The sequence below is a fragment of the Cryobacterium sinapicolor genome, from assembly GCF_004403465.1.
Taxonomy (GTDB): domain Bacteria; phylum Actinomycetota; class Actinomycetes; order Actinomycetales; family Microbacteriaceae; genus Cryobacterium; species Cryobacterium sinapicolor.
Window position 1 is genome coordinate 1 of record NZ_SOGQ01000009.1, and the last position, 56,587, is coordinate 56,587.

At 68.7% G+C, this 56,587-nt stretch carries 53 protein-coding genes (1 of these 53 cut by a window edge); 10 read left to right on the forward strand and 43 right to left on the reverse strand.

Annotated features, from left to right (window positions below):
- Positions 1-425: 425 nt before the first annotated feature.
- Positions 426-1,727 (reverse strand): tyrosine--tRNA ligase, encoded by a 1,302-nt coding sequence (gene tyrS, locus E3T28_RS00550; protein ID WP_241979102.1) that lies wholly within the window; start codon positions 1,725-1,727, stop codon positions 426-428.
- 146 nt (positions 1,728-1,873) lie between these two features.
- Here tyrS and E3T28_RS00555 point away from each other — a divergent pair, with 146 nt between their 5' ends.
- Both E3T28_RS00555 and E3T28_RS00560 read left to right on the forward strand, forming a co-directional pair.
- Positions 1,874-2,569, forward strand: coding sequence for a winged helix-turn-helix transcriptional regulator (locus E3T28_RS00555; RefSeq protein ID WP_134426885.1), 696 nt, complete (start codon positions 1,874-1,876; stop codon positions 2,567-2,569).
- Positions 2,566-3,243, forward strand: a complete 678-nt coding sequence (locus tag E3T28_RS00560; protein WP_134426887.1) for a hypothetical protein — start codon at positions 2,566-2,568, stop codon at positions 3,241-3,243. The genes E3T28_RS00555 and E3T28_RS00560 overlap by 4 nt, the downstream gene beginning before the upstream one ends.
- Before the next feature lie 211 nt (positions 3,244-3,454).
- Here E3T28_RS00560 and E3T28_RS00565 read toward each other — a convergent pair whose 3' ends face one another.
- The 18 genes from E3T28_RS00565 to infC all read right to left on the reverse strand — a co-directional run bounded on the left by E3T28_RS00565 (position 3,455) and on the right by infC (position 21,538).
- Positions 3,455-4,066: a DNA-3-methyladenine glycosylase gene (locus E3T28_RS00565; RefSeq protein ID WP_134426889.1), complete on the reverse strand. Its 612-nt coding sequence runs from the start codon at positions 4,064-4,066 to the stop codon at positions 3,455-3,457.
- A complete protein-coding gene (argH, locus tag E3T28_RS00570; RefSeq protein WP_134426891.1) occupies positions 4,063-5,505 on the reverse strand; it encodes an argininosuccinate lyase in 1,443 nt (480 codons plus the stop codon). Before argH ends, E3T28_RS00565 begins: the two co-directional genes overlap by 4 nt.
- 7 nt (positions 5,506-5,512) lie before the next feature.
- On the reverse strand, positions 5,513-6,712 hold the full coding sequence (locus E3T28_RS00575) for an argininosuccinate synthase (protein WP_134426893.1): 1,200 nt from the start codon (positions 6,710-6,712) through the stop codon (positions 5,513-5,515).
- 113 nt (positions 6,713-6,825) lie between these two features.
- Positions 6,826-7,758: an ornithine carbamoyltransferase gene (gene argF, locus E3T28_RS00580; protein WP_134426895.1), complete on the reverse strand. Its 933-nt coding sequence runs from the start codon at positions 7,756-7,758 to the stop codon at positions 6,826-6,828.
- Positions 7,759-7,795: 37 nt separating this feature from the next.
- Positions 7,796-9,025, reverse strand: coding sequence for an acetylornithine transaminase (locus E3T28_RS00585; protein WP_277613349.1), 1,230 nt, complete (start codon positions 9,023-9,025; stop codon positions 7,796-7,798).
- The gene (argB, locus tag E3T28_RS00590; protein ID WP_241979114.1) at positions 9,022-9,948 is read right to left on the reverse strand and encodes an acetylglutamate kinase; all 927 of its coding nucleotides are present in this window, start codon (positions 9,946-9,948) and stop codon (positions 9,022-9,024) included. Before argB ends, E3T28_RS00585 begins: the two co-directional genes overlap by 4 nt.
- 5 nt (positions 9,949-9,953) lie before the next feature.
- Entirely contained in the window at positions 9,954-11,126 is a 1,173-nt protein-coding gene (gene argJ / locus E3T28_RS00595) for a bifunctional glutamate N-acetyltransferase/amino-acid acetyltransferase ArgJ (protein ID WP_134426897.1), read from the reverse strand.
- A complete protein-coding gene (gene argC / locus E3T28_RS00600) occupies positions 11,123-12,166 on the reverse strand; it encodes an N-acetyl-gamma-glutamyl-phosphate reductase (RefSeq protein ID WP_134426898.1) in 1,044 nt (347 codons plus the stop codon). The genes argJ and argC overlap by 4 nt, the downstream gene beginning before the upstream one ends.
- A gap of 126 nt (positions 12,167-12,292) precedes the next feature.
- Positions 12,293-14,827: a phenylalanine--tRNA ligase subunit beta gene (gene pheT / locus E3T28_RS00605; RefSeq protein ID WP_134426900.1), complete on the reverse strand. Its 2,535-nt coding sequence runs from the start codon at positions 14,825-14,827 to the stop codon at positions 12,293-12,295.
- Positions 14,827-15,867 carry a phenylalanine--tRNA ligase subunit alpha gene (pheS, locus tag E3T28_RS00610; RefSeq protein ID WP_134426902.1) on the reverse strand — a complete coding sequence of 347 codons (1,041 nt, stop codon included), beginning with the start codon at positions 15,865-15,867 and terminating at the stop codon, positions 14,827-14,829. Before pheS ends, pheT begins: the two co-directional genes overlap by 1 nt.
- A gap of 20 nt (positions 15,868-15,887) precedes the next feature.
- Positions 15,888-16,808 (reverse strand): amino acid ABC transporter permease, encoded by a 921-nt coding sequence (locus tag E3T28_RS00615; RefSeq protein ID WP_134426904.1) that lies wholly within the window; start codon positions 16,806-16,808, stop codon positions 15,888-15,890.
- Entirely contained in the window at positions 16,805-17,452 is a 648-nt protein-coding gene (locus tag E3T28_RS00620; RefSeq protein ID WP_134426906.1) for an amino acid ABC transporter permease, read from the reverse strand. Before E3T28_RS00620 ends, E3T28_RS00615 begins: the two co-directional genes overlap by 4 nt.
- Positions 17,453-17,597: 145 nt before the next feature.
- Positions 17,598-18,467, reverse strand: a complete 870-nt coding sequence (locus tag E3T28_RS00625) for a glutamate ABC transporter substrate-binding protein (protein ID WP_134426908.1) — start codon at positions 18,465-18,467, stop codon at positions 17,598-17,600.
- A 37-nt stretch (positions 18,468-18,504) separates the two neighbouring features.
- Positions 18,505-19,293, reverse strand: a complete 789-nt coding sequence (locus E3T28_RS00630) for an amino acid ABC transporter ATP-binding protein (RefSeq protein WP_134426910.1) — start codon at positions 19,291-19,293, stop codon at positions 18,505-18,507.
- A gap of 69 nt (positions 19,294-19,362) precedes the next feature.
- Positions 19,363-20,163 carry a TrmH family RNA methyltransferase gene (locus E3T28_RS00635; protein WP_134426911.1) on the reverse strand — a complete coding sequence of 267 codons (801 nt, stop codon included), beginning with the start codon at positions 20,161-20,163 and terminating at the stop codon, positions 19,363-19,365.
- A 147-nt stretch (positions 20,164-20,310) separates the two neighbouring features.
- Positions 20,311-20,697 (reverse strand): 50S ribosomal protein L20, encoded by a 387-nt coding sequence (gene rplT / locus E3T28_RS00640; protein ID WP_134361871.1) that lies wholly within the window; start codon positions 20,695-20,697, stop codon positions 20,311-20,313.
- Positions 20,698-20,724: 27 nt separating this feature from the next.
- Positions 20,725-20,919: a 50S ribosomal protein L35 gene (rpmI, locus tag E3T28_RS00645; RefSeq protein WP_134426913.1), complete on the reverse strand. Its 195-nt coding sequence runs from the start codon at positions 20,917-20,919 to the stop codon at positions 20,725-20,727.
- Entirely contained in the window at positions 20,912-21,538 is a 627-nt protein-coding gene (gene infC / locus E3T28_RS00650; RefSeq protein ID WP_134426915.1) for a translation initiation factor IF-3, read from the reverse strand. The genes rpmI and infC overlap by 8 nt, the downstream gene beginning before the upstream one ends.
- Positions 21,539-21,824: 286 nt before the next feature.
- Here infC and E3T28_RS00655 point away from each other — a divergent pair, with 286 nt between their 5' ends.
- The gene (locus E3T28_RS00655; protein WP_134426917.1) at positions 21,825-22,172 is read left to right on the forward strand and encodes a DUF1844 domain-containing protein; all 348 of its coding nucleotides are present in this window, start codon (positions 21,825-21,827) and stop codon (positions 22,170-22,172) included.
- A 24-nt stretch (positions 22,173-22,196) separates the two neighbouring features.
- The gene (locus E3T28_RS00660) at positions 22,197-22,466 is read left to right on the forward strand and encodes a hypothetical protein (RefSeq protein WP_134426919.1); all 270 of its coding nucleotides are present in this window, start codon (positions 22,197-22,199) and stop codon (positions 22,464-22,466) included.
- Between the two features lie 223 nt (positions 22,467-22,689).
- Here the strand turns inward: E3T28_RS00660 and E3T28_RS00665 are convergent, their stop codons facing one another.
- From E3T28_RS00665 to E3T28_RS00700, 8 genes are all read right to left on the reverse strand, one after another.
- Positions 22,690-23,469: a DNA-formamidopyrimidine glycosylase family protein gene (locus tag E3T28_RS00665; protein ID WP_134426921.1), complete on the reverse strand. Its 780-nt coding sequence runs from the start codon at positions 23,467-23,469 to the stop codon at positions 22,690-22,692.
- Entirely contained in the window at positions 23,462-28,156 is a 4,695-nt protein-coding gene (locus E3T28_RS00670; protein ID WP_134426923.1) for an ATP-dependent helicase, read from the reverse strand. Before E3T28_RS00670 ends, E3T28_RS00665 begins: the two co-directional genes overlap by 8 nt.
- A gap of 253 nt (positions 28,157-28,409) precedes the next feature.
- Entirely contained in the window at positions 28,410-29,231 is an 822-nt protein-coding gene (locus tag E3T28_RS00675) for an SseB family protein (protein ID WP_134426925.1), read from the reverse strand.
- Positions 29,215-29,961: a bifunctional 1-(5-phosphoribosyl)-5-((5-phosphoribosylamino)methylideneamino)imidazole-4-carboxamide isomerase/phosphoribosylanthranilate isomerase PriA gene (gene priA / locus E3T28_RS00680; protein ID WP_134426927.1), complete on the reverse strand. Its 747-nt coding sequence runs from the start codon at positions 29,959-29,961 to the stop codon at positions 29,215-29,217. Before priA ends, E3T28_RS00675 begins: the two co-directional genes overlap by 17 nt.
- 57 nt (positions 29,962-30,018) lie before the next feature.
- Complete coding sequence (gene hisH / locus E3T28_RS00685) at positions 30,019-30,651, reverse strand: imidazole glycerol phosphate synthase subunit HisH (RefSeq protein ID WP_134426929.1); 633 nt, start codon at positions 30,649-30,651, stop codon at positions 30,019-30,021.
- Positions 30,648-31,271: an imidazoleglycerol-phosphate dehydratase HisB gene (gene hisB, locus E3T28_RS00690; protein ID WP_134426931.1), complete on the reverse strand. Its 624-nt coding sequence runs from the start codon at positions 31,269-31,271 to the stop codon at positions 30,648-30,650. The genes hisH and hisB overlap by 4 nt, the downstream gene beginning before the upstream one ends.
- 25 nt (positions 31,272-31,296) lie before the next feature.
- A complete protein-coding gene (locus E3T28_RS00695; protein WP_134426933.1) occupies positions 31,297-32,385 on the reverse strand; it encodes a histidinol-phosphate transaminase in 1,089 nt (362 codons plus the stop codon).
- Between the two features lie 28 nt (positions 32,386-32,413).
- A complete protein-coding gene (locus E3T28_RS00700) occupies positions 32,414-32,770 on the reverse strand; it encodes a LysM peptidoglycan-binding domain-containing protein (RefSeq protein WP_134426935.1) in 357 nt (118 codons plus the stop codon).
- Positions 32,771-33,053: 283 nt separating this feature from the next.
- On the opposite strand from E3T28_RS00700, the gene lexA reads away from it, so the two are divergent.
- Complete coding sequence (lexA, locus tag E3T28_RS00705) at positions 33,054-33,758, forward strand: transcriptional repressor LexA (RefSeq protein WP_134426937.1); 705 nt, start codon at positions 33,054-33,056, stop codon at positions 33,756-33,758.
- Positions 33,759-33,914: 156 nt separating this feature from the next.
- Here lexA and metE read toward each other — a convergent pair whose 3' ends face one another.
- The 3 genes from metE to hflX form a co-directional block, all read right to left on the reverse strand.
- Positions 33,915-36,257: a 5-methyltetrahydropteroyltriglutamate--homocysteine S-methyltransferase gene (metE, locus tag E3T28_RS00710; RefSeq protein WP_134426938.1), complete on the reverse strand. Its 2,343-nt coding sequence runs from the start codon at positions 36,255-36,257 to the stop codon at positions 33,915-33,917.
- A complete protein-coding gene (locus E3T28_RS00715; RefSeq protein ID WP_134426940.1) occupies positions 36,254-37,255 on the reverse strand; it encodes a methylenetetrahydrofolate reductase in 1,002 nt (333 codons plus the stop codon). Before E3T28_RS00715 ends, metE begins: the two co-directional genes overlap by 4 nt.
- A 324-nt stretch (positions 37,256-37,579) precedes the next feature.
- Positions 37,580-39,118, reverse strand: a complete 1,539-nt coding sequence (gene hflX / locus E3T28_RS00720) for a GTPase HflX (protein ID WP_134426942.1) — start codon at positions 39,116-39,118, stop codon at positions 37,580-37,582.
- A gap of 41 nt (positions 39,119-39,159) precedes the next feature.
- On the opposite strand from hflX, the gene E3T28_RS00725 reads away from it, so the two are divergent.
- Entirely contained in the window at positions 39,160-39,771 is a 612-nt protein-coding gene (locus tag E3T28_RS00725; RefSeq protein ID WP_134426944.1) for a class I SAM-dependent methyltransferase, read from the forward strand.
- 151 nt (positions 39,772-39,922) lie between these two features.
- Here the strand turns inward: E3T28_RS00725 and dapF are convergent, their stop codons facing one another.
- The 13 genes from dapF to thyX all read right to left on the reverse strand — a co-directional run bounded on the left by dapF (position 39,923) and on the right by thyX (position 54,243).
- Entirely contained in the window at positions 39,923-40,804 is an 882-nt protein-coding gene (gene dapF, locus E3T28_RS00730; protein ID WP_134426946.1) for a diaminopimelate epimerase, read from the reverse strand.
- 10 nt (positions 40,805-40,814) lie between these two features.
- On the reverse strand, positions 40,815-41,810 hold the full coding sequence (miaA, locus tag E3T28_RS00735; RefSeq protein ID WP_241979103.1) for a tRNA (adenosine(37)-N6)-dimethylallyltransferase MiaA: 996 nt from the start codon (positions 41,808-41,810) through the stop codon (positions 40,815-40,817).
- A gap of 13 nt (positions 41,811-41,823) precedes the next feature.
- Positions 41,824-43,617 (reverse strand): tRNA (N6-isopentenyl adenosine(37)-C2)-methylthiotransferase MiaB, encoded by a 1,794-nt coding sequence (gene miaB, locus E3T28_RS00740; protein WP_241979104.1) that lies wholly within the window; start codon positions 43,615-43,617, stop codon positions 41,824-41,826.
- 61 nt (positions 43,618-43,678) lie between these two features.
- Positions 43,679-44,476, reverse strand: a complete 798-nt coding sequence (locus tag E3T28_RS00745; RefSeq protein ID WP_134426948.1) for a regulatory protein RecX — start codon at positions 44,474-44,476, stop codon at positions 43,679-43,681.
- Positions 44,477-44,479: 3 nt separating this feature from the next.
- Entirely contained in the window at positions 44,480-45,613 is a 1,134-nt protein-coding gene (gene recA, locus E3T28_RS00755) for a recombinase RecA (protein ID WP_134426949.1), read from the reverse strand.
- Positions 45,614-45,872: 259 nt separating this feature from the next.
- A complete protein-coding gene (locus tag E3T28_RS00760; protein WP_134426951.1) occupies positions 45,873-46,094 on the reverse strand; it encodes a DUF3046 domain-containing protein in 222 nt (73 codons plus the stop codon).
- A 9-nt stretch (positions 46,095-46,103) separates the two neighbouring features.
- The gene (locus E3T28_RS00765; RefSeq protein ID WP_134426953.1) at positions 46,104-46,409 is read right to left on the reverse strand and encodes a helix-turn-helix domain-containing protein; all 306 of its coding nucleotides are present in this window, start codon (positions 46,407-46,409) and stop codon (positions 46,104-46,106) included.
- Positions 46,410-46,598: 189 nt separating this feature from the next.
- Positions 46,599-47,105 (reverse strand): CinA family protein, encoded by a 507-nt coding sequence (locus E3T28_RS00770; RefSeq protein WP_134427166.1) that lies wholly within the window; start codon positions 47,103-47,105, stop codon positions 46,599-46,601.
- A 16-nt stretch (positions 47,106-47,121) separates the two neighbouring features.
- Positions 47,122-47,721 carry a CDP-diacylglycerol--glycerol-3-phosphate 3-phosphatidyltransferase gene (gene pgsA, locus E3T28_RS00775; RefSeq protein WP_134426955.1) on the reverse strand — a complete coding sequence of 200 codons (600 nt, stop codon included), beginning with the start codon at positions 47,719-47,721 and terminating at the stop codon, positions 47,122-47,124.
- A 3-nt stretch (positions 47,722-47,724) separates the two neighbouring features.
- Positions 47,725-50,652, reverse strand: a complete 2,928-nt coding sequence (locus tag E3T28_RS00780; RefSeq protein WP_134426957.1) for an FtsK/SpoIIIE family DNA translocase — start codon at positions 50,650-50,652, stop codon at positions 47,725-47,727.
- Positions 50,653-50,774: 122 nt separating this feature from the next.
- A complete protein-coding gene (locus E3T28_RS00785; RefSeq protein WP_166786884.1) occupies positions 50,775-52,451 on the reverse strand; it encodes a ribonuclease J in 1,677 nt (558 codons plus the stop codon).
- 28 nt (positions 52,452-52,479) lie between these two features.
- Positions 52,480-53,457 (reverse strand): 4-hydroxy-tetrahydrodipicolinate synthase, encoded by a 978-nt coding sequence (gene dapA / locus E3T28_RS00790; protein WP_134426959.1) that lies wholly within the window; start codon positions 53,455-53,457, stop codon positions 52,480-52,482.
- A gap of 51 nt (positions 53,458-53,508) precedes the next feature.
- Complete coding sequence (gene thyX, locus E3T28_RS00795) at positions 53,509-54,243, reverse strand: FAD-dependent thymidylate synthase (RefSeq protein WP_134426961.1); 735 nt, start codon at positions 54,241-54,243, stop codon at positions 53,509-53,511.
- Positions 54,244-54,322: 79 nt separating this feature from the next.
- Between thyX and E3T28_RS00800 the strand changes: the two genes are divergently transcribed.
- The 4 genes from E3T28_RS00800 to E3T28_RS00815 all read left to right on the forward strand — a co-directional run.
- A complete protein-coding gene (locus E3T28_RS00800) occupies positions 54,323-54,787 on the forward strand; it encodes a TlpA family protein disulfide reductase (RefSeq protein WP_134426963.1) in 465 nt (154 codons plus the stop codon).
- Positions 54,768-55,283, forward strand: coding sequence for a DUF4395 domain-containing protein (locus E3T28_RS00805; protein ID WP_134426964.1), 516 nt, complete (start codon positions 54,768-54,770; stop codon positions 55,281-55,283). The genes E3T28_RS00800 and E3T28_RS00805 overlap by 20 nt, the downstream gene beginning before the upstream one ends.
- Positions 55,284-55,381: 98 nt before the next feature.
- Entirely contained in the window at positions 55,382-55,807 is a 426-nt protein-coding gene (locus tag E3T28_RS00810; protein ID WP_134426966.1) for an OsmC family peroxiredoxin, read from the forward strand.
- A gap of 16 nt (positions 55,808-55,823) precedes the next feature.
- Positions 55,824-56,587: the 5' portion of a TIGR01777 family oxidoreductase gene (locus E3T28_RS00815; protein ID WP_134426968.1), read on the forward strand. The gene runs 127 nt beyond the window's last position; the window shows 764 of its 891 coding nt (coding positions 1-764); the start codon lies at positions 55,824-55,826; its stop codon lies beyond the right edge, outside the window.

Sequence of the window (56,587 nt, forward strand, 5' to 3'; positions counted from 1 at the left end):
ATTTGACATTGTGCACGCTGTTGAGTTCTCAAGGATCGGACGCACTCGACTTCAGGCCCAAATTAGGCTGTCGCTTCGAGGCAACTTGTATAACTTAGCTGCCCGGCCAATTCCTGTCAAATCACGGAAAAGCAGCCAATTCCAGCCCGCCGAAGCGACCCGAACCACCACCCACCAGACCAAACACGCAGCCGGAGAAAGTTACAATCTTAGGCCTCCCCCACACCCACCTGAAACAGGAACAAGCATGAGACGAAGCTAAAAACTTTGGTTCCACATGAGGCCGGGAAGCTCTGCGGCTTTCCGCACCTGTGGGGTACGTTTGAATACATTACGGTCCCCNTCGCCCGGGCGTGTCACACCCCGAAAGACAGAACAACCAGGCAGCATCCGTCACTGAATCAGACCCTGAATCAGGCCCTGAATCAGACGACGAAGACGCCGGCCAGGGTCTTCTTCCCGCGGCGCAGCACGGCCACTCCCCCGGGAAGCACGGCACCCTCGATGGTCTGGTCGTCGGCCAGCACCTTCACGTTGTTGAGGTAGACCCCACCCTGGCTGATGGCACGGCGCGCTTCGCTCAGACTCATGCTGAGTCCGGTGTCGACCAACAGCTGAACCACAGGGGCGTGCGGTGCGGTCGTCGTGTTGGGAAGTTCCCGCAGGGCAGCTTCGAGGGTGGCCTCGTCGAGATCGGACAGCTCGCCCTGACCGAAGAGGGCGTGCGCGGCCTGGATGGCAGCATCCGTTGCGGCCCTGCCGTGAACGAGGCTCGTCACCGACACAGCGAGCGTGCGCTGGGCGAGGCGTTTGAACGGTTCCGTCGCCACGGCCTCCTCGAGTTCCGCGATGTCGGCCCGGGTCAGGAAGGTGAACACCTTGAGCCGGTTGATGACGTCGGCATCGTCGGTGTTGAGCCAGAACTGATAAAACGCGTACGGGCTGGTGAGGGTGGGGTCCAGCCACACCGCGTTGCCCTCGCTCTTGCCGAACTTGGTGCCGTCACTGTTGGTGATCAGCGGGGTGCCGATGGCGTGGGCACCCTCCCCCTCCGCCTTGCGGATGAGGTCGATGCCGCTGGTGAGGTTGCCCCACTGGTCGCTGCCTCCGGTTTGCAGCACGCAGCCGTACGTGCGGAACAGCTCGAGGAAGTCCATCCCCTGCAGCACCTGGTAGCTGAACTCGGTGTAGCTGATGCCGGCGTCGGAATTCAGCCGGGCGCTGACGGCATCCTTTTTGAGCATGCTGCCGACCCGGAAGTATTTGCCGATGTCGCGCAGGAAGTCGATGGCGCTGAGTGGGGCGGTCCAGTCGAGGTTGTTCACCAGGGTGACGGCGTTGTCACCCTCCGAGCTCAGAAAGCGCGAGACCTGGGCCTGGAGGTAGCCCACCCACTGGCCGACGACATCCCGGGAGTTCAGGGTGCGCTCGGCTGTGGGGCGCGGATCGCCGATCAGGCCGGTGGACCCGCCGACCAGGCCGAGGGGCTTGTGGCCGGCCAGCTGCAGCCGGCGCATGAGCAGCAGCTGCACGAGGTTACCGAGGTGCAGGCTCGGGGCGGTCGGGTCGAAGCCGCAGTAGAACGTGACCGGCGGCCCAGCGAGCAGCTCGCGCAGTTCACCGGTGTCGGTGGACACCTGAACCAGGCCTCGCCAGGAGATCTCCTCCCAGACGTCGTCAAAGGTCGGGTCGTTGGCTTGCAGGGCGAGGATGGCTGGATCTGACACGAGTCAAGGTTACCAGCGCCCGTCTCACTGCCCAGGGGTTCATGGCCCGACCTTGATCGACGCATATTAAGTCTAGAAGCTGAATGAGAGTATATTCAGCTTGGAAGCTTTAGATCAGTCCACCAGCTCCGTCGGAGGTCCTGCCCATGTTCGTCATCACAGCCGACCAGATCGGCAGCCGCAACGATCGCGATCGAGCGGGCGAGATGATCGCTGAACTCGTGGCCGCGTTCGGCCCGGCGTTCACGCTGCCGCCCGACCAAACGGCCGGCGACGAGATCCAGCTGCTGCTGCCCGATGCGGGCACGAGCCTCGCCGCGGTTCTCGCGCTGCATCGCTCCGGCCACTGGAGCATCGGGCTCGGCATCGGCGATCTGCGCACTCCCCTGGCGGAGACGACCCGGCAGGCCTCCGGCGGCGCGTTCGTCGCGGCCCGGGCGGCCGTGACGCGGGCGAAGAAGGCCGAGGCCCGGTTCAGCCTCGAGTCCGACCCGGCGATCGACCGTGCCGTGGCCGACCCGGCTGGTGATGGTGATCGTCCTGCCGCCCCTGCCTCCGGTCGCGCCGCCCCGTTGCTTGACACCGACGCGGTGGAGGCGCTGATCACCACCCTGCTGCTGCTGCGCCAGCGTCGCTCCCCGGAGGGCTGGGCGGCCATCGACCTGCTGGTGAGCGGGATGTCCCAGGTGGAGATCGCCGCCGAACTCGGCATTTCCCCCGCGGCCGTCAGCCAGCGCATCCGAAACGCCCTCTGGAGGGTCGACCAGTCCGCCCAGCCCGCACTGGTTAGGCTGCTGGAGAACCTCGAGCACGCCGCGACCGAAACGGACCCCTCCACATGATCTCCTCGTCCTTCCCGATCGTGGCCTACCTCTACTGGATGACGCTCCTGGTCGTCACCTCCGGCTCGCTGGTCTTCGCCATCCTCGCGTTCCGACGCCAGAGGCTGCAGTTCGCCGCGATCGCCGCCGGCGCCCTCGCGGCGGCACTCATGATCGCCGCGCTCCCCTCCCCCGGCGGTGCGACCGTGTCGGGCGTGCTCCTCGGCATGCTGGCCCTCGGCCTCGCCGTGGTCGGCGGCGGCCCGGCGGCGCTGCTCGCGCTGCGGCTGGCCACGAACAACTCGGTCCCCCAGGGTCAGCACGGCGGAATCCTGGTCGAGAACGGCGCCCCGGTTGCGCCCATTGCACCGGAGCCGGCTCCGACAGATGCGCCCGCTGCCGCCGGCACGGAAGACGCTCCCGGTGCGCCCGGTGCACACGGTGCTCGGGGTGCTTTCGTGCACGAGGTGCTGCGCGGCGGCTTGATGATCGGCATCCTGGAGCGCCTGGCCGTGGCCGGGGCGATCCTGGCCGGTTTCCCGGAGGCCATCGCGGTTGTCGTGGCGATCAAGGGTGTCGGCCGGTTCACCGAGCTGGCCACTGCCGAGGCCCGCGAGCGGTTCATCATCGGCACCCTGGCCAGCCTGATCTGGGCGTGCGCGTGCGCCGCCCTGGTGCAGATCGCCCTGACGTAGTGGGCATCACGGGTGCAGCTCCGTGCCCGGCGTCGAACGGGGCGGAAGTACCAGGGCCGAGTCCGAGGACATCCGTGGCCACCAGTTGCACGTAACTGCGGAGAGTTTCGCGACATGCCGCTCCGGCCAGCCAGCAGAACCGGCGATTCCCGAAAATCTCCGCGACACCGTGACGACGGATGCCGCGGCGCGGCCCGGCGACGGCCCGAGCCTAGAGAGGTCCCTGCGGAGCGCCTAGCTTCGGGTGCCGGCGGTACGGCGACACCGACGCGTCGCCCGGGATCCAGAATCGCCACGGATACTCCGCTCCTCCACCGGCGCCGCCCACCCCGGTGCGGGGTCCACTGCAAAAAGCGACCGGTTCGGGAGGCAGGGTCAACGCGAACGGTGCCTGACCGAGGTCCGCGCCGTCGTCTCCCAGTCCGATGCCGAGCGCCAGCGTGAGCCGAGCGGGGCCGCGCGCGAGGTCGCGGTCACTGCGTGAGGTGGGGCGGCGCATCCGTGCCGAGGCTTCACCGTCGATGACCTCGCCGGCGCGAAGCAGCACGGCCGAGGCCTCGCCGTCCGGCGAGCAGACGATGTTCGCGCAGACATGCATGCCATAGCTGAAGTACGCGTAGAGGTGACCGCTCGGGCCGAACATCGAGGCGTTGCGCCGGGTCTGGCCTCGGAAGGCGTGCGAGCCGGGATCAATGCCCACGCCGAGGTAGGCCTCCACTTCGGTGATGCGCAGTCGGACCCCGGCCCGGCTGAGCACCGCGCCCAGCAGCAGTGGCGCGACCTCAACCGCCGGTCGCGCCAGAATGCCGTCTTCGAGGGTCACATGCCGAGCGCAGTCGCCAGTGCGCGCACCCGGGTGACAAGCACCGCGCGCTGCTCGGCCACGCGCACCGGGGCGGTGCCGCCCTGGCCGTCGCGGCGGGACACCGAACCGGTGATGGTGAGCACCTCACGCACGTCCGGCGTGAGGTGCGGCGACAGCGCGAGCAGCGCGGCATCGTCGACTTCGTGCAGGTCGAGCCCGTTCTGCTCCGCGTACTTCACCAGAGAGCCGGTGATCTCGTGCGCGTCGCGGAACGTGACCTGCTGCTTGACGAGCCACTCGGCGACGTCGGTGGCCAGGGAGAATCCCTGGGGGGCGAGCTCGGCCATCCGTTCGGTGTGGAAGGTCAGGGTCGCGATCATTCCGCTGAAGGCCGGCAGCAGCACCTCGAGCGTCTCGATCGAGTCGAAGACGGGTTCCTTGTCTTCCTGCAGGTCGCGGTTGTAGGCGAGCGGCAGCCCTTTGAGCGTGGTCAGCAGCCCGGTCAGGTTGCCGATCAGGCGTCCCGACTTGCCGCGGGCCAGCTCGGCGATGTCCGGGTTCTTCTTCTGCGGCATGATCGACGACCCGGTCGAGTAAGAGTCGTCGAGGGTGACGAAGCCGAACTCACGAGTGTTCCAGAGGATGATCTCCTCGGCCAGGCGGGACAGGTCGATACCGATCTGCGCGGTGATGTAGGCGAACTCGGCGACCAGGTCGCGGCTCGCGGTGCCGTCGATCGAGTTCTCGACCACGGCGCCGAAGCCGAGGTCGGCCGCCACCAGGTTGGCGTCGAGACCGAGCGTGTTGCCGGCCAGGGCCCCCGACCCGTACGGCGAGAAGTCGGCGCGCCTGTTCCAGTCGGTGATGCGCTCGAGGTCGCGCACGAGCGGCCAGCAGTGCGCGTACAGGTGGTGGGCGAGCAGCACCGGCTGGGCGTGTTGCAAATGCGTGCGGCCCGGCATGATGGCGTCGTCGTTCGCCTCGGCCTGCGACGCCAGCGCGTCGATCAGGTCGATCACGTGGGCGGCGATCCCCTGCGCCTTGTCGCGCAGCAGCATCCGTACCAGGGTTGCGACCTGGTCGTTGCGGCTGCGGCCGGCGCGCAGCTTGCCGCCGAGTTCGACGCCGACGATGTCGATCAGGCCGCGTTCCAGCGACGAGTGCACGTCTTCGTCGGATTCCGCGGGCCGGAAGCTCTGATCGAGGACCGCCTGCATCAGGGTGTCGAGGCCGGCGATCATGGCGACGAGTTCCGGGTCGGTCAGGTAACCGGCCGCGGCCAGGGCCCGCGCGTGTGCCTGGGAGCCGCGGATGTCATAGGGAGCCAGCGGCCAGTCGAACTGGGTCGACTTGCTCAGTCTCGCCAGTTCCGGCGACGGTCCCCCGGCGAAGCGGCCGCCCCAGAGGGCGCCCGCCTTTCCGGCGCGGTTCTCGGTCGTGCCCTTGTCGCCAGCCACGTCAGTCCTACTTGCCGGCGAGGTCGCGGCGGGCCGAGATCTTGCTCGGCAGCGACCACAGCTCGATGAAGCCCTTGGCCATGGACTGGTCGAAGGTGTCACCGGTGTCGTAGGTGGCGAGGTTGAAGTCGTAGAGGCTCTTCGTCGACTTCCGGCCGGTGACGACGGCGGTGCCGGCGTGCATCTTCAGCCGGATGTCGCCGGTCACGTGCTTCTGCGTCTCATCGATGAACACGTCGAGGGCGCGCTTCAGACCGGAGAACCAGAGGCCGTCGTAGACGAGTTCCGCCCACTTAGACTCGACCGAGCGCTTGTAGCGGGCCAGGTCGCGCTCCACGGTCATGTTCTCGAGCTCTTCGTGCGCGGCGATCAGGGCGATGCCGGCGGGGGCCTCGTAGACCTCGCGGCTCTTGATGCCGACGAGGCGGTCCTCGACGATGTCAATCCGGCCGACGCCCTGGTTTCCGGCGAGGAGGTTCATCATTTCGATGGCCTGCAGCGGGGTCACGGCGACACCGTCGATCGCGACGGGCACACCCTGGTCGAAGCTGATGACGACCTCGGTGGGTTCGCGGGTCACGGCCGGGTCCTGCGTGTAGGTGTAGAGGTCCTCGATCGGGGCGTTCCACGGGTCTTCGAGGAAACCGGTCTCGACCGCCCGGCCGTAGACGTTCTGGTCGATCGAGTAGGGGCTCTTCTTCGACTGCGCGATGGGCAGGTTGTGCAGGGCAGCGTATTCGATGGCCTTGTCGCGGGTGAGGGCGAAGTCGCGCACCGGGGCGAGCGACGTGAGCTCGGGGGCGAGGGCGGCGACGGCGGCCTCGAAGCGCACCTGGTCGTTGCCCTTGCCTGTGCAGCCGTGCGCGACGCTGTTCGCGCCGAGCTCCTTGGCCGTTGAGGCCAGGTACTTGGCGATCAGCGGGCGGCTGAGCGCGGAGACGAGCGGGTAACGCTTCTGGTAGAGCGCGTTGGCCTTGAGGGCCGGCACGACGTAGTCGCTGGCGAACTCGTCCTTCGCGTCGACGACGATGGACTCCACGGCGCCGCAGTCTAGGGCGCGCTGGCGGATGACGTCCATATCCTCGCCGCTCTGTCCCACGTCGATGGCGAGGGCCACGACCTCTTTGCCGGTCGCATCCTTCAGCCAGCCGATGCCGACCGAGGTGTCGAGTCCGCCCGAATATGCCAGCACAACGCGTTCAGCCATGGTTCTCCCTATATATAGATCTGTTCAAGTTTACGGATACACGGCCACGCCCGAGAGTGGCCGTTCCGGTCGAGAGTGACCGCTCTACCGGGCACTCTCGACCGGAACGGGCACTATACGCGGGGGTTTTGGGCGAGCAGCCAGACGAGCAGCGCCTTCTGGGCGTGTAGGCGGTTCTCCGCCTCGTCCCAAATGATGCTCTGCGTGCCGTCGATCACGTCGGCGTCGACCTCATACCCGCGGTCGGCGGGCAGGCAGTGCATGAAGTGCGCGTCGGGCTTGGCGAGGGCCATCATGGCCGCGTCCACCCGGTAGCGGCCGAGGTCGCTGAGGCGGGTCGCCTTCTCCTCTTCCTTGCCCATCGACACCCAGGTGTCGGTGATGACCACGTCGACGTCGGCGACGGCGGCGAGCGGGTCGGTGAAGAGCTCGACGGAGCCGCCTGTGTGCAGGGCGATGGCCGCGGCATCCGCGACGACCGCGTCGGTGGGCGTGTAGCCGGCCGGGGAGGCGATGCGCACGTGCATGCCCGCGGTCGCGCCGGCGAGCAGGTAGGACTGACCCATGTTGCAGGCGCCGTCGCCGACGAACACGAGCGTCTGGCCGGCGAGGTCGCCGCGGTGCTCGCGGATGGTGAGCAGGTCGGCGAGCAGCTGGCAGGGGTGGAAGTCGTCGGAGAGGGCGTTGACGACGGGCACCGTGGTACCGAGGGCCATCTCCTCGAGTCCGGCCTGACCGTAGGTGCGCCAGACGATCGCGGCCACTTGGCGTTCGAGCACACGGGCCGTGTCGGAGGCGGTTTCCTTGCCGCCGAGCTGGCTGTTCGCGGTGCTGATGATCAGCGGGCTGCCACCGAGGTCGGCGATTCCCACGGCGAAGGAGACCCGGGTGCGGGTCGAGGACTTGTCGAAGATGACGGCCACGGTCTGCGGGCCGGCCAGGGGTTTGGCCGCGAATCGGTCGCGCTTCAGCTCCAGGGCAAGGTCGAGGATCTCGGCCTGTTCGGCCGGTGAGATATCGTCGTCGCGCAGGAAATGGCGGGTCACGGAGTCACTTTCACTGTCAGGAATAGATTGTTCAACTCTAGAGGCTGGCCAGAGCGCGCCCGAATCGGCGCTCGAAATCGGCCAGTTCGGCGTCGCCGACGATGAGGGGTGGAGCCAGACGGATGGTGGACTCGTTCGCGGCGTTCACGATCAGGCCGTTGCTCTGGGCCGCGGCGGCCAGGCGCAGGGCGACCGGTTCGGTCAGACCGACCCCGAGCAGGAGTCCGCGGCCGCGCACCTCGCCGATCAGCGCGGAGTCGAATCCGGCGAGGATCTCCCGCAGCTGCTCGCCGCGCCGCGCCGCATTGGCGACCAGTCCCTCGGACTCAATGGTGCCGAGCACCGCGTTCGCGGTGGCCGTGACGAGCGGGTTGCCGGCGTAGGTCGAGCCGTGCTGACCGCGCTGGAACAGCTCCGACGCGGCCCCGAAGGTGACCAGGGCGCCGATCGGCAAGCCGCCGCCGATCCCCTTCGCGAGCGTGAGGGCATCGGGCAGGATGCGCTCGTGCTGGTGGGCGAACCACTTGCCGGTGCGGCCGGCGCCGGTCTGCACCTCGTCGAGGATGAGTAGGACGCCGTGTCGGGTGCAGAGTTCTCTGGCACGCCGGAGGAACCCGTCCGGCAGGTCGATCACGCCGGCCTCACCCTGCACGGGCTCGAGGAAAAGGGCGGCGACGGTGTCGTCGATGGCGGCGTCGAGAGCCTCGAGCGTGGCGTGGATGTGCTCGACCCCGCCGGGCACGGGCAGGAACGGCTCACGCATGGACGGCTTGCCGGAGAGGGCGAGCGCACCCATGGTGCGACCGTGGAACGAGTCGTGCAGGGAGAGGATGCGGGTGCGGTGGCCGCCGGCGGTGTTCAGTCGGGCCAGCTTGAACGCCGCCTCGTTGGCCTCGGCGCCGGAGTTGCAGAAGTAGACCCGGCCGGCGCGGCCCGCACCGGTGATGCGCTTCAGCCGTTCGGCCAGTTCCAGTTGCGGCGGCGACGCGAAGTAGTTGGAGACGTGGGCGAGCCGGCCGGCCTGGTCGGTGACGGCCGCGACGAGGGCCGGATGCGCGTGGCCGAGCGAGTTCACGGCGATTCCAGCGAGGAAGTCGAGGTACTCGGTGCCCTCGTCGTCCCAGACGTAGCAGCCGTCGCCGCGCACGAGCATCGCCAGCGGCGGTGCGATCGTGCGCATCAGGGCGTCGTTGAAACGCTCGCGCCAATCGTGGGTTCCGGAGTCGGCCATCTGCTCAGTGCTCGATTCTGTGTGCGTAGCGCTCATGCCGGGACCACTTCGGTTCCGATCCCGCTGCCGGTGAAGACCTCGAGCAGGATCGAGTGCGGCACGCGGCCGTCGATGATGGCCGCCTTCGCGACCCCGCCCTCGACAGCGTCGAGGCAGGCCGTCATCTTGGGGATCATCCCCGACTCGAGCCCCGGAAGCAGGGAGCGGAGCGAGTCCACGTCGATGACCGACACCAGCGAGTCGCGGTTGGGCCAGTCGCTGTACAGCCCGGCAACATCAGTCAGGATGACCAGTTTGGCGGCGCCGAGGGCGACCGCGAGGGCCGCGGCGGCGGCGTCGGCGTTGATGTTCAGGGACTGGCCCGGGACATCCGTGTCGGGTGCGATCGAGGAGACGACCGGGATGCGGCCGGCGGCGAGCTGGGCGTGCACGGCCGCGGGGTCGACGCCGATCACGTCGCCGACCAGCCCGAGGTCGACCTCCTCGCCGTCGATGACGGTGCCGCGCCGGCGGCCCTGGAACAGCCCGGCGTCCTCGCCGGAAAGCCCGGCCGACAGGGGGCCGTGCTGGTTGATGCGGCTGACCAGCTCGCGGTTGATCTGGCCGGTGAGCACCATGCGCACCACGTCCATCGCCTCGGGCGTGGTCACCCGGTAGCCGCCGCGGAACTCGCTCTCGATGCCGAGCCGGTCGAGCATCGCCGAAATCTGCGGGCCGCCGCCGTGCACGACGACCGGGCGGATGCCGGCGTAGCGCAGGTAGACCATGTCCTCGGCGAACGCGCGCTGCAGTTCCTCGCTGACCATGGCGTTGCCGCCGAACTTAACCACGATGATCTGGTCGTGGAACCGCTTGAGCCAGGGCAGCGACTCGATCAGCGTGGCAGCCTTGACGGCCGCCTCCGCCCGGCTGTTCGTCTCGTCACCGGTGGTTGCCCCGTCGCCTGCGTTCTTCAGGATCAGACTCAACTCGAGTACGCGCTGTTCTCTTCGACGTAGGCGTGGGTGAGGTCGTTGGTCCAGATTGTGGCCGTCTCGGTTCCCTCGTGCAGGTCGATCAGCACGGAGACCGAGCGGGGGGTCAAGTCGACGAGCTCGCGCGGCTGGTCGGGCTCCCCCGCGGTGCAGACCTGCACACCATTGATGGAGACGTCGATGCCGTAGGGGTCGAAGGCGGCGTCGGTCGTGCCGACCGCGGCGAGCACGCGGCCCCAGTTCGGGTCGTTGCCGAAGATGGCGGTCTTGAACAGGTTGCTGCGGGAGACGGCGCGGGCGACCGTGACGGCGTCAGTCTCGGTGCCGGCGTTCCGCACCGTGATGGCCACGTCGTGGGCGGACCCCTCGGCGTCGGCCTGCAGCTGCAGGGTGAGGTCCTGGCAGATGGCGATCAGGGCATCCGTGAACTCGGCCAGGTCGGCGGTGACCCCGCTCGCGCCGGAGCCGAGGAGGGTGACGGTGTCGTTGGTCGACATGCAGCCGTCGGAGTCGAGGCGGTCGAACGTGACCCGGGTTGCCTGGCGGAGGGCCACGTCGAGTTGCTCGGAGTCGAGCACGGCGTCGGTGGTCAGCACCACGAGCATGGTGGCCAGGCCGGGTGCGAGCATGCCGGCGCCCTTGGCCATGCCGCCGATGATCCAGCCGGCGTCGGCCACGAGCATGGTCTGCTTGGGCGTCGTGTCGGTGGTCATGATCGCCTGTGCCGCGGCGAGGCCGGCGGCGTCGGAGGTGGCCGTCTCACCCTGCAAAGCGAGGGTGGCATCCCAGACGCCGGCGGTGATCTTGCCCAGGTCGAGCTGCTCGCCGATCAGGCCGGTGGAGCAGACCAGCACCTCGCCGGCGGAGATCGCCAGGCGGTCGGCGATGGCCTCGGCCGTGGCGTGCGTGGTCTGGAAGCCGATGCTGCCGGTGTAGCAGTTCGCGCCGCCCGAGTTGAGCACGATGGCCTTGACCCGGCCGGTCTTCATGACCTGCTCGCTCCAGAGAACGGGGTTCGCCTTGCAGCGGTTGCTGGTGAAGACGCTGGCCGCGCTGGTGAGCGGGCCGAGGTTCTGCACGACGGCGAGGTCGAGCCCGCCGGAATGCTTCAGACCGGCGGCGACGCCGGCGGCGGCGAACCCGGAGGGGGCGGTGACACTCATGGGGCGACTCCATTCGTGCAAAGGCCCGCGGTTTCGGGCAGTCCCAGGGCCAGGTTGGCGGACTGGATGGCGGCACCGGCGGTGCCTTTGGTGAGATTGTCGACGGCGGTGATCGTCACGACGCGGCCCACGGCCTCGTCGACGGCGAGGCCGATCAGGGCGGTATTGGCACCGAGCACGTCGGCCGTGCGCGGGAACCGACCCTCGGGCAGCACGTGCACGAACGGCTCGTCGGCGTAGGCCTGCTCCCAGGCGGCGCGCACCGCGGCCGCGGAGGTGCCGGGCACGAGGCGGGCCGTGGCGGTGCAGAGGATGCCGCGACTCATCGGCACGATCACCGGTGTGAACGAGATGGTCGATTTCGCAGCCCCCGCCCAGCGCAGGCTCTGCTGGATCTCGGGGATGTGGCGGTGCACACCGCCCACCGCGTAGGGGTTCGCGGAGCCGAGGATCTCGCCGGCGAGGTTCGGCAGCTTCAGACTCTTGCCCGCGCCGGAGGGTCCGACCGCGAGCACCGCGACCAGGTCTTCGGGCTCGATCACGCTGGCACGGATGCCCGGCGCCAGCGCCAGCGCCACCGTGCTCGCGTTGCAGCCGGGAGCGGCGATGCGGCGGGAGCCGGCCAGCCGGGAGCGTTGCGTGCCGCCCGCCACGGGAAGCTCGGGCACACCGTAGGCCCAGGCGCCGAAGTAGTCCCCGCCGTAGAACGCCGCCCAGTCGGATGCGCTCTCGAGCCGGTGGTCGGCGCCGCAGTCCACGACGAGCGTGTCAGCCGGCAGGTGCGCGGTCAGGGCACCGGATGCCCCATGCGGCAGGGCGAGGAACACCACGTCGTGCCCGGCGAGGGTTTCGGGCGTGGTGTCGACCAGGGTGAGGTGTGCGAGCGAGCGCAGGTGCGGCTGAACGTCGATCAGACGCTGGCCCGCATTGCTGTGCGCCGTGACCGTGCGCACCGCGAAGTCGGGGTGCCCGGCCAGCAGACGCAACAATTCACCACCCGCGTAGCCACTCGCACCTGCCACCGCCACCGAAAAAGACATGTTCCCAACCTAGCGCGCCGCCCCGCGCGCCGAGAATCGCCGTTTGCGCCGATAATCGCCGCGTACGCGGCGATTATCGGCAGAACGGGCGACTCTCGGCGGGAGACGAGCTGGCGCCGGTGAGCGCTACTCGCGGAGGGTGGCCCCGAAGCGGGCGGCCGCCACCGCGACGCCGGCGAGCTTGGCGTCGCTGGCCTCCGCGGCGGTGAGGGTGCGGTCCGGCGCCCGGAACCGCAGCGCGAACGTCAGCGACTTACGTCCGGTCACCACACCCGTGCCGCGGTAGTCGTCGACGAGCTCGGCGTGGTCGAGCAGCGGACCGCAGCCCTCGAGCAGCGTGCGGAGCACGTCCCCGGCCGGCACGCCGGCGTCCACCACGAGGGACAGGTCCTGCGTGGCGGCCGGCATTGTGGCGATCGGGGTGGCGCGCAGCTCGGCCCCGGCCTCCGCGAACACGGCGGTGAGGTCGATCTCGGCGACGGCGACGACCGCGGGCAGGTCCGCGCCGCGGGCGATGCTGGGGAGAAGTTCGCCGGCGTAGCCGACCGAGGTGGCGCCGGCATCCGTCGTCACGAACAGCTCGGCGGTGCGGCCGGGATGCAGGGCCTGGTGCGAACCCTGGCGAACGGTGATCGGCACGCCGGCGGCCAGCGCGACCTGCTGCACGGCGGCGAGGGCGTGCCGCCAGCTGGCGGCCACGGGGGGTTGCCCCGGCTGGGGCCGCACCACGGCGCCGGTCAGCACGACCGCCACCGACAGGGGCTGCGGCGGGATGCCGGCGTTCAGCTCGGCCTCCAGCTGTGCACTCGGCCGCACCGCGCCGGGTGGCACGACGTCACCGCCGTAACGGATGCCCGCCACCGGCCGGAACACCAGGCCCAGTTCGAAGACGGCCAGGTCGACGATCCCACGCGAACGGTTGCGGTGTGCGATCTGGAGCAGGCCCGGCAGGATCGAGGTGCGCAGGAACGGCGCCTCCCCGTCGAGCGGGTTCGCGACCCGGATCTGCGGCACTTTCGGGCCGACGGGCAGCCCGAACGAGTTGTTCGACTTCTCCGCCACGAACGGGTACGCGAGCACCTCGGTGTGACCGGTGGCTGCGAGGGTCTGCGCGACCTGGCGGCGCAGGGTCTGCGCGTGGGTGAGGCCGCGCCCGGGCGGGGCGACGGGCAGCACCGAGGGGATCCGGTCGTAGCCGACGATGCGGGCGACCTCCTCGGCCAGGGTCCACTTGTCGGTCAGGTCGGGGCGCCAGCTCGGCGCGGTGACGCTCAGCCCGGTCTGGGTCTCCTCGAGCGAGGCGCCGATCTCGGCCAGGGAGGAGCGCACCTCGTCCCGGGTGTACTCGAGGCCGATCAAGCCGGAGATGAAACCGGTCGGCAGGTATATCGGAGCGGTGTCGGGGGTGGCGTCGTGCAGGGAGCCGAGGCCGTCGGCCTCTCCCCCGGCGAGTTCGACCAGCAGCTGCACGACGCGCGCGGCGGCGACCGCGGCCACGGCCGGGTCCACCCCGCGCTCGAAACGGCGGGACGCCTCGCTCGGCAGCTTGTGCCGGCGGGCGGTGCGCGCGATCGACACCGGGTCGAAGTTCGCCGCCTCGATCAGCACATTCGTGGTCGCGGAGCCGATCTCGGTGCTCTGGCCACCCATCACACCGGCCAGGCCGATCGGCCCGGACTCGTCGGTGATCAGCAGGTCTTCGGCGTTCAGGGTGCGAGTGACGTCGTCGAGGGTGGTGAACTTCTCGCCCGGCTCTGCACGTCGCACGGTGATGCCGCCGGTCAGCTTGTCCAGGTCGTAGCCGTGGATCGGCTGGCCGAGCTCGATCATCACATAGTTGGTGACGTCGACGATCAGCGAGATCGAACGGATGCCGGCAAGCTTCAGCCGGGCGATCAACCAGGCCGGCGACGGCCGGGTGGGGTCCACGCCGCGCACCGCGCGGGTGACGAACACGCTCGCGCCGACGCGACCGCGGACCGGTGCCGCATCGTGGATCGAAACCGGGAAGGCGACCGTGGACGCGTCCGCCGTCAGGGCGAGTGCCGGGTCGCGGAAGGCCGCCCCCGTGGCGTGCGCATACTCGCGGGCGACGCCGCGGATCGAGAAGGCGTAGCCCCGGTCGGGCGTGACGTTGATCTCGACGGCGGTGTCGTCCAGACCCAGCAGGCTGATCGCATCCGTGCCGATCTCGGGGTCGAGCCCGAGGCTGCCGAGCACGAGGATGCCGTCGTGCTCGTCGCCGAGGCCGAGTTCGCGGGCCGAGGCGATCATGCCGTCGGACACGTGGCCGTAGGTCTTGCGCGGTGCGATCGGGAACGGGCCGGGGAGTACGGCGCCGGGCAGGGTCACGACGACCTTGTCACCGACGACAAAGTTGTGGGCGCCGCAGACGATGCCGTGCACGGCCGGGCCGCCATCCGCCGCGAGCTCGCCGTCAGGGGCGACGCGCACCTGGCACCAGTTGATGGTCTTGCCGTTGGTCTGCTCTTCGCCGACGAGCTCGAGCACCTGGCCGACCACGATTGGCCCGGTCAGCTCGAAGCGGTGGATTTCCTCCTCTTCGAGTCCCACGCTGACCAGGGCGGCGTGCACGTCTTCGGGTGTGGTGCCCGGGGCCAGGTCGACGAACTCGCCCAGCCAGCTCAGTGGAACGCGCATCAGACGGACATCCCGTACTGCTGGCTGAACCGGACGTCGCCTTCGACCATGTCGTGCATATCCTTCACATCATTTCGGAACATCAGTGCCCGTTCGACGCCGACGCCGAACGCGAATCCGGAATAGACCTCCGGGTCGATCCCGGCGGAACGCAGCACATTGGCGTTGACCATGCCGCAGCCGCCCCACTCGATCCAGCGGGCGCCGTCCTTGAAGGTCGGGTGCCACAGATCGAGTTCGGCGCTCGGCTCGGTGAACGGGAAGTAGTTGGGGCGGAGGCGCACCTTGGCCTCGGGGCCGAACATAGCCTTCACGAAGTGGTCCAGGGTGCCGCGCAGGTGCGCCATGGTCAGACCCTTGTCGACGGCGATGCCCTCGATCTGGTGGAACACGGGCGTGTGCGTGGCGTCGAGCTCGTCGGTGCGGAATACCCGGCCGGGCGCGACGACGTACACGGGCAGCTCGCGGGACAGCAGGGCGCGCAGCTGCACGGGCGAGGTGTGGGTGCGCAGCACCAGGTGCGCCTCGGGCGGGTCGATGAAGAAGGTGTCCTGCATGGCGCGGGCCGGGTGGTCCTCGTCGAAGTTGAGCGCGTCGAAGTTGAACCACTCGCTCTCGAGCTCGGGGCCCTCGGCGACCTCCCAGCCCATGCCGACGAAGACGTCCGCGACACGTTCCTGCAACAGGGTGAGCGGATGCCGTGCCCCTGGGTTCCAGGCGGACGCCGCCGCGGTCACGTCGACCGTTTCGGCGGCGAGCTGGGCGGTGGCCTCAGCCTCGGTGATCGCTGCCTCGCGGGCCGTGAACGCCTGCGCCACGGCACCTCGGGCCTGGCCGAGGAGCTTGCCGGCGGCGGCCTTCTGGTTGCCGGGCACACTGCGCATCAGGGCGTTCAGCCGGGCCAGCGGGGAGGCCTCGCCGGTGTGCTCGGTGCGCACGGTTTTCAGGGCCGCGGAGTCGTTCGCGGCGGCGATGGCGGCGAGAGCGGCGGCGACGGCCGCGCTCACGACTGGTTCGGAGATCTCACTGAGGTCAGGCACAAGGCCCAAGTTTAGTGGTGCTAGATTCCCCGGGCGCCCATCTGGTTGCCCAGGGCGGCGGGGTAGGTCACCTCGGGATCGAGGGGCTTCTCGGGCGGCGCGGTTGTCTCCGTGGTCACGCCGCCGGACTTGGAGCCGGTGCGACGGGCGATGATGCGGGCCAGCCAGGAGAGCAGCAGGTTCATCGTCAGGTAGATCGCGAACACGACGAGGAAGAAGGAGAACGAATAGCGGCTGCCGAAGAAGTTCGTCATCGAGGTGCCGCTGCGGAGCAGTTCCTCGTAGCCGACCACGAACGCGAGGGAGGTGTCCTTGAGGAGCACGACGAGCTGGGCGATGATGATCGGCAGCATCTGCCGGAACGCCTGGGGGAACTCGATCCGGAACCGGGTCGCCACGGGGGTGAGCCCGATGGCCAGCCCGGCCTCGCGCTGGCCGCGCGGCAGGCTCTTGATGCCGGCCCGCAGCGCCTCGCCGATGATCGCCCCGTTGTAGACGGAGAGGGCGGCGACGCCGGCCCAGAAGGAGCCGGTGGAGAAGACGAGGAGGATGAAGAGCATCATCAGCAGTACGGGCATCCCGCGCACGAATTCGAGCACGACCGTGGTCGGGATCCGAATCCATTTGGTGTCGGACACGCGTCCGAAGGAGAACAGCACGCCGAGCACCAGGGCGAATGCTGCGGCGACGCCGGCCATTCGCAGGGTGTTCAGGGCGCCACGGCCGAGGGTGCGCCAGACCTCGCGGTCGGCGAAGACATCCCACCGGGAGGCGTCCCAGAGGCCCGGCTGAACGGCGCCGTTGGCACTGGTCTTGGGGGCTCCCAGGGCGAGGATCAGCCAGACCAAGCCGGCGGCGATGATGAGGCCGGCCACCACGGAGAACAGGCGGGAACGGAAAACGGCCTTCGGGCCGGGAGCGTCATAGAGCACGGAAGTCATCGGAGAACCGCCACCTTCTTCTCGACCCGCCCGGCGATCAGGCCGAGCGAGATGGTGACCAGGAGGTAGAAGGCCGCGACGGCGAGCAGGATCGCGAGCACCTCGTCTCCGCGATCGTTGGTGACCTTGCGAGCGGCGCCGAAGAGTTCGAAGACGAAGAAGGCTCCGGCGACCGAGGTGTTCTTCGTCAGGGCGATGAACACGTTGATGAGCGGCGGGATGACCATGCGCACCGCTTGGGGCATGACCACGAAGGAGAGCGTCTGAGTGAAGGTCAGACCTACGCTGCGGGCGGCCTCGGCCTGACCCACGTGCACACCGTTGACGCCTGAGCGCAGCGCCTCGGCGACGAACGGCGAGGTGTAGACGGTGAGCCCGATCGTGGCGAGCACGAAGTAGCCCGGGCTGAACTGGAGGTAGGGCAGGATGTAGGCGCAGAAGAACAGCACCAGCGTGAGCGGGGTATTGCGCACGATCTCGGTATAGACCGTGGCGAATCCGCGCAGGGATGCGACGGGCGAGATGCGCATGGCAGCGACGATGATGCCGAGCAGGAGCGCTCCGGTGCCGGCCAGAAGCAGAAGGCCCAACGTATTTCTGAAGCCCTCCAGGAACAGGGGCAGGTTTTCGATGACTGCGTCCACAACTCACCTCCTCTTCTGTAGTGACTATCTGGGTGTCGTGCGGGTGGTGTCGTGCGGGCGATGAACGTGCGAGTGCAAGTAAAAAGAACCGGTCGGGGTGGCCGCTCGTGCGACCGCCCCGATCAGCGGGTGCTGCCGATGCTGACTAGTACCGGTTGACTGCCGGCGGCTCCGGGGTCTCGAGCACCGTGCCGGCAGTCGCTTCCCAGGCCTTCGCCCACGTACCGTCCTCGAAGGATTCTTCGAGCACATCGTTGATGAAGGTGCGGAATTCGGCGTCGTCCTTCTTCAGGCCGATGCCGTAGGGCTCCTCGGTGAAGGGGTTGTCGACGACTTCGAACTCACCGGCGTTCTGGTCGGCCAGGCCGGCCAGGATGACGTTGTCGGTGGTCACGGCGACGACCTCGCCGCTGCGGAGCGGGCCGAGGCAGTTGGAGTAGGTGTCGGTCGCGATCACGTTGTCGCTGTACGCGGCGATGTTCTTCTCCGACGTCGAGCCGCTGACGGTGCAGACGGGCTTTCCGGCGAGGTCTTCCGGGCCGGTGATCTTGTCGGGGTTGCCGGCGAGCACGAGCAGGTCCTGACCGGCCAGGTAGTACGGTCCGGCGAAGTCGACGACCTCCTTGCGGGTGTCGTTGATCGTGTAGGTCGCGACGACGACGTCAACCTGGCCGTTCTGGATGAAGGGCTCGCGGTTGGCCGACACGGTCTCGGTCCACTTGATCTTGTCGGCGGAGATACCGAGCTTGGCGGCGATGAGCTTGCCGATCTCGACGTCGAAGCCGACCGGATTGTTGTCCGGGCCCTTGAGGCCGAACAGCGGCTGATCGAACTTGGTGCCAATGGTGATCTCGCCGGCCTCGTTCAGCGCGGCCATGGTGGTGCCGGCTTCGAACTCGACCGTTTCCTCGACCGGTGCGGCCTCGGGCGTCTCGGCGGAATCGGTACATCCGCTCAGCGTGAGAACGCTCGCGAGGGCAATGGCCGAAATCATTAGACCTTTAGTGAGTCTCATGGTTATCTCCTGATTGCTGTGTAGTCCTGCACACCGGTTAGTGGGCAAGTATTTTGGAGAGGAAGTCTTTCGCTCTCGTGCTCTGGGGGTTCGTGAAGAACTGCTCGGGCGTGGTCTCCTCGACGATCTCGCCCTCGGCCATGAAGATGACCCGGTCGGCAGCACGGCGGGCGAAGCCCATCTCGTGCGTGACGACGATCATGGTCATGCCGTCGTTGGCGAGGTTGATCATGACTTCGAGCACCTCGTTGATCATCTCGGGGTCGAGCGCGCTGGTGGGCTCGTCAAGCAGGATGACCTTCGGGTCCATGGCGAGGGCCCGTGCGATCGCGACCCGCTGCTGCTGACCGCCGGAGAGCTGGGCAGGCATCTTCTTGGCCTGGTTGGCCACGCCGACGCGCTCGAGGAGCACCATGGCCTTCTTCTCGGCCTCGGCCTTGGACAGGCCGCGCACCTTGATCGGTCCGAGGGTGACGTTCTCCAGGACGGTCTTATGGGCGAACAGGTTGAACGCCTGGAAAACCATGCCGACGTCTGCACGCAGCTTGGCCAGTTCCTTGCCCTCGGCTGGGAGCTTGACGCCGTCGATGGTGATGACGCCCGCGTCAATGGTCTCGAGCCGGTTGATGGCCCGGCAGAGGGTGGACTTGCCCGAGCCACTCGGGCCGATCACCACCACGACCTCGCCGCGGTTGACTACGGCGTTGATTTTCTTCAGCACGTGAAGTTCACCGTAGTGCTTGTCCACGTCGCTGATCACGACGAGAGGCTCACCGCGCAACACCGTGATGTTGGACGTCGCCGGCGCAGATTCTGTAGGCTCCATGTCCCCCAACCTAGGCTAGAACAGGGACTCCCAGAACCACCCGACCCGGTGTTTATCGAGCTGTGATGATCAGCTGCGCTGCGCGAACGCGCTTTCGTACAGGCAAACGCTGGCGGCCGTGGCCAGGTTCATCGATTCGGCGTGACCGTAGATGGGAACGGTAATGGTCCGGTCGACCACGGCGAGATCTTCGTCGGTCAGGCCGCGGGCCTCATTGCCGAACAGCCACGCCGTCGGAGCGACCAGGAGTCCCTCGGTGCGTGCGGCAAGCAGATCCGTGCCCTTGACATCGGCGGCGAAGATCTGCAAACCGGCGAACCGGGCACGCTCGCGCACATCCGACAGCGTCGCGCTGACGGCGACCGGAAGGTGGAAGATCGATCCGGTCGATGAACGCACGACCTTCGGGTTGTACAGGTCCACGCTGCGGCCGGTGAGGATCACGGCGTCGGCGCCGGCGGCATCCGCGGCACGGATGATGGTGCCCGCGTTTCCGGGATCGCGCACCTCTTCGAGGATGGCGATGAGCTTGGGCTCGCCCGCGAAGATGTCCTTGACCGAGGTCGGGAACTGCCGGCAGACCGCGATGAAGCCCTGCGGCGTGACGGTGTCGGCCATCGTCTCGAGCACCTGCTCGGTGACGAATTCGAGGTCGGCGCCCACCTCTTCTGCGACCTGCGCGATCTCGGGGTGTCGCTCGAGGGCGGTGGGGGTCACGAAGAGTTCGACGACGAGGTCGGGCCGGAAGTTCAGGGCCTCGGAAACCGACTGCGGACCTTCGAGGAGGAACAGCCCCGTCTCGGAGCGAGCGGCTCGATTCGCCAGTTTCGCGACGGCCCGCACACGCGGAGTACGGGGATTATCTAACATGCGACCAGCTTACTTGCCGGGGCGGGGAGGCTGTGCCCCGCGGGGCACACGCGGCCCCCGCGAACCGGCCCCGGGCACGCAAAACGGGAGCGGGCGCTGGGCCCGCCCCCGTGAAGAGTGCGTGGTGGTACTGGTGCCGGCTGAAAGCTACGCGGCGACCCGGGGCGCCGACGTGTCGGCGGGCAGTGCTGCCTTGGCGCTCTCGACGATGGCCGCGAACGTGGCGGGCTCGTTGACGGCCAGCTCGGCCAGCATGCGACGGTCGACCTGGATGCCGGCCAGGGCGAGGCCCTGGATCAGACGGTTGTAGGTCAGGCCGTTGGCGCGGGACGCAGCGTTGATCCGCTGGATCCAGAGGCGACGGAAGTCACCCTTGCGTGCACGACGGTCACGGTAGCTGTAGGTGAAGGAGTGAGTGAGCTGCTCCTTGGCCTTGGTGACCAGACGCGAACGCTGACCGCGGTAACCCTTCGCGCGCTCGAGAATAACGCGACGGCTCTTGTGGGCGTTGACGGCCCTCTTTACTCTTGCCATTTTCTTAGTTCCTTTAGGGGTACGGGTCTAGCGACCGAGAAGCTTCTTGATGACCTTGGTGTCGGCCTTGGACAGCACCTGGTCCTGGTTGAGGCGGGACTTGCGCTGGGTGCTCTTGACCTCAAGGTTGTGGCGCAGGCCGGCCTGCTGCTTCATGATCTTGCCGGAACCGGTGACCTTGAAACGTTTCTTCGTCCCGGAGTGGGTCTTCATCTTAGGCATCTTTTTCCTCCAGTTTCGCTGCCTTATCGGCAACTTTGTCAGCCTTTTCGGCTACCTTTTCTGCCCGATCGGCAGCCTTGTGTGCGTTGATCTCGGCCTTGGCTTCCGCTTTGTTCTTCAACGGGCCAACGACCATGACCATGTTTCGACCGTCGATGGTCGGGCTCGATTCCACGGAACCGAACTCGGCGACATCCTCGGCAAATTTTTGGAGCAGACGTACGCCCTGGTCGGGACGGGACTGTTCACGGCCACGGAACAGAATCATGGCCTTGACCTTGTCGCCGGCCTTCAGGAAGCCTTCGGCGCGTTTGCGCTTGGTCTCGTAGTCGTGCGTGTCGATCTTGAGACGGAAACGAACCTCTTTCAAGATCGTGTTCGCCTGGTTGCGCCGGGCCTCTTTGGCCTTCTGCGCAGCTTCGTACTTGAACTTGCCGTAGTCCATGATCTTGGCAACGGGCGGCTTCGAGGTCGGTGCAACCTCGACGAGGTCGAGGTCGGCCTCCTGTGCAAGGCGCAGCGCAACATCGATGGCCACGACCCCTACCTGCTCGCCGTTGGGACCAACGAGACGAACTTCGGGGACGCGGATACGGTCATTTGTACGGGGATCGCTGATGCGTCTCTCCTCTTCTCATGCATCGTGGCTACAGCCAGGTGACGGATGTCGCCCGGAGACGAAGAGAGGAAGATCGCATCTGGATTGCCGGGGAAAACTTCCCGAACATCACAGACGACACCCTGTCTACCCTCGAGAACCGGCCTCCTGTCGGAGTCCGGCGCCGCGAAGGCGGAGTGCAACTACCCGGTAACCTTGATGAAGCGGTATGCGCGGGTGGGAGATTATCCACTTTCGTACCGAGACTTGCATCTCGGAGCCCGGTCGAGTCTAACAGAGGAATGCAGTGAGCAACAGCAACGAGCAGGATGCAGCCCAGGCGACGCGCGATATCGCCGACGTGCCGGCCGTGGAGATCATCACGACGGCATCCGTGCACCTGATGAGCGCCGCCGCGGTCAAGGTGGGCCTGGCCGACGACCCGGAGAACCAGACCGACCTCGACGAGGCCCGCAAGCTGATCACGGCCCTCGCCGGTCTGATCACCGCTGCCGCCCCCGACATCGCGGACATGCACGCGCGCAGCCTGCGCGACGGTCTGCGGTCGCTGCAGCTGGCGTTCCGGGAGGCCTCGGCCATCCCCGACGCGATCGGCCAGGGCCCGGGCGAGAAGTTCACCGGCCCGGTCAACTAGCGCGAACGGCTGCGGGGGATCGCCATGGATCTGAGACTGCTGTTTCCGTTTCGAAAGGATGCCGGTGTCGCGCAACGGGCCACACCGGCCCGTCGGCGATTCATGTGGGGCGTGATGGTGCCCTATGCGATCACGCTTGTTCTCACCTGGATAGACGTGATCCCCCGGTGGGTGCTGTGGCCGCTTCTCGTGGCCGTCTTTCTGCTGGTCACTGTGCTCAGCAACGTCTGGGCAGGCCAGGACGCCCTCGCGGAGTTGGACAAGGACGACGTCGGCGACAACCCGATGCCGTAGGGCGTGTCCCGGCACCGTTTCCGGGCCGGGCGCAGCGAGTGGTGGGTACCCGGACCGCACGACCGCCGCTGCGCGTCCGCCGGACGTCGTGGCTAACTCAGGAGATCCGTCCGGTTACGCCGGGCATCGGCGCCGGTTCCGCACTGGTCCGCGGCGGCCCGCGACCGATGACGACGGATGTCCTGAGTTGGCCGCGTCCACGGTCGTTCGCACACACACGTCCCTAGGTCTGGCAGCGCGGGCACCAGTAGGTGACCCGCAGTTCGAGCTCGGTGCGGCCGAGCCGGCCCTGCTCGACCGCGGTACCGCAGCGCCGGCAGGGCTGGTCGGCCCGGCCGAAGACCCAGCTCTGCATGCCGCGCCGGGCGTTGCCGGTCGTGATCCGCTCCGTGCGGTCGCGGTTCGCCAGGATCAGCCGGCGGGCGAGTGCGACGAGGCCTGGGACATCCGTCACCTCGGCCACCGGCCGGGTCGGCAGCAGCCCGCGCAGGAAGCACAGCTCGTTCACGTATTCGTTGCCGAGCCCGGCGAGGTTGCCCTGGTCGGCGAGCGCCACAGCGATGGGACGGTCCGGCCGGAATTCGAGCCGGCGCACGGCTTCGGCCGCGTCCCAGTCGGGACCGAGCAGGTCAGGCCCGAGGTAGTCGAGCAGGGCGGTCTCCCGCGTGAGCGGAACCACCTCGAGCAGCCCGAGTTCGAAACCTACGGCCACCCACTCCGCCGTTTCGAGCACGATGCGCGCCTGGAACGCTGGGCGGCGCCACGTGCTCCCGTGCCGATACAGGTGCCACGATCCCTCCATTTTCAGGTGCGAGTGGATGCTGGCCTCCCCCACGCGCATCAGCAGGTGCTTGCCGCGGCTGAGAACCTCGTGCACGGTCTGCCCGGTCAGGTCGACGGTGGCGAACGCCGGCACGCGCACGTCGCAGCGGGTGAGCCGGGCGCCGGCAAGGGCCTGGTCGAGGTTCCGCGCGGTGCGGTAGACGGTGTCACCCTCAGGCATGCAGCTTCACTCCCCGCGGGGTGATGCCGAATCCGGCCGCGAGCAGGGCGGTGCCCACCGCGGTGCCGATCACGAATACCCCGTTGACGGTCTCCACGCCGAGCTTCGGAACCCGCCCGGAGGTGACCGTGCGGGCGAGGGCGGCGGCGGCGGCCGTCACAACGGCATCCGGTTCGGTGACGGCCCCGATGACGGGCCGACCGGCCGGTTGAGCATTTCCATCGGCTCCGTCCTCGGACGCTCCGTCGAACGTGAGCACGGTCTTGCCGCCGCGTTCGACGTAGAGCACGAGTGCCCCGTCGACCAGCACGACGAGCGCGCCGGCTTTTCGCCCCGGGCGGTGCCCGGTGCCCTCCGGCAGCGGCGGCCAGGGCAGCACCGAGCCGTACGGGTTGGCCGGGTCGGTGGCGGCGAGGGTGATCGCCACCGGTTCCGGATGCTGCGCCTCGGCGACAGAGGACCGGAGCCGGTCGATCGTGCCGGCCGTCGCGAATTGGGCGGCCCCGAGCCCCTCGATGAAGTAGCCGCGGCGGCAGCGCCCCATCTCCTCGAAGCCGCTGAGGGTGCGGTAGACGAGGGCGAAACCGCCGGTCACGCCCTCCCCCATGACCGCACCGCGGGTGACGACCCCGTAGCGCTCCAGCAGGGTCTCGCCGAGGGCGTGCGCCCGCCGGGTAGGCGAGTCGTCGGCGGCCGGCACGATCGACCAGCGACCGGAGACGGTCGGCGGCCCTGTGCGGGAGGGCAGGGTGCCGCGCGCGGGGACGCGCCCGCCGTGCAGCCGGGCCCGCGGGGCTGCCCGGCGGGTGCTGTGCGCCGCGCGCCCGCCGGAAAGCAGTGCGCGCACGGGGGCGAAGGTGTCGTTGCCCACCAGCCCCGCCCAGACCAGGTCCCAGAGGGCGGCGGCCAGGCCGGCGTCGTCCTGGCTGCCGACGGCATCCGCGAGCTGTCGGAAGAAAAAGGCTCCGCCGCCGGCCAGGGTGGTCAGGATTTCCTGCTGCAGCGCCGTGGTCTCCAGGGGGGTGGGCAGCGGCAGGGTGAGCGGCGCGGTCTCGCGTAGGTGCAGGCTGATCCAGCCGTCGTTGCCGGCCAGCGTGCCGGCGCCGGCCCAGAGCACCTCGCCGGTGTTGGTGAGCTCGTCGAGCAGGCCCGGCCGGTAGTCGACGACGCGCGACGGCAGCACGAGGGTCTCCCAGGCGGATGCCGGGATGCGTGCCCCCTCCAACTGCTCGATCACGGATGCGACCCCGTCGATGCCGCGCAGGCGCCCGCCCACGTGCTGCCAATCCGGCAGGAACCGGCCGATCGTGACCTGATCGACCGGCTCGACCTCGTGCCGCAGCGCGGCCAGGGACCGGCGGCGCAGACGGCGCAGCACCTCGGCGTCGCACCACTCACTGCCGGTGCCGTGCGGGCGGAACTCACCCTCGAGGAGCCGGCGGGACCCGGCGAGCCGCCGGAGGGCGACGAGCGCCACGGCCGGGCCGAGCCCGAAACGCGCGGCCACGTCGGCGAGGGTGAACGGGCCGTGGGTGCGGGCGTACCGGCTGACCAGGTCGCCGAGCGGGTCGGGCACCGGTTCGGTGAACACTGCCGGGACCCCCTGCGGCAGGGGGACGCCGAGCGCGTCGCGGAGCCGGGCGGAGTCCTCGATGGCCGCCCACCACTGCTGCCCGGCGAAACCGACCGGGATGATGCGCCGGGCCTCGGACAGAACCTGCAGACCCTCGGCGGCGCCCGGGGACACGGCCGGGTCGAGGCGCTCGGCCACCTCCGCGGTGGTGAGCGGCCCGAGCTGGCGGAGCAGGTCGGCGATGCCCTCGACCCCGCGCGCCTTCCGGTCGGCAGGCAGCCGCTGCAGTTCCAGGTCGGTCTGCTCGATCACGGCCGGGTCGAGCAGCTCCCGCAGCTCCACCCGGCCGAGCAACTCGGCCAGCAGGCTGGAGTCGAGCGAGAGGGCGGTCGCGCGGCGCTCGGCGAGCGGGGAATCTCCCTCGTACATGAACGCGGCCACGTAGCCGAAGAGGAGGGTGCTCGCGAACGGACTCGCGGCATCCGTCTGGGTTTCGACCAGGCGCAGGGCGCGACTGTCGATGCGGCGGGTGAGGGCCATCAGCGCGGGCAGGTCGTAGACGTCCTGCAGGCACTCGCGCACGGTTTCGAGGATGATCGGGAAGGTCGGGAAGGCGCGGGCCACGTCAAGCAGCTGCGCGGCCTTCTGCCGCTGCTGCCACAGCGGTGACCGGCGGCCCGGGTTGTAGCGCGGGAGCAGTAGCGCCCGCGCGGCGCACTCTCGGAACCGGGCGGCGAACAGGGCCGACCCGCCGACCTCGTCGGTGACCACCTGTTCGAGCTCCGCCGGGTCGAACACAAAGAGGGAACTGCCGGGCGGGTCCGACTCGGTGTCGGGGATGCGAACGACGATGCCGTCGTCGCTGGCGACGCAGGCACCGTCGAGCCCGTAGCGTTCGCGCACCCGGGCACCCACGGCGAGGGACCAGGGGGCGTGCACCTGCAGGCCGAACGGGGAGTGCAGAACCACTCGCCAGTCGCCGAGTTCGTCCCGGAACCGCTCGACGATGAGGGTGCGGTCGGTGGGCACCTGGCCAGTCGCGGCCCGCTGCTCGGCGAGGAAGGCCAGGAGGTTGTCCACGGCCCGTTCATCGAGGCCGCCGGCCCGGCAGCGCACCCGGGCCTCTGCGACCGGGAGCGCCGAGACCTCGCGCAGGAAGGCGCCGATCGCCTCGCCCAGTTCGGCGGGCCGGCCGAGGCCGTCGCCCTTCCAGAACGGCAGCCGCCCGGGCTCGCCGAAGGCCGGCAGCACGAGCACCCGGTCGTGGGTGATCTCCTGAATACGCCAGCTCGTCGTGCCGAGGGCGAAGACGTCGCCGACCCGGGATTCGTAGACCATCTCCTCGTCGAGCTCACCCACGCGGCGACCGGTCACCTGGTCGCCGCCGACCATGAAGACGCCGAACAGGCCGCGGTCGGGGATCGTGCCGCCGCTGGTCACCGCGAGCCGTTGGGCACCCGGCCGCCCGGTGAGGATGCCCGTTTCCCGGTCCCAGACGATGCGCGGGCGCAGCTCGGCGAATTGGTCGGAGGGGTACCGGCCGGCGAGCAGGTCGAGGGTGGCCTCGTAGGCCGAACGCGGGAGGGAGTGGAAGGGGGCGCTGCGGCGCACGGTGTCGAACCACGCCTCGGCGTGGATGGGTTCGAGGGCGGTCGCCGCGACGGTCTGCTGGGCGAGGATGTCGAGCGGGTTGGACGGCACCTGGAGGGATTCGATCAGGCCGGCGGCCATGCGCTCGGCCGCGACGGCCGCATGGATGAGATCGGCCCGGTGCTTGGGGAAGATCACGCCGCGGGAGACCTCGCCGACCTGGTGCCCCGCCCGGCCGATCCGTTGCAGCCCGCTGGCGACGGACGGCGGCGACTCCACCTGCACGACCAGGTCGACGGCGCCCATGTCGATGCCGAGCTCCAGGCTGGAGGTGGCCACCACGCAGCGCAGCCGCCCGGCTTTGAGATCGTCTTCGATCACCGCGCGCTGCTCCTTGCTGACGGAGCCGTGGTGGGCGCGGGCGAGCAGCGGCTCGGCCCCGGCGCTCTGTCCGCCGGCCCCCATGACAGCGGCCGGCGGGGCGGATGCGGCAGCACCGGCGGGTACCAGGGCCGGCAGCGGCTCGGGCAGTAGCGCGGGCAGCAGCTCGTCTTCCAGTCGCTGGGCGTAGATCTCGTTGAAGCGCGCGGTCAGTCGTTCGGTCAGCCGGCGGGAGTTCGCGAACACGATAGAGGAGGTGTGCGCGAGCACCGCGTCCACGATCGCCTCCTCCACATGCGGCCAGATGGAACCGGTCTGCGGGGCGGCGGCAGCCGTCGACCCCTCCCGCACGGGAGCCGGACCGACCTGGCTCATGTCGTCGACGGGGACGACCACGCTGAGGTCGAATCGCTTGGTCGACACCGGAGCGACGATCTCCACCGGAGCGGAGCCGCCGAGGAACCGGGCCACCTCGGCGGCCGGCCGCACGGTGGCCGACAGTCCGATCCGCTGCGCCGGCCGGGTGAGCAGGTCGTCGAGCCGCTCCAGGGAGACGGCCAGGTGCGCGCCGCGCTTGCTGGCCGCGACCGCGTGCACCTCGTCGATGATGACCGTGTCCACGTCGCGCAACGATTCCCGCGCAGCCGAGGTGAGCATGAGGAACAGCGATTCAGGTGTGGTGATGAGGATGTCCGGCGGCGTCTTCACCAGGGTGCGGCGCTCGGCGGCCGGGGTGTCCCCCGACCGCACGCCGACGCTCACCCGGGGCGGGGCGAACCCGAGGCGCTCGGCGGCCTGGCCGATGCCGACCAGCGGGGCACGCAGGTTGCGTTCCACGTCGACGCCGAGCGCCTTGAGCGGCGAGATGTAGAGAACGCGGGTTCCCGGAACGGTGACCCGGCCGGGCTGCGGCACGGCGGCATCCGTGGCCTTCGAGGCAGCCGACGCATCCGAGGCCAGGCGGTCGATAGCCCAGAGGAATGCGGCGAGGGTCTTGCCGGACCCGGTGGGAGCCACGACCAGCGCATGGGAGCCACGGGAGATGGCGTCCCACGCCCCGAGCTGAGCCTCGGTGGGTGCGGCAAAGGCCTGCGCGAACCAGGCGCGGGTGGCCGGCGTAAATCGGTGCAGAACCTCGTTCATACGTCCATCCTTGCTGATCCGTCTGACAGCACCCACCGCGCCCGTTCGAACGAATTCGACGGAGATTTTGAGTCAAACACCACTTTTGGAGCCCAAACGTGGCGTTCGGGGCAAAATCTCCGTCGAATTCGTTAGGGGCGCGGGCCGTCCGCGGGCGGAGCAAGAGGCGCGGAGCGCGGGACCGGGACGCGGACCGGGACCAGATCGAGACAAGATCGGGACCAGATCGGGACCGGGACCCGGTAGCGGCCGCCTAGGTGGAGGGAACCAACTGCACGGTGAGGGAGTCGACCTGGGTGGCGATGACGTCACTGGACGACCAGCGGGTCGCGAGCCGGGCGAGGGTGGCGTCGAGTTCGGTGCGGGTCAATCCGTCCACGAGTTCGAGGCGCACGACCAGTTCCGGTCCGGCGAGGCGCGCGGCCGGGTCGCCGGGCGCCAGCTCCACCCCGAGCACGCTCAGCTCGGTGGCGACGGACTCGGCGAAGGCATCCGCGACCTGCCGGTTGGCATAGCTGGGCGTCCAGGGCAGGGACTGGGCGATGGCCCAGAGGGCGGGCCGCCGAATGACGAACTCGGTGGGCGCGGTCGGGTCGAGCACGACCAGGTCGGTCTCGTCCTGGGCCGCGGCCAGCGCCACCTTGATGCCGTCGGACGGCACCGGCCGAGCCTGGGTGTTCCAGGCAGCCATCGCAACGACGGAGGAGAACACCGGCAACACCGTGCGGCCGTCGGGTCCCGCGACGGTGATGATGGAGAGTTCCTGGGTCTTGTCGACGACGAGTCCGGTCGCGGTGGTGCCCGCGTCACCGAGTTCGGTGACCAAAGGAATGAGCAGTCGGGCGGTGCGGAGGACGTCGACCACCGTTTCCTCCCCCACCTCCCGGGCGTGGAAGCGGCGCAGCGCCGCGAGCAGCGACTCCGGTGCCAGCCCGTCGTCCTCGGCGTGCAGGCTCGGCGCGAAGGTGCGACCGGCCCACGGCTGTCCGGCAGAGTCGGCGAAACCGCCCGGGGCACCCTGGCCGCCGGGGCCGCCGGGGAGGCCAGTGGAGCCGAGGTTACGCGCCCGCGACATCCAGCGCCTCGCCCAGGGTGAAGGCCCCCGCGTAGAGGGCCTTGCCGACGATCGCGCCCTCGAGCCCGAGCGGTACGAGTTCGCGCAGCGCGCGCAGGTCGTCGAGGCTGGAGATGCCCCCGGAGGCGACGACCGGACGGTCGGTGCGCTTCATCACCTGGCGGAGCAGGTCGATGTTGGGTCCCTGCAGCGTGCCGTCCTTGGTCACGTCGGTGACGACGTAGCGGGAGCAGCCGGCCTCCTCGAGGCGGGCGAGCACCTGCCAAAGGTCGCCGCCCTCCTTGGTCCAGCCGCGGGCGGCGAGGGTGGTTCCGCGCACGTCGAGCCCGACGGCGACGGCGGCCCCGTGCCGCTTGATGACCTGGGCCGCCCACTCCGGGTCCTCCAGTGCCGCTGTGCCGAGGTTGATCCGGCTGACGCCCGCCTTCAGGGCCGCGTCCAGCGACGCATCGTCGCGGATGCCGCCGGAGAGCTCGATCTTCACGCCCGTGACCTCCCGGATCACGGTGCGGATGACGTCCGTGTTGTTGCCACGGCCAAAGGCCGCGTCGAGGTCGACGAGGTGGATCCACTCGGCGCCCTGGCGCGCCCAGTCGAGGGCCGCGTCGACGGGGTCGCCGTAGTTCGTCTCCGTGCCGGCCTCGCCCTGGGTCAGGCGGACGGCCTTTCCGTCGGCCACGTCAACGGCGGGCAGCAGAACGAGACGGGGGGAAGTGGTGTTCACAGTCATGGGTGTCCTCGGTTGGGAGTGGTCGCGCAAGACCAGGTCAGTCAGGAAAGAGTCGGGCTAGTTTGTGAGAGTGCCGAGCCAGTTGTGGAGCAGACGGATGCCTGCTTCACCGGATTTCTCCGGGTGGAACTGGGTGGCCGTGAGCGGTCCGTTCTCAATGGCCGCCAGGAACGGCTGTCCGTGCTCGGACCAGGTGAGAATCGGCTTCGGGAACGGCGGCATGACGTCGAGGGTCCATTCCTGGGCGGCGTAGGAGTGCACGAAGTAGAACCGCTCCTGCTCGAGGCCGCGGAACAATGTCGATCCCTCCCCCGGCGTGACCGTGTCCCAACCCATGTGGGGCAGCACCGGCGCCGTCAGCTGCGTCACGGTGCCGGGCCATTCGCCCAGCCCCTCGGTGTCCACGCCACGTTCGACCCCGTGCTCGAACATGATCTGCATGCCCACGCAGATGCCCAGCACGGGGCGGCCGCCCGCGATCCGGCGGTCGATGACCTCGTCGCCGTGCACGGCCTTCAACGCCTGCATGACGGCACTGAACGCGCCGACGCCGGGCACGACGAGGCCGTCGGCTTCGAGTGCCTGACGGCGGTCGCTGGTCAGCGTCACCTCGGCCCCGGCGAGTTCGAGTGCCTTGACAGCGGAGTGCACGTTACCGGTGCCGTAGTCGAAGACGACGACGCCGGTCACAGCGCACCCTTGGTGGACGGGATGCCGGACACCAGCGGGTCGAGCGCCTTCGCCTGGCGGAACGCCCGGGCGAACGCCTTGAATTCGGCTTCCGCGATGTGGTGCGGGTCGCGGCCGCCCTGCACGGTGACGTGCACGGTCAGGCCCGCGTTGAAGGCGATGGCTTCGAAGACGTGGCGCACCATGGAGCCGGTGAAGTGACCGCCGATCAGGTGGAACTCGAACCCGGCCGGCTCCCCCTGATGCACGAGGTACGGGCGCCCGGAAATATCGACGACAGCCTGGACGAGGGCCTCGTCGAGCGGCACGACAGCGTCACCGTAGCGGGAGATGCCGGACTTGTCCCCGAGGGCCTGCTTGATCGCCTGGCCGAGCAGGATGCCGACGTCCTCGACAGTGTGGTGCACGTCGATCTCGATGTCGCCGCGGGCGCGCACGGTGAGGTCGGTGAGCGAGTGCTTCGCGAACGCGGTGAGCAGGTGGTCATAGAACGGCACCGACGTCTGGATGTCGGACTCACCGGTGCCGTCGAGGTTGAGCGACAGGTCGATGCTGGACTCGCTCGTCTCACGCTGCAGGTGGGCGAAACGGGACGAGGTGGTCGCTGAAGAGAAGCTCATGCGGCTAGTTTATTGCCCCGGCCGTTCAGGGTCGCCCCAGTGCCTCGAGGGCGACGAGGAATGCCGTGGTCTCGGCTTCGGTGCCCGCGCTGACCCGTAGGTGGCCCGGGATACCGACGTCGCGAACGAGGATGCCTTCCGCCAGCAGGGCCTCGAAGGTGGTTCGGGGGTCCTCGACCCCGCCGAACAGCACGAAGTTGCTCGCGCTGCGCCGGGGCGTGTAGCCGAGGCGGGCCAGCTCGCTCACCAGACGGTCCCGCTGGGAGCGGATGTCGTCGACCATGGCGAGCATGGCGGGAGTGTGGGCGAGCGCGGCCACCGCGGCTGCCTGGGTGAACGCTGACAGGTGATAGGGCAGGCGCACCAGTCGGAGCGCATCCGTCACGGCCGGGTCGGCCGCCAGGTAGCCGACGCGGGCACCGGCGAACGCGAACGCCTTGCTCATGGTGCGGGACACCAGCAGGCGTTCCCGACCGGGCAGCAGGGTGAGGGCGCTCGGCTCGTCGCCCGGACCGAACTCGGCGTACGCCTCATCGACGACGACGATGCCGTCGGTGGCGTCATAGACGGCCGCAATCGTTTCCAGGGACAGCGGCGTTCCGGTGGGATTGTTCGGCGAACAGAGGAAGACGAGGTCAGGGGCCACCCGGTCGACCCATTCGACCGCCGTGGCCGGGGAGAGTTCGAACTCGGCGTCGCGACCGCCCGCAATCCAGCGCGTGCCGGTGCCGGAGGCGAGCAGCGAATACATGGAGTAGGTCGGCGCGAAGCCGAGCACGGACCGTCCGGGGCCGCCGAAGGCCTGCAGCACCTGCTGGAGAACCTCGTTCGAGCCGTTGGCCGCCCAGATGTTCTTGCGGGTGAGGCCGTGCCCGAGGTACCGCGAGAGGGCGTCGCGCAGTTCGGTGAACTCCCGATCGGGATACCGGTTCACGGTCGTGACCGCCACGGCCAGGGCCGCCACAATGTCTTCCGCCACCTCCGCCGGGATGCCGTGGGTGTTCTCGTTCACGTTGAGAGCCACCGGAACGTGCAGCTGGGGAGCGCCGTAGGGGGTAAGTCCGCGCAGATTATCGCGGAGAGGCAGATCGTTGAGACTGGTCACTCCCCCCATGCTACCGGGGCGCGTTGCCGGAGCGGGTCTAGAGGTCGTTCGGCAGCGCCAACCGCTGACCGGGCTCCACACTGTCGGACGGCAACTGGTTCAGGCTAACGATCTCGGCAATCACCTCGCGCGGGTCAGACGTGGGCGCGACCTTCTCCGCCAGTTGCCAGAGCGACTGCCCCGACTGGATGGTGACGTAGTCGAAGGCCGTAGCCACCCGACCGACGGTCGTGTTCTCCGCGGCGGCGATGCCGCCGTTGAGGGCGACGATCAGAGCCAGGGCCACGAATGGAGCGGCTGCCAGCGACGTGAAGACGACGCGACCGCGCCGGGTGAGTCGGAGCCGGGTGCGACCGGTCGCGATGGGGGCGCTCAATTCAAGTGCAGTGCTCATTTCCTACCTCCTGTGTGAAGACGTATCCGGCTCTCGGCCGGGAGGGCCGGATACGAACTTATGTTCCGAATGTATATTCGATTATTCGAACAATCAAGTCCTTTTCGGTTGTTTCTGAAAAGTTTCTTCCGACCCACTCGAATACATGTTTGTTTTATGAGCAAGACGCGGATACAGTTTCGATTGTTGGTTGAAACTCAATCAGGCACCCCCGACATTCGCGTGAATCGGCGGCACTCGCTGCCTGCCGCCAGCGCATCCATCGAAACGAGGAGCGACGAACGTGGCGCAGAACACCAGCGGTCCCCGCGACAAGGGCGGCACCAGACGGCGCAAGAGTCTGAGCGAGAAGCAGCTTGCAATCCTTGATGTCATCCAGCGCTCGGTCAGCCAGCGCGGCTATCCGCCGAGCATGCGCGAGATCGGCGACGCCGTCGGCCTGTCGTCCCTGTCGAGCGTCACCCACCAGCTCAATCAGCTGGAACTGAGCGGCTACCTGCGCCGTGACCCGAATCGTCCCCGCGCCCTTGAAGTGCTCATCGAGATTCCGCAGTCGCCCGAGGACACGACCTCCGGCACCGCGGAGAGTTTTCACACCGGCGTGCAGGTGGGCGATGCCGCCATGGTCCCGCTCGTCGGCCGCATCGCCGCCGGCATCCCGATCACCGCCGAACAGCAGATCGATGAGATCTTCCCGCTCCCCCGCCAGCTTGTGGGCAAGGGCGACCTGTTCATGCTCAAGGTGTCCGGCGAATCCATGATCGACGCCGCCATCATGGACGGCGACTGGGTCGTCGTTCGGCAGCAGAAAACCGCTGAGAACGGTGAAATCGTCGCAGCAATGCTCGACAACGAGGCGACCGTCAAGGTGTTCCGCCAGCGCGACGGCCACACCTGGCTGCTCCCCCGCAACACGAATTTCGAGCCGATCGTCGGCGACCACGCCGAGATCCTGGGGAAGGTTGTGGCGGTTCTGCGATCGGTTTAGGGTCGGAGTACTTCAACACCTCAGTGCCCCTGGTCTCGGCAGGCTCGACCAGCGTCGTGGAGTCTTTGATTTGTTGGGTCGCCATAGGGTCCTCGGGCCGGGCACGAAAGCCGTTTCGGGGTCGTGCCCGGCCTGAGGGCGGGGTGGAGCAGCGGGTTAGGCGGGGACGGGGGCCTGCAGCCGGGCGCGGACAATGCGGGTGGCAGCGATCATGTTGTGCAGGGACTCGACGGTCTCGGCGTAGCCGCGGGTCTTGAGGCCGCAGTCCGGGTTCACCCAGAGCTGGCCGGCCGGGATGGCCGCCACGGCCCGCTCGAGCAGGTCGGTGAGCTCGGCCACGCTCGGCACACGCGGCGAATGGATGTCCCACACGCCGGGGCCGATGCCGTGGTCGAAGCCGTGGGACTGGATGTCGCCCACGACCTCCATGCGGGAGCGTGCCGCCTCGATACTGGTCACATCGGCATCCAGGTTGCGGATCGCGTCGATGACCACCCCGAACTCCGAGTAGCAGAGATGAGTGTGGATCTGTGTGGCGTCGGCCGCACCGGCCGTCGCCAGGCGGAAGGATCCCACCGACCAGTCGAGATAGTCCGCCTGGTCCTTCTGCTTCAGCGGCAGAAGCTCCCGCAGCGCGGGCTCGTCCACCTGGACGATCTGGATGCCCGCCGTCTCGAGGTCGGCTATCTCGTCGCGGAGCGCCAGGGCCACCTGCCGGGCCGTGTCGCCGAGCGGCTGGTCGTCGCGCACGAACGACCAGGCGAGGATCGTGACCGGGCCGGTGAGCATCCCCTTGACGGGCTTGGGCGTCAGCCCCTGCGTGTACGCCGACCACTCGACCGTGATCGGTCGCGGCCGGGACACGTCACCCCAGAGAATCGACGGTCGCACGCACCGGCTGCCGTAGGACTGCACCCAGCCGTTCTCGGTGACCGCGAACCCGTCGAGGTTCTCGGCGAAGTACTGCACCATGTCGTTGCGTTCCGGCTCGCCGTGCACGATCACGTCGAGGCCGATGTCCTCCTGCAGCCCGACGACGCGACCGATCTCGGCAAGCATCAGGTCCCGGTAGTCCGTGGCGCTCAGCGACCCCCTGAGCAGCTGCGCCCTGGCCCGACGGATGTCCCCGGTCTGCGGGAAGGATCCGATCGTTGTCGTCGGCAGGAACGGCAGCCCGAGGGCAGCCTCCTGGGTCGCGACCCGGACCTCGTAGTCGCCGCGGGTGAAATCGGCCGGGATGAGCGCATCGGCGCGCTCCCGCACGGCGCCGTCCTGCACGCCGGGAGCCACCCGACGCGCGTCGCGGGCCGCGGTGGCCGCAACAAGGTCGGCCTCGATGGCGGCCCGCCCCTGGGCGAGCCCGCGGGCGAGCGTGGCCACCTGCGCGACCTTCTGGTCGGCGAAGGCCAGCCAACTCTTCAGGTCGCTGTTCAGCGCGGACTCGTCGTCGACGTCATGGGGCACGTGCAGCAGCGACGTCGAGGTGGAGACCGTGATCCGCGGCGACAGCCCGTCCAGGCCCACCGCCGTGTCGAAGGCTGCTGCCAGGTCGCCGCGCCAGATGTTGTGGCCGTCGATGACGCCGGCCACCAGGGTGGTCGTGTCCAGTCCGGGGGTCTCCGCGGGAACGGTTCCACGTACGAGGTCAAGGCCGATGGCTTCCACCGGGGTGGCCGCGAGAACGGGCAGGGCGTCGTCGAGGCTGCCGTAGGGTGCGGCGACGAAGAGAGCGGGGCGCTGGGCGAGGGCGCCGAGGGTGTTGTAGGCGCAGCGAAGGCCGGCGAGGGCATCCGCTCGCGGGGTGTCGATGCTTTCGCTGACCAGGGCCGGCTCGTCGAGCTGCACCCATTCGGCTCCGGCGGCGCGCAGCCGCTGCAGGAGGGCGGCGTAAACCGGCAACAGGTCGTCGAGGCGGTCGATTGGGCTGAACCCGGCCGGTGCCTGGTCGCTGGGCTTGCTCAGCAGCAGGAAGGTGACCGGGCCGACGATGACGGGCCGGGTCAGGAACCCGGCCGCCTTCGACTCTTCGAACTCGCGCACGAGGCGGGTGCCGGCGAGGGAGAACGCGGTCTCTGGGCCGATTTCCGGGACCAGATAGTGGTAGTTGGAGTCGAACCATTTGGTCATCTCGAGCGGCAGGTTCTCACCTTCGCCGCGGGCGAGGGTGAAGTAGCCGGCCAGGTCGAGGTGACCGTCCGCACCGCGGAGGTCCGCGAACCGGGAGGGGACGGCACCCACCGTGCACAGGGCATCCAGCATCTGGTCGTAGTAGGAGAACGATTCGGGGATGGACGAATCGTCCCGGCCGAGCCCCAGCTGCACGAGGTGCTCCCTCGTGGTCTGGCGCAGGGCGGCCGCGGTCGCCTCGAGCTCGTCGGCGCTGACCGATCCGGTCCAGAACGCTTCGACGGCCTTCTTCAATTGCCGGCGTGGCCCGATGCGCGGGTAACCCAAGATGGTCCCGGCGGGGAAAGCGGGAGGTGCGGATGAGATGGTCATGAGTACTCCTTGACAGGGTGAGAGGCAGGAAATTCGGAGACTGATGGAGCTGGAGTGGGAGTGAGCAGACCGCAGCGCTCGAGCACGGCGAGCACGGTCTCGTGCTGGTTGAAGGCGTAGAGGTGCAGGCCGGGGGCGCCGCCGGCGATGAGTTTCCGGGCCAGTTCTGTGGCGTGACGGATGCCGATCTCACGCTGGCCTTCCTTCGTCGGCTCCACCTCGAGCGCGATAGCCAGTTCGGAGGGAAGCTCCTCGCCGGACAACTCGAGGATGCGGCGCAGCCGGGCGGGACTGGTGACCGGCATGATTCCGGGCAGGATCGGGAACTCGACCCCCGCGGCACGGGCCCGCTGGATGAAGCCGAGGTAGTGGTCGGCGTGGAAGAACAGTTGGGTGATCGCCAGGTTGGCTCCGGCGGCCTGCTTGGCCAGCAGCGTGTCGATGTCCTGGGTGGTCGACCGGGAGCGCGGGTGGCCGTTCGGGAACGCGGCCACGGCGATGCGCACCTTCTCCCGCTCCCGCTTGATCGTGCGGGCGGCAGGGAGCCCCGGGATCGCGGCCTCGCGGTACGGCACCCGCTCGGCCTGCACCCGGTGAATCAGCTGCACCAGCTCCGCCGCGCTGCCCAGGTCGCCCAGGAAGGCGTCACCCTCCCGGGTGCCTTCCGGCGGGTCCCCGCGCAGGGCCAGGAAGTTCCGCACTCCGGCGTCCAGGAATTCCCGGATCAGCCGGCTGGCTTCCGCGTTGGACGAGCCGACGCAGGTGAGGTGCGCCAGCGGGTCCACGGTGGTGGTACGCAGGAGGTGGGTGAGCACGTCCAGGGAGGAACGCCGGGAGGAGCCGTTCGCGCCGTAGGTGACCGAGATGAACTCGGGGCCCGCCGCGGCGAGCCGCTTGATGGTGGCGTGCAGCGCGGAGGTGGCGGCATCCGATTTGGGCGGATACAGCTCGAACGAGAACGGGATGTTCCCGCACGCAGGGTCCGAGGTGTCAGGCATTGCTCCTCATTCGACAGTTGCCAGTGGCAGGCACTGGAGGCCGGGCGGCCGCGGACCGCCAGACGAGCCAGGCGGGTGTTCGCGGGCGGGTGCCGGGCTCGGCTGTCGCTCCATGCCGCCGGTCAGAATGCCGACGGCAACGATTGAAAAGACTCTAACAAGCACGCCCGAGGCGGGGCAGGTCCGTGACGGAATGTGTCACGAACCCACACCGGAGCGGCATGGGAGAGCCGGAGGAGTGCGGGAGGAATGCGGGAGGAGTGCGCAAAACGGCATGCTGAAGCCCGCCGTGTTACGGAGCAGCGCCGCCGAAGCCGGTGGCGGTCAGCCGGCGACAGCCGGCCGGACGGCGAACGGCTCGAACTGGGCCTGGATCTCCTTCGTCACGAGCGCCGTGACCTGGGTGCCGGTCTCGGCGTACAAGGTGTCGAGCACAGTGCCCTGCTCGTGCAGCACCGCGATCAGGTCGCCCCGCTCATAGGGGATCAGCAACTCAAGCTTGATCGACGGCCGCGGCAGCAGATCGGAGATGGTCGCGAGCAGGTCCTCGATGCCCTCACCGGTGCGCGCCGAGACGAAGATGCCCTTCGGCCAGAGTCCACGCAGCAGGAGCCGGTCGTCGTCACCGACCAGGTCGCTCTTGTTGAAGACGACGATCTCGGGAATCTCCCGGGCGCCGACCTCGGCGATGACCTCACGCACGGTGGAGAGCTGGCTCGCCGGGTCCGGGTGCGAGCCGTCGACGACGTGCACGATGACGTCAGCGTCGGCGACCTCCTCGAGCGTCGACCGGAACGCCTCCACCAGCTGGTGGGGCAGGTTGCGCACAAACCCGACCGTGTCGGTCAGCGTGTAGAGGAGGCCGTCGGCCGTCGTCGACTTGCGCACCGTGGCGTCCAGGGTGGCGAACAGGGAGTTCTCCACCAGAACGCCGGCCCGGGTGATGCGGTTGAGCAGGCTCGACTTGCCGGCGTTGGTGTAACCGACGATGGCGACGGATGGCACGGCGTTGCGCTTGCGGTTGGCCCGCTTGGCTTCGCGGGCGGGTTTCATCTCGAGGATCTGCTTGCGGAGCCGGGACATCCGGGTGTGGATGCGCCGCCGGTCCAGCTCGATTTTGGTCTCACCGGGGCCGCGCGAGCCCATGCCGGCGCCCGCGCCACCCACCTGGCCACCGGCCTGGCGGGACATCGAGTCGCCCCAGCCGCGCAGGCGGGGAAGCAGGTATTCGAGCTGGGCGAGTTCGACCTGCGCCTTACCCTCACGGCTCTTGGCGTGCTGGCTGAAGATGTCAAGGATCACGGCAGTTCGGTCGATGACCTTCACCTTGACGACATCCTCGAGGGCGCGCCGCTGGCTGGGAGCGAGCTCGGTGTCGGCGATGACGGTGTCGGCTCCCATCGCCTTGACGATGCCGGCCACCTCTTCGGCCTTGCCCTTGCCGAGGTAGGTGCTGGCGTCGGGTTTGGCCCGGCGCTGCATGAGACCGTCGAGCACGGTGGCTCCGGCGGTTTCCGCCAGCGCGGCGAGTTCGCGCATGGAATTCTCGGCATCCGCGACGGTCCCGTGCGTGTACAGGCCGATCAAGACAACGTTCTCCAGCCGCAGCTGGCGGTACTCGACCTCGGTGACGTCCTCGAGCTCGGTGGAGAGGCTGGGCACGCGGCGCAACGCGTTGCGGTCCTCGCGGTCCTGCTGGAGGCCGTCATGACCCTCGTCGTCGTGTGACGCGCCGGATTCGGCCTGCAGGGCCTGCGCTGAGCCGCTGCGGAACAGCGAGTAGCCGGAAGCCTTGCTGTCGGCGCTGGCGAGCACGCGGGCGACCACGTCGTCGGTGTCGTCGGGCAGATTTGGTTCAGTCATCCTTTTAACAATAGTTCCTCGATGCACGGTAAGTTCCCTCTATGCCTTCCGACCACTACTTCACCCCGGCACCCGACAGCACCCTGAAACTCCGTCAGGTGACCGTGCACTTGCATGGTGCGGAACACGAGCTGACCACGGCCAATGCGGTCTTCAGCCCGGAGCACATCGACACCGGCACCCAGGTGCTCCTGAACAACGCGCCGACCCCGCCGCCCGGCGGCGATTTCCTCGACCTGGGCTGCGGCTGGGGTCCGATCAGCCTGCACCTGGCCCTCGCGTCACCCCGTGCCACGATCTGGGCCGTCGACGTGAATGAGCGGGCGCTCGATCTGGTGCGGCGAAACGCCGAGAAGCTTGGCCTCACCAACGTCACGGCGGTGCTGCCCGACCAGGTGCCCGAGCACGTGACCTTCCGTACCATCTGGTCGAATCCCCCGATCCGCGTCGGCAAGACCGAACTGCACTCCCTGCTGCGCACCTGGCTGCCGCGCCTGGAACCGGGTTCGGATGCCTGGCTCGTCGTGCAGCGCAACCTCGGCTCCGATTCCCTGCAGCGCTGGCTCGACGGCGACCTGCCCGACGAATTCAGCACCGCGCGGCACGCCATCAGCAAGGGCTTCCGGGTTCTGCGGGTCCAGCGCCAGGACTAGTCGCGCCCTGGTCCGGCGTCGAACCAATTCGACGGAGATTTTGGGTCAAACACCCGTTCCTGAGCCGTGGCGCGCTGTTCAGAGCAAAATCTCCGTCGAATTCGTTCGGGACTGAACCGCGTCGCGGTCCGCGGGCGACCCCGGGCACGGCTCAGCCGAGGCGGAAGACCCCGTCGAAGACGAGGTCCGCCGGGCCCGAGAGTGAGACGTGCTCGCCGTCCTCGGTCGGGAACATGCGCACGCCGAGCGTGCCGCCGGTGACCTCGACCTGCCACTGGTTGGGTGCACCCGCGCCGGCCCAGTGCCGGGTGGCGAGGGCCGCGGCGGCCGCACCGGTGCCGCAGGAGAGGGTTTCGCCGCTACCGCGCTCGTGCACGCGCATCCGGATATGGCCGACGCCGTTCACGACCAGCGGATCGCCCGGCAACACGAACTCGACGTTCGCGCCGGCCGCCGGGTCCGGGTCGATCTGGGGCACGAAGGTGAGATCGACGCCGGCGAGCTCGTCGTCGTCGGCGAGGGCCACGACCACGTGCGGGTTGCCCACGTTGATGCCGAGGCCGGGCCGGGCCACTGCCAGGTTCTTCGCCCGAACCAGCGGTTCCCCGCCGTCCAGGCGCCACCGGCCGAGGTCGACCTGATAGCCGTTCGCGCCGCGCTGCACGTCCCGCACTCCCCCGCGGGTGCCGATGCAGAGCGTGTCGCCTCGGTCGAGCGTGGCCAGACCCTGCTCCACCAGGAACCGCGTGTACACGCGGATGCCGTTGCCGCACATCTCGGACACCGTGCCGTCGGCGTTCCAGTAGTCCATGAACCATTCGGCAGCGTCGTCCTCGGCGAGAGCGGCCGCGCCGGCGGCCAGGCTGGTCGAGCGCACGGCCCGGATGATGCCGTCGCCGCCGATGCCGAAGCGGCGGTCGCAGATCGCGCGGATCTGGCTCGGGGTGGGCTCGATCTGCCCGTCAGGGTCGGAGAAGAGCACGAAGTCGTTCCCGGTGCCGTGGCCCTTGGTGAAGTTCAGATCAATACCCATGCCGTCCAGTTTAGGAGGCCGGGTCGGTCGCCCAGTGCTCGGCCGGCTGCCCCGGGTGGCCCAGGCGGGCGATCGCCTCGTCCACCCGGCCGGGCGAGTCGGAGTCGATCCAGTGGGTGTGCGGGGAGCGCTTGAACCAGCTCACCTGCCGTCTCGCGTACCGGCGGGTGATCTGCTGCGTCTCCTGGATGGCCTCCGCCTGGCTGAGGCTGCCGGTCAGTTGCCCGAGGGCCTGGGCGTAGCCGATGGCCCGGCTGGCGGTGACACCGGTCTCGATTCCACTCGGGATCAGCCCGCGCACCTCCTCGACGAGCCCCCGGGCCCACATGCCAACCACCCGGGCGTCGAGGCGCGGGGTGAGCTGGGCGCGCTGGGCGCGGAGGCCCAGGGTGATTGCGGGCATCCAGTAGACGGGTTCGTCGGGCAGCGCGGCGGTGTGCGGCCCCCCGGTCAGCTCCACGACCTCCAGGGCGCGCACGAGGCGTCGGCCATTGCTGGCGCCGATGCGGGACGCGGCGACCGAGTCCACGGCCTTCAGCCGGGTGTACAGCGCGCCGGGGCCCTGCTCGGTCAGCTCAGCCTCGAGGCGGGCGCGCAGCGCGGTATCCGTGCCGGGGAACCGGAAGTCATAGACCACGGCGGACACGTAGAGGCCCGAACCGCCGACCAGGATGGGCACGTTTCCGCGCGACACGATGCCGCTGATCGCGGCGCGGGCCTCCGTCTGGTAGCGCGCGACGGTGGCCTCGTCGGTGACCTGGAGCACGTCGAGCAGGTGGTGCGGGATGCCGCGGCGCTCCGGAACGGTGAGCTTGGCCGTGCCGATGTCCATGCCGCGGTAGAGCTGCATGGCGTCGGCGTTGACGATCTCAGCCGCCCGGCCGGAGGTGGTCAGGCGTTCGGCGACGTCGAGGGACAAATCGGACTTGCCGGTGCCGGTGGGGCCGACGATGACGATCAGAGTGGGGTGGGCGTCCGCCGCCTCAGAACCGGTCGCCGAGTTCACACCGGGCACCTGCCTAGCGCTCCCCGTCGGTGACGTCGTAGATCGGCGTGGTGCTGGAACCGCTCGCCGCGGGCGGACCCACGCGCGGGTCGGGTAGACGCGGGTCTTGTTGGCGCGGGTCTCGTTGGCGCGGGTCTCGTTGGCGCGGGTCTCGTTGGCGCGGGTCTCGTTGGCGTGGGTCTCGTTGGCGCAGTGTGGGCAGGCCGAGGGACACCGAGCCGGGAGCCCCAGCCGCCCCGCCGTGGCTGGGCACACCGCAGGACTCCGCTTCGAGGCGATCCCAGGCGTCGCCGGCGATGGTGCGACGGATGCGCAGCGGCGCCCCGTCGCCCGAGTCGGCGATCAGGTGGAACGGGGCCGCCTGGGTGACCGTGACGGTGACCAGGTCGCCCGGCCGGGGTAACTCGGACCCCTCCGGCACGTCGAAATGCACGAGGCGGCTGTCGAGGGCACGGCCACTCAGCCGATGAGTGTCGGCGTCCTTGCGGCCCTCGCCGTTGGCGACGAGCAGTTCGACCTCGCGGCCGACCACGGCTTGGTTCTCTTCCCAGGAGATGCGTTCCTGCACGGCCGCGAGGCGCTCATAGCGGTCCTGCACGACATCCTTGGGCACCTGGTCAGGCATCGTCGCGGCCGGCGTTCCGGGGCGGACGGAGTACTGGAACGTGAAGGCGGTCGCGAACCGGGCCAGCTCCACGACCCGCAGGGTCTCCTGGAAGTCCTCCTCGGTCTCGCCGGGGAAGCCGACGATGATGTCGGTGCTGATCGCCGCGTGCGGCATCTGGGCGCGCACCCGGTCGAGGATGCCGAGGAACCGCGCCGAACGGTAGGAGCGGCGCATGGACTTGAGGATGCGGTCTGACCCGGACTGCAGGGGCATGTGCAGCTGGGGCATGACCGACGGCGTCTCGGCCATGGCGTCGATCACGTCGTCGGTGAAGGCCGCCGGGTGCGGGCTGGTGAAACGGATGCGTTCCAAGCCCTCGATCGTGCCGGCCGCGCGCAGCAGCTTGCCGAACGCGAGGCGGTCGCCGAACTCGACCCCGTAGGAGTTGACGTTCTGGCCGAGCAGGGTGACCTCGATGGCCCCGTCGTCGACGAGGGCCTGGATTTCGGCGAGGATCTCGCCGGGGCGGCGGTCCTTTTCCTTGCCGCGGAGGGCGGGCACGATGCAAAACGTGCAGGTGTTGTTGCAGCCGACGGAGATGGAGACCCAGCCGCTGTAGCTCGAGTCCCGCTTGGTGGGGAGGGTCGAGGGGAAGGTCTCGAGGGAGTCGAGGATTTCCAGCTGGGCTTCACCGTTGTGCCGGGCGCGTTCGAGCATGCTCGGCAGGGAGCCCATGTTGTGCGTGCCGAAGACGACGTCGACCCACGGCGCCTTCTCGAGGATGACGTCCTTGTCCTTCTGGGCCAGGCAGCCGCCGACGGCGATCTGCATGCCGTCGTGGCGGCGCTTGACCGAGGCCAGTTGCCCGAGATTGCCGTAGAGCTTGTTGTCCGCGTTCTCGCGCACGGCACAGGTGTTCAGCACGACGATGTCGGCTTCCTCGCCGTCGGCCGGCACGTAGCCGGCCGCTTCGAGCGACCCGCTGAGCCGTTCGGAGTCGTGCACGTTCATCTGGCAGCCGAAGGTGCGCACCTCATAGGTGCGAGAGCGGCCCTGCGCGTCGTGCGCGGCCTCGCTCGGAGCGATCAGAGTCGGTGCGCTCAGGGCGGCGGTAAGGAGCTCCGAGGTGCGCAGGGCCGACTGCTGCGGGTTCAGCGTCTCGGCGCCGGACAATGGGGACATAGCGGTGCTGCGGGTCATAGTGGATACCAGCTTACGCGTGGCACCTCCGAAACCGGGCCGGGTTGCCCCGGCCCGCTTCCTACTGGAACCGCACCCGGGATGGAGAGCCGCCGCGGGAGGCCAGGGCGGCCTTCACCGCCACGCGAACGATGGACGAGGAATACCCCTTGCGCATCAGGAACGCATTGAGCCGGCGGTCGATGGTCTGGTCGTCGAGCCGCCCGAGCTGCCCCACCCGCTTGATGGCGATTTCGATGGCCCGTTCCGTCTCGTCGTCGGGCATCTCGTCGAGCTTCGACAGGATGAGATCCTGATCGAGTCCGCGGCGGCGCATCTCGGCCTGCACGCCGGAGCGCCCCAGCCCCTTACGCTCGTGGTGGCTGTGCACGATCTGATCGGCGAGACGGCCCTCGTCGATGTACGACAGCTCGGTGAAGCGCTCGATGATCTCTTCGATCTCGTGCTCGGCGACCTCCGTGCCGGCCAGCACCGTGCGTGCCTCGGACGCCGATAGGCTGCGGCCGCGCAGACGCTGCCGCAGCACCCCTTCGGCATGCTCGCGATCATCAGCGGCACGGGCAACCAGGCTCTCGGGGGTCTCGTCCGGGGCCTCGTCCTCGGTCTCGTCGTCGGTCTCGTCATCGCCCTCGGCGAACCTCTCGACGCCGAACTCCTCATCGCCGGCCCCGGTCGGTGCCGCCGGAGCGCCGCCGCCGAGGTACGTGACCGGAGCCAGTCGCTCGGCGGCGATGAGATTCGCCTCGGCCTCGGCAGCGGCGGGCTCGACTGCCCGTGCCGCGGCGGTGCCGCGTGCCGCGCTCTTGCGGCGTGCCGCACTCAGCGACGCGACCTTGTCGGTCGGCTCGGGGTGGACCATGCGCTACGCCCCCTTGCGTGCGGCGAGCTTGGCCTGGAGGGACTCGGCCTTCGCCGCGGCCGTTTCCTTGGCTGCCGCCGCGGTCACCAGGGCCGCCGCGGCGTCGATTGCCGCCTGAGCCTTCTTGGCCGCCGCACCCTCGGGGCTGATCCCGAGCTTGAAGAGGATCTTCTTTTCGATCTCGTTGGCCATCTCCGCTTCGCGCAGCAGGAAATTGCGCGAGTTCTCCTTGCCCTGGCCCAGCTGGTCGCCGTCGTAGGTGTACCAGGCACCGGACTTTTTGACGATGCCGTGTTCGACACCGAAGTCGATCAGGCTGCCCTCGCGGGAGATGCCGATCCCGTAGATGATGTCGAATTCCGCCTGCTTGAAGGGCGGCGCCATCTTGTTCTTGACGACCTTCACCCTGGTGCGGTTTCCGACGGCCTCGGTGCCGTCTTTCAGGGTCTCGATGCGACGGATGTCGAGGCGCACCGACGCGTAAAACTTGAGCGCCTTGCCGCCGGCGGTGGTCTCGGGGCTGCCGAAGAAGACGCCGATCTTCTCGCGCAGCTGGTTGATGAAGATCATGGTGGTGTTGGTCTGGCTGAGCCCGCCGGTGAGCTTGCGCAGGGCCTGGGACATCAGCCGGGCCTGGAGGCCGACGTGGGAGTCGCCCATCTCGCCCTCGATCTCGGCGCGGGGTACCAGCGCGGCGACGGAGTCGATCACGATCAGGTCGATGGACCCGCTTCGCACGAGCATGTCGGCGATCTCCAGTGCCTGCTCGCCCGTGTCGGGCTGGGAGACGAGGAGGGCGTCGATGTCGACACCGAGCTTGCGGGCATATTCGGGGTCCAGCGCGTGCTCGGCGTCGATGAACGCGGCGATGCCGCCGTTCTTTTGGGCGTTGGCGATGGCGTGCAGGGTGAGGGTGGTCTTTCCCGAGGACTCCGGGCCGTAGATCTCCACGATGCGGCCGCGGGGCAGGCCGCCTATGCCGAGGGCCACGTCCAGCGCGATGGATCCCGTGGAGATCGTTTCGACGGGGGCGCGTTCGTCGCTGCCCAAACGCATGATCGAACCCTTGCCGAACTGGCGGTCGATGGCCGCGAGGGCGGTGTCGAGTGCCTTTTCGCGATCTGCTGTTGATGCCATGAGTGGTCTCCTTCGGTCGTGCGTTTCGGCGCCTATAGGCTGTCGCATGCGGCTACCGGGAAGACCCCGACACCCGCGTTCAACAAGGCATGTGCTCTCTGTCGATGACAAAACCCGACTGTACGCGGCACGTCCGACACAGGCCGGAACGGACAACGGCAGTGGATAAGCCGTCTTCGACTCCTGCTGTGGAGGAGCATATCAAAATGCGAACACGCATTCGAGGATCTCCGGTATTCCAGGGCGTGTCGGTCGACAGCTAGCCGCGCGCGGCGGGGAGACCGGCGCCGTACCAGCGGGCCTTCGGGACATCCGTCTCGGCGCAGAGGGCCAGCCAGACGTCGCGCGCCGAAGCACCGCCGGCCAGAGCCTGGTCGGCGGTGCATCCGAACGGAGTCAGGATGAGATCGTGAGTGAGGACTCGGCCGTAGCCGTCGCCGAACTCGTCACTCAGGGCCTGACGGAACTCACTCAGTCGCATGGGGTGGGACTAGCGCACCATCATGCCGTCATAGTTGGCCACGAGTTCGTCGGGAACAGTGTCGGGGAACCTGTCGATTCCCTCGATGATGGCCAGACGATCGCCGACTTCCCGCATGATGACCGAGATCGGGGTCTCCAAAGCCTCTGCAACGGAAGCCAGAATCTCAGAAGACGCTTCCTTCTGGCCACGCTCCACCTCGCTCAGATATCCCAGGGCCACGCTGGCCTTGCTGGCTACCTGACGGAGTGTGCGCCCTTTCTGCAGGCGGAAGTCCCTGAGCACATCGCCGATTTCCTGTCGAACAAGAATCATCGGAACCTCCTTCTCGTACTGATTAAGTATTGCTCATCAAGTACTGCTTGATACTTTTGGCGCCCACTCGACCGGGTGGCTTCGTGTGTTGGATCGCAAGAGTACTACAACCTCGAACACCCTGACACTACCGATAACGACTGGGCTTTTCTTGTGAATACGCTCGGTGTAACCGAGGATTTCGGGGAACTATTCCACCGAGTCACGGGCTAACAGCTGCCACACAGCTTCGACGGCCGCGGCCACCGAAGCCGCTCGAATGGCGGCCCTGTCGCCGTGCAGCCGGAGCGGGATGACCGACGCCGCTCCCCCGTGGGCGAGCCCGAGGAACACGGTTCCCGGCTCCTGGCCGCCCTGGCCGTCTGGACCTGCCACACCCGTCGTGGCGACACCGATGTCCGCGGGCCTGCCGTCGACGGCCAGCCGCAGGCGCACACCCTCGGCCATCTGCCGGGCGACCTGCGGATGCACCGGGCCGTGCTCCGTGAGCAGGGCCGCGTCGACGCCGAGGAGGGTGTGTTTCAGCGCGGTCTGGTAGGCCACCACTCCCCCGTTGACGACGACGGATGCGCCGGGGATGCGGATGAGTTCGGCGGCCAGGGCGCCGCCGGTCAGGGACTCGGCCACGGCGATGGTGAGCCCGCGGCGGGTGAGCTCCGCGATGACGCGCGCCGTGGCAGGCGTCACACCGGCCATGTCGGCGGCCACCGGATCAGCCACGGTCGTGTTGGAGACGGTTCTCGCGGCGCGCGGCGATGAGGTAGTCGAGGCCGGTGACGACGGTGACGATGAGAGCGAGGGCCATCGCAGTCCAGTTGACCCAGTAGATCCAGTCGCCGAACAGCAGCCAGAGCGGCACGAGGGCGAGGGAGATCGCCACGGACTGCAGCACGGTCTTGAGTTTGCCACCCCGCGAGGCGGGGATGACGCGGTCCTTCAGCATGACGAAACGGAACACCGTGATGCCGATCTCGCGCACGAGGATGACGATGGTCACCCACCACCACAGCTCGCCCAGGATGGAGAGGCAGACCAGGGCTCCACCGGTGAGCACCTTGTCGGCGATCGGATCGAGGATCTTGCCCAGATCGGTGACCAGGTTGTGGCGGCGGGCGATGGCCCCGTCGATCCCGTCGGTGGCGATGGCCACGATGAACAGCGCGGCCGCCCACCAGCGAAGCGCGCCGTCCTGGCCGGCGTCGGCGAGGAGCATCCAGATGAAGAGCGGGGCGAGCAGGATGCGCACGACCGTGATCAGGTTCGGGAGATTCCAGTTGCTGGGCCGGGCGACCGGCGTGGATGGTGTGGCCATGGGTCAGTCCCTGTCGGTCAGTTGCCAGGCGTCTTCATCGGGGGATGCGTCTTCTCCAGGGTACCCCTCCGACATTTTGGCCACCGGGTCGTCGGCATATCGTGGATCGGGCGGGCCAGGTGTGTGCTGCGCGGCGGACTGATGGGCAGCGGAGGCCTGCGCGCTGGCGGTGGCGGCGTGATGTTCGGCGTCGGAGCCGCGCAGCAGGGCCAGCACACCGGGCAGCTGCTCCACGGAGACGAGCACGTCTCGTGCCTTCGATCCCTCGGAGGGTCCAACGATTTCGCGGGACTCGAGCAGGTCCATCAGGCGACCTGCCTTGGCGAAGCCGACCCTGAGCTTGCGCTGCAGCATCGAGGTGGACCCGAATTGGGTCGACACGACCAGTTCCGCAGCGGCGAGGAGCACCTCGAGATCGTCTCCGATGTCGGAGTCGATCTCTTTGCGGGGGGCGACCATGGAGACATCCGGCCGGTAGTCGGGGCGGGCCTGCAGGGTGACGTGTTTGACGACGCGTTCGATTTCGGCCTCGTTCACCCAGGCGCCCTGCACGCGGATGGCCTTGGAGGCTCCCATCGGCAGGAAGAGGGCATCGCCCTGACCGATCAACTTGTCGGCACCCGGCTGGTCGAGGATGACCCGGGAGTCGGTGACGCTGGTCACGGCGAAGGCGAGGCGGGAGGGCACGTTGGCCTTGATCAGACCTGTCACGACATCGACGCTGGGGCGCTGGGTGGCGAGCACGAGGTGGATGCCCGAGGCACGGGCCAGCTGGGTGATGCGCACGATCGAGTCTTCGACGTCGCGCGGGGCCACCATCATCAGGTCGGCGAGCTCGTCGACGACGACCAGAAGGTAGGGATACGGCTTGAGGCTGCGCAGGCTGCCGGCCGGGAGCACGATCTCGTTGCTGACGACGGCCTTGTTGAAGTCGTCGATGTGGCGGAATCCGAAGCTGGCCAGGTCGTCGTAACGCATGTCCATCTCCTTCACCACCCACTGCAGCGCCTCGGCGGCTTTTTTCGGGCTGGTGATGATGGGCGTGATCAGGTGCGGAACCCCGGCGTAGGCAGCCAGCTCGACCCGCTTCGGGTCGATAAGCACCATGCGCACGTCGCTCGGCTTGGCCCGCATGAGCAGGCTCGTGATCATGGAGTTGACGAAGCTGGACTTGCCGGATCCGGTGGAACCGGCGACCAGAAGGTGAGGCATCTTGGCGAGGTTGGCGAGCACGAAACCACCGCCGACGTCCTTCCCGACGCCGATGGTCATCGGGTGGGTGCTGTTCGAAGCCGCCGGGGAGCGGAGCACGTCACCGAGGGTGACGATTTCGCGGTCGGTGTTCGGGATCTCGATGCCGATCGCGCTCTTGCCCGGGATGGGCGACAGGATGCGCACCTCGTTGGAGGCGACGGCGTAGGAGAGGTTCTTACTCAGCGCGGTGACCCGTTCCACCTTGACGCCGGGGCCGAGCTGGATTTCGTATTGGGTGACTGTGGGGCCGCGGGAGAACCCGGTGACCTTCGCGTCGACCTGGAACTGGCTCAGCACCTCGGTGATGGACTTGACGATCTCGTCGTTGGCCGCCGAGCGGGCCTTGGCCGGCGGGCCCTTGGTGAGGGTCGTGTCCGAGGGCAGCAGGTAGGGTGCGGCGGGCTGGTCCGAGGCCGGCGACACGGGGGGTGCGAGGGACAGCGGCGCGTCGGTCGACCCGGCGGCGCCACCGGCCGCGGCCCCGTCGAGCTCGTCGAAGCCGGGCAGCACCTCGGTCAGGCCGGTCTGGTCGTCGGCCAGGAGGCCGGTCGAGGAGCCCTTCGGCAGGTCGATCGCGCCCGTGAAGCGTTTGAGGGCGTCTTCGGCCCGGAGTAGCTCTTCAAGGACCTCGGTGCCGTAGTGGTCCACGGTGGGGCCCGGGGGCGTCGGCGTCGTCTCGAGGGCGGTGTCGAAGCTGCCACGTTTGTCGCCGCCGAGCAGGGTGTGCAGCGGGTCGGCGCCGTGCGGGCCCGCGGTGCTCGGGTCGTCGGACAGCGCCCTGGCTCCGCTCGGGCTGAGCGGCCCGGCGAAGTCGGGGTCCTCCTCGCGCTTGCTGGTGTTGCGCCGCCACCAGGGCAGCACCCCGGGATCATCGGCGTCGTCGTCGACTCCGTCGAGTTCGACCTGCACGGCCTTCTCGTGCTTGGCGTCCCTGGCGGCGGCGCGCTCCTCCGGATCGGGCAGTTGGGCGCCGAACAGCCAGGCGTAGAGCTCGCGGCTGCGTTCGCCGATGCGGTTGGGCGGGGTCTTGGTGATGATGAAGAGGCTCAGGGTGAGCAACAGGATGACGACGATGGTGGCGCCGATCGACGTGGTCAGGTAGATCAGGGGCGCGGCGATCATCCAGCCGATGACGCCGCCCGCCAGCGCGAGGGTCTCCATGCCGTCGCTGGGGGCAGGCTGGCCGCCGAAGATGTGGCAGAGGCCCGACACTGAGACGAGCAACACGGACAGTCCGATGCCGATGCGGCCGTTGTCATGCACTGAACTGGGCTTGCGGAACAGCCAGAGCGCGAAGAGCAGCATGATCACGGGCAGGGCGAACGCGACGCGCCCGAACCAGCCACCGAAGGTCCAGGCGTCGAGGGTCTGGGCGACGGCGTTGTTGATCAGGAACCACTCGATCACGGCGCCGGCGATCGACAGCAGCACGAGGAAGAAGGGCAGTCCGTCACGGCGCTCCTCCTTGGAGAGCTTCTCCGGGCCGAGGGCTCGGGCGGCGCCGCCGGTGACGTGGGCCAGGGCCATCCAGGACCGGACGAACAGGCTCGGCTTGACCTCCACCGCGGTGAACTTGACCGTCTTCTGGGCACTGGTACGGGCGGCGGGCTTCCGCGCCGGGGTGCCGCGCGCAGGCGTGCCGCGGGCGCGACCGTTCGACTTAGTGCTCGTAGCCATGCGACTACGGTACTTCGAACCCCCGACATTAGGGTGCAGGCACGCCAAAACGCCTGCGGGCGGCGATCACCGGCGAGGAGCCGGAATCGATCGGATGCGCGGCATCCGTCGCCCCGACCGGATCAGGCCTCGATCACCAGGGGAACGATCATCGGGCGGCGGCGGAAGGCGGTGTTCACCCAGCGGCCGACCGTGCGACGCACGATCTGCTGCAGGGCGAACGGGTCTCGCACCCCGTGTTCGGCGGCCTCGGCCAGGGCCGCGGCGATCTTCGGGCGCACGGCGTCGAATACGGAGTCGTCTTCGGCGAAGCCCTTCGCGTGGATCTCCGGCCCGACGATCACCTTGCCGGTGGCGGCGTCGACCACGATGATGATCGAGATGAACCCCTCCTCGGCGAGGGTGCGGCGGTCCTTGAGGTCGGCCTCGGTGATCTCGCCGACGGTGGAGCCGTCGACGTAGACGTAGCCGAGGTCGAGCTGGCCGACCTTGGTGGCCACGCCGTCCTTGAGGTCGATGACGGTGCCGTCCTCGGCCAGGAGCACGTTTCCCTCGGGCACACCGGTCTGCATCGCGAGCTTCGCGTTGGCGACCAGGTGCCGGTATTCGCCGTGCACGGGCAGCACGTTCTTCGGTTTCAGGATGTTGTAGCAGTAGGTCAGTTCCCCGGCGGCGGCGTGCCCGGAGACGTGCACCTTCGCGTTGCCCTTGTGCACGACCGCGGCACCGAGCTTGGTCAGGCCGTCGATGATGCGGTAGACCGCGTTCTCGTTGCCGGGGATCAGGCTGGAAGCCAGGATGACGGTGTCGCCGGGACCGACCTCGATTTGATGGTCCTGGTTCACCATCCGGCTGAGCACGGCCATCGGCTCACCCTGTGATCCCGTCGACATGTAGACGATCTTGTCACCCGCGATGTTGCCGGCCTTCTTGAAGTCGACCAGCACGCCCTCCGGCACCCGCAGGTGGCCGAGGTCCGCGGCGATGGTCATGTTGCGCACCATCGAGCGGCCCAGGAGTGCGACCCGGCGTCCGTTCGCGTGGGCGGCGTCGAGTACCTGCTGCACCCGGTGCACGTGGCTGGAGAAGCTGGCCACGATCACCCGCCGCGGAGCCCGGGCGATGACATCGTCGAGCACGGGGCCGATGGAGCGTTCCGTGGGGGTGAAGCCGGGGACATCCGCGTTGGTGGAATCGACCAGGAACAGGTCGACGCCCTCAGTGCCGAGGCGCGCGAATTCGCGCAGGTCGGTGAGGCGGTCATCGAGCGGCAGTTGGTCCATCTTGAAGTCGCCGGTGTGCAGCACCGTGCCGCCGACGGTCTTGATGGCCACGGCCAGGGCGTCGGGGATGGAGTGGTTCACGGCGACGAATTCGAGGTTGAACGGGCCAAGCCGTTCCTTCTGGCCTTCCCGGACCTGCAGCGTGTACGGGGTGATCTTATGTTCCTTGAGCTTCGCCTCGATGAAGGCGAGGGTCAGGCCCGAACCGATCAGCGGGATGTCCGCGCGCAGCTTCAAGAGGTAGGGGACGGCACCGATGTGGTCCTCGTGGCCGTGCGTGAGCACGACCGCGAGGATGTCGTCGAGGCGGTCCCGGATGGGGCTGAAGTCGGGCAGGATCAGGTCGACGCCCGGCTGGTGCTCCTCGGGGAACAGCACCCCGCAGTCGACGATCAGCAGCTTCCCGTCGATCTCGAACGTGGTCATGTTGCGGCCGATTTCGCCCAGGCCACCGATCGGCGTGATGCGGAGGGTTCCCGCCGCGAGCGGGGCCGGGTCGTACACGTCGATGGGCACAGGCCCTCCTCGGGGTTCGGTGGAGCGGTTAGCGTGTCGTTCCGGCGACCTTCGGCAGGGCGCCGCCGGCCGCGGCGTTGCGGTCCGGGCGGAAGTTGGAGAAGTCGACCCCGGGGATGTTCTTGACCAGGTCGATCTCGTCTTCGATCTGCGCGGCTTCCCACTCCTCCGGGCCGACCAGAGGCAGGCGTACCCGCGGGCTGTTGATACGGCCGAGGCCGTGCAGGATGTACTTGACCGCGACAGTACCCGGAACGTGCGTCATGCACGCCCGCACCAGCGGTTCGAGCTGTTGATGCGCCATGGTGGCCGCCTTCAGGTCCCCCGCGTTCACGGCGTCGACCATCTGGCGGTACGGGGTGGCGGCGATGTTCGCCGTGACGCCGATCAGCCCGGTCGCCCCGATCGAGAGGTGCGGCAGCACGTTGGGGTCGTCGCCGGAGAAGTACATCAGGTCGGTCTGGTTGAGCACGCGGCTGACCTGGGCCAGGTCGCCCTTGGCGTCCTTGACCGCGAGGATGTTCGGATGCTTCGCGGCCCGCAGGATCGTCTTGTATTCGATCGGGATGCCGGTGCGCCCGGGGATGTCGTAGAGGATGACGGGCAGATCCGTGGCATCCGCGATCATGCGGAAGTGGGTGAGCACGCCGGCTTGGGTGGGCTTGTTGTAGTACGGGGTGACGATCATGTTGCCGTCGGCGCCGGCCTTCTCGCTCTGTTTGGCGAGCTGCATGGCGTGCGCGGTCTCGTTGGAACCGCCTCCGGTGATGACCTTCGCGCGCCCGCTCGAGACATCCTTGGCGACCTCGACCAGACGGATCTTCTCCGGGTCGGTGAGGGTGGACGTCTCACCGGTGGTACCGGTGACGACGATGCCGTCGGCTCCAGCGTTGATGACGTCGTCGATGTGTTGGGCAACGCCCGCCCAGTCGACCTCGCCGTCGGCGGTGAAGGGAGTCACCAGGGCCACAAGGACCTGGCCGAAGGGATTCTGAGACATAGACACGAGAGACAGGCTACCGGTCGGCGTGGGGCCGCGCAGCGCCGCCTCGTCACGTTACGGGGCGACGCGACCGTTCTTGTTGAAGGCCGCGTAGGTCAGCGGCATCAGGAGCGCGAACTGGTCTTCCATCTTCTCAGCGCACATCTCGATCTCGCGCTGCGGGAACGACGGGAAGTGGGTTCCCTCGCGCTTGGTGCGCAGGCTGAGGAAGTTCATCAGCGACCGGGCGTTCATGGTCACATACATCGAGGAGAAGATGTTCAGCGGCAACACGATGCGGGCGACCTCGCGGGCCACGCCGGCTTCGAGCATCCTCTGGTACGACGCGTAGGCGTGCGCGGAGGCCTCGCGGGTCAACTGGTCGACCAGCGCGGCCTGCTCGGCGGTGCCGGGCAGGAAGTCGTAGGCGCCGGGCTTGCCGACCTGCACGAGGTTGCGGGTGGAGGCGGGAACGTAGAAGACCGGGTTCAGCTCGCGGTAGCGGCCCGATTCCTCGTTGTAGGAGGCGATCCGGTGCCGCATGAACTCGCGGAACACGAAGATCGGCGCCTGCACGTAGAAGGTCATCGAGTTGTGCTCGAAGGGCGAACCGTGGCGGTCGCGCATGAGGTAGTTGATCAGCCCGGCGTCACCCGTGCTCGCCTCGGCTTCCGACTCCTCGAGCAGGGCCTTGGTCAGGGTCTGCTCCCCCTGCGTCGACACCCGTGCCGCGAACAGCACATCGGAGTCGTGGGCGCTGCCGCGCACCAGTTCAACGGTTACATCGGAGCGGAACTCGATTTCAGACACGCTCAGAACGATACCTGCTGCGCGCGTAACCTGTCGTCACACGAGCCCGTCCGGCCCGGGTGCCGTGTAGCGTCGCAGCATGAATCCGATCTCCGCCCTGAGCATCGTGCTGGCTCTCGTTGCCGGCGCCACCGTTCTGGGACTCTATTGGCGGTTCCGTCAGGGGCGCTCCGTCTCGGTCACCCCGGGCGGGTCGGATGCGCCGAACGCGCTCAGTCCGGCGGATGTCGGCAGCCGGGTTCCGTTCGGCGCGCGGGTCACGCTCGTGCAGTTCTCCACCAGCCACTGCGCCCGTTGCCCCGGAACCCAGGTGCTCCTCGCCGGTCTCGCCCGGTCCCGCCCCGGCGTCGTGCACCTGGACGTCGACCTCACCCACCGGCGCGACCTCGCGAACCGGTTCGGGATCCTGCAGACCCCGACCACCCTCATCCTCGACGGAGCGGGACAGGTGCGCGCCCGGGTCGGCGGCGTTCCGAACCGGGCCGGCATCCTCCAGCAGCTCGACCACCTCACCGGAAGCACCCATGCCCAGCTCGCCCGTTGACTCCCCCTCCCGGCCATCGCCGCGCCGAAACCGTCCGGACCTCGATCCACGCGGACCCCGCTTCGGGGCAGCGATCACGGCCGTTCTGCTCCTGGTGGTGGTGTTCCTGTCATTGACCGGGGCATCCGTTGCCGCCCTCGGTCTTCTGACGGTCCTGGCGGCCCTCTTCGCTTGGGGTGCGCTCGCCGGCGCCGGGCGCCACCCCTACGGCACTGTGTTCAAGGCGCTCGTGCGGCCCCGGCTCGGCCCGCCGGCCGCCTTGGAGAACGCCGCCCCGCCGACGTTCGCCCAGGGCGTGGGGCTGCTGGTCACCCTGACCGGCGTGGTTCTCGGACTGGCCGGGCTGGCGCCTGCCGTCGGGGCCGCTGCGGCCGTCGCCTTCGTGGCGGCTTTCCTCAACGCCGTGTTCGACTACTGCCTCGGCTGCCAGCTCTACCTGATCCTGGCGCGCGCCGGAATCCTCGCCCGCGAGCAGACGGCGGCGGTCGGGAGCTGACCGCCGCCAGGCCCCGTCCCTGATCATTCGCTGGGAGTGAACCCCACGTCGGCCGAGGCGACAGTTAGGCTGAAGCTTCACTTTCAGGAGGCAAGACCATGGCACTCACCAGCGAAGCAACAACCGTCTGGACCGGCGATCTGAAGTCCGGCAGCGGCACCGTCACCCTCGACTCCTCCAAGACCGCCGAGTTCCCGGTCACCTGGCAGGCCCGCTCCGCCGGCACGCCGAACACGACCAACCCCGAAGAGCTCCTCGGCGCCGCCCACGCGGCGTGTTTCTCAATGGCCCTGGCCAACGGCCTCAGCGCCGGCGGTCACACCCCCGACAGCATCCAGACCACCGCGGCCGTGACCTTCGAAGCCGGCGTCGGCGTTGTGGGCAGCCACCTCCTGGTCAGCGCCAAGGTCCCCGGTCTGACCGAGGAGGAGTTCGCGGTCTACGCCGAGGACGCCAAGGCCAACTGCCCGATTTCGAAGGCGCTCGCGGGCATCGCGATCACCATCGAAGCCGAGCTGGCGTAGGCGCGGCCCGCACACGATGCGAGTTCTCGTCTCCGGGTCGTCCGGACTGATCGGCACCGAGCTGTGCACCCAGCTGCGCGCGGCCGGCCACACCGTCACCCGACTGGTGCGCCGCGATCCGCGCGGGGCCGACGAATTCCGTTGGGACCCGGCAGCGCTGAGCATGGACGCGAGCGCCCTCGACGGCGTCGACGCCGTGATCAACCTATCCGGCGCGTCCATCGCCCGTCTGCCGTGGACGAAGGCGTACCGCCGGGAGATCCGCGACTCGCGGGTGCAGGCCACGCGCACGCTGACGGATGCGATGGGCCGGCAGGCGACACCGCCATCCGTGCTGCTCAACGCGTCGGCCGTGGGCATCTACGGTGACCGCCCGAACGAGGTACTCACCGAGAAATCCCCGGCGGCCAACGATTTTCTGGCGAAAGTCACCAGTGCCTGGGAGGCCGAGGCCGCACGCGCCCCTGCGGCGACCCGGGTGCTCACCCTCCGCACCGGCCTGGTCATCGCCCGCGGCGGCGCCCTGAAACCGCTGCTGCCGATCGTCAAGCTCGGCCTGGGCGGCCCGCTCGGCCACGGCACCCAACACTGGCCGTGGATCAGCCTGCACGACGAGGCCGCGGCCTTCGTGCACCTGCTCACCTCGACGCTGTCGGGCCCGATCAACCTGGTCGGCCCGACCCCGGCCACCGCGAACGACGTCATCCGCGCGGTCTCGGCAGGCCTGCACCGCCCGTTCCTGGTGCCGGTGCCGGAGTTCGTGCTGACGCTCGCACTGCA

Excerpts from the sequence above, each read along its gene's own strand:
- E3T28_RS00555 (WP_134426885.1), top strand. The coding sequence starts at position 1,874 with ATGTTCGTCATCACAGCCGACCAGATCGGCAGCCGCAACGATCGCGAT.
- E3T28_RS00560 (WP_134426887.1), top strand. The coding sequence starts at position 2,566 with ATGATCTCCTCGTCCTTCCCGATCGTGGCCTACCTCTACTGGATGACG.
- E3T28_RS00575 (WP_134426893.1), bottom strand. The coding sequence starts at position 6,712 with ATGGCTGAACGCGTTGTGCTGGCATATTCGGGCGGACTCGACACCTCG.
- E3T28_RS00585 (WP_277613349.1), bottom strand. The coding sequence starts at position 9,025 with ATGAGCGCTACGCACACAGAATCGAGCACTGAGCAGATGGCCGACTCC.
- argJ (WP_134426897.1), bottom strand. The coding sequence starts at position 11,126 with ATGAGTGTCACCGCCCCCTCCGGGTTCGCCGCCGCCGGCGTCGCCGCC.
- argC (WP_134426898.1), bottom strand. The coding sequence starts at position 12,166 with ATGTCTTTTTCGGTGGCGGTGGCAGGTGCGAGTGGCTACGCGGGTGGT.
- pheT (WP_134426900.1), bottom strand. The coding sequence starts at position 14,827 with ATGCGCGTTCCACTGAGCTGGCTGGGCGAGTTCGTCGACCTGGCCCCG.
- E3T28_RS00615 (WP_134426904.1), bottom strand. The coding sequence starts at position 16,808 with ATGACTTCCGTGCTCTATGACGCTCCCGGCCCGAAGGCCGTTTTCCGT.
- E3T28_RS00625 (WP_134426908.1), bottom strand. The coding sequence starts at position 18,467 with ATGAGACTCACTAAAGGTCTAATGATTTCGGCCATTGCCCTCGCGAGC.
- E3T28_RS00630 (WP_134426910.1), bottom strand. The coding sequence starts at position 19,293 with ATGGAGCCTACAGAATCTGCGCCGGCGACGTCCAACATCACGGTGTTG.
- E3T28_RS00635 (WP_134426911.1), bottom strand. The coding sequence starts at position 20,163 with ATGTTAGATAATCCCCGTACTCCGCGTGTGCGGGCCGTCGCGAAACTG.
- rplT (WP_134361871.1), bottom strand. The coding sequence starts at position 20,697 with ATGGCAAGAGTAAAGAGGGCCGTCAACGCCCACAAGAGCCGTCGCGTT.
- rpmI (WP_134426913.1), bottom strand. The coding sequence starts at position 20,919 with ATGCCTAAGATGAAGACCCACTCCGGGACGAAGAAACGTTTCAAGGTC.
- E3T28_RS00660 (WP_134426919.1), top strand. The coding sequence starts at position 22,197 with ATGGATCTGAGACTGCTGTTTCCGTTTCGAAAGGATGCCGGTGTCGCG.
- E3T28_RS00665 (WP_134426921.1), bottom strand. The coding sequence starts at position 23,469 with ATGCCTGAGGGTGACACCGTCTACCGCACCGCGCGGAACCTCGACCAG.
- E3T28_RS00670 (WP_134426923.1), bottom strand. The coding sequence starts at position 28,156 with ATGAACGAGGTTCTGCACCGATTTACGCCGGCCACCCGCGCCTGGTTC.
- E3T28_RS00675 (WP_134426925.1), bottom strand. The coding sequence starts at position 29,231 with ATGTCGCGGGCGCGTAACCTCGGCTCCACTGGCCTCCCCGGCGGCCCC.
- priA (WP_134426927.1), bottom strand. The coding sequence starts at position 29,961 with ATGACTGTGAACACCACTTCCCCCCGTCTCGTTCTGCTGCCCGCCGTT.
- hisB (WP_134426931.1), bottom strand. The coding sequence starts at position 31,271 with ATGAGCTTCTCTTCAGCGACCACCTCGTCCCGTTTCGCCCACCTGCAG.
- E3T28_RS00695 (WP_134426933.1), bottom strand. The coding sequence starts at position 32,385 with ATGGGGGGAGTGACCAGTCTCAACGATCTGCCTCTCCGCGATAATCTG.
- E3T28_RS00700 (WP_134426935.1), bottom strand. The coding sequence starts at position 32,770 with ATGAGCACTGCACTTGAATTGAGCGCCCCCATCGCGACCGGTCGCACC.
- metE (WP_134426938.1), bottom strand. The coding sequence starts at position 36,257 with ATGACCATCTCATCCGCACCTCCCGCTTTCCCCGCCGGGACCATCTTG.
- E3T28_RS00715 (WP_134426940.1), bottom strand. The coding sequence starts at position 37,255 with ATGCCTGACACCTCGGACCCTGCGTGCGGGAACATCCCGTTCTCGTTC.
- hflX (WP_134426942.1), bottom strand. The coding sequence starts at position 39,118 with ATGACTGAACCAAATCTGCCCGACGACACCGACGACGTGGTCGCCCGC.
- E3T28_RS00725 (WP_134426944.1), top strand. The coding sequence starts at position 39,160 with ATGCCTTCCGACCACTACTTCACCCCGGCACCCGACAGCACCCTGAAA.
- dapF (WP_134426946.1), bottom strand. The coding sequence starts at position 40,804 with ATGGGTATTGATCTGAACTTCACCAAGGGCCACGGCACCGGGAACGAC.
- miaB (WP_241979104.1), bottom strand. The coding sequence starts at position 43,617 with ATGACCCGCAGCACCGCTATGTCCCCATTGTCCGGCGCCGAGACGCTG.
- E3T28_RS00745 (WP_134426948.1), bottom strand. The coding sequence starts at position 44,476 with ATGGTCCACCCCGAGCCGACCGACAAGGTCGCGTCGCTGAGTGCGGCA.
- recA (WP_134426949.1), bottom strand. The coding sequence starts at position 45,613 with ATGGCATCAACAGCAGATCGCGAAAAGGCACTCGACACCGCCCTCGCG.
- E3T28_RS00760 (WP_134426951.1), bottom strand. The coding sequence starts at position 46,094 with ATGCGACTGAGTGAGTTCCGTCAGGCCCTGAGTGACGAGTTCGGCGAC.
- E3T28_RS00765 (WP_134426953.1), bottom strand. The coding sequence starts at position 46,409 with ATGATTCTTGTTCGACAGGAAATCGGCGATGTGCTCAGGGACTTCCGC.
- E3T28_RS00770 (WP_134427166.1), bottom strand. The coding sequence starts at position 47,105 with ATGGCCGGTGTGACGCCTGCCACGGCGCGCGTCATCGCGGAGCTCACC.
- pgsA (WP_134426955.1), bottom strand. The coding sequence starts at position 47,721 with ATGGCCACACCATCCACGCCGGTCGCCCGGCCCAGCAACTGGAATCTC.
- E3T28_RS00780 (WP_134426957.1), bottom strand. The coding sequence starts at position 50,652 with ATGGCTACGAGCACTAAGTCGAACGGTCGCGCCCGCGGCACGCCTGCG.
- E3T28_RS00800 (WP_134426963.1), top strand. The coding sequence starts at position 54,323 with ATGAATCCGATCTCCGCCCTGAGCATCGTGCTGGCTCTCGTTGCCGGC.
- E3T28_RS00805 (WP_134426964.1), top strand. The coding sequence starts at position 54,768 with ATGCCCAGCTCGCCCGTTGACTCCCCCTCCCGGCCATCGCCGCGCCGA.
- E3T28_RS00810 (WP_134426966.1), top strand. The coding sequence starts at position 55,382 with ATGGCACTCACCAGCGAAGCAACAACCGTCTGGACCGGCGATCTGAAG.